The 50,024-nt window shown below is 62.0% G+C and carries 49 protein-coding genes (1 of these 49 only partly in view); 18 read left to right on the top strand and 31 right to left on the bottom strand.

The window, feature by feature from the left end; all coding sequences use genetic code 11:
- The 11 genes from BFP93_RS21930 to BFP93_RS21980 all read left to right on the top strand — a co-directional run.
- Nucleotides 1-542 carry the 3' end of a hypothetical protein gene (locus BFP93_RS21930; RefSeq protein ID WP_141688001.1) on the top strand. 922 nt of this gene lie to the left of the window's left edge, so only the last 542 of its 1,464 coding nucleotides appear in the window; its start codon lies off the left edge, out of view; the stop codon is at nucleotides 540-542.
- A gap of 197 nt (nucleotides 543-739) precedes the next feature.
- Entirely contained in the window at nucleotides 740-1,936 is a 1,197-nt protein-coding gene (locus tag BFP93_RS21935; RefSeq protein WP_065894913.1) for an SfnB family sulfur acquisition oxidoreductase, read from the top strand.
- 13 nt (nucleotides 1,937-1,949) lie between these two features.
- A complete protein-coding gene (locus BFP93_RS21940) occupies nucleotides 1,950-2,288 on the top strand; it encodes an acyl-CoA dehydrogenase (protein WP_065894914.1) in 339 nt (112 codons plus the stop codon).
- Complete coding sequence (locus tag BFP93_RS21945) at nucleotides 2,288-3,721, top strand: LLM class flavin-dependent oxidoreductase (protein ID WP_065894915.1); 1,434 nt, start codon at nucleotides 2,288-2,290, stop codon at nucleotides 3,719-3,721. The genes BFP93_RS21940 and BFP93_RS21945 overlap by 1 nt, the downstream gene beginning before the upstream one ends.
- A 111-nt stretch (nucleotides 3,722-3,832) precedes the next feature.
- Nucleotides 3,833-4,681 carry an acyl-CoA synthetase gene (locus BFP93_RS21950; RefSeq protein WP_065894916.1) on the top strand — a complete coding sequence of 283 codons (849 nt, stop codon included), beginning with the start codon at nucleotides 3,833-3,835 and terminating at the stop codon, nucleotides 4,679-4,681.
- A complete protein-coding gene (locus BFP93_RS21955; protein ID WP_065894917.1) occupies nucleotides 4,678-5,448 on the top strand; it encodes an ABC transporter ATP-binding protein in 771 nt (256 codons plus the stop codon). Before BFP93_RS21950 ends, BFP93_RS21955 begins: the two co-directional genes overlap by 4 nt.
- A complete protein-coding gene (locus BFP93_RS21960) occupies nucleotides 5,448-6,329 on the top strand; it encodes a branched-chain amino acid ABC transporter permease (protein WP_065894918.1) in 882 nt (293 codons plus the stop codon). The genes BFP93_RS21955 and BFP93_RS21960 overlap by 1 nt, the downstream gene beginning before the upstream one ends.
- Nucleotides 6,330-6,333: 4 nt before the next feature.
- Nucleotides 6,334-7,380 carry a branched-chain amino acid ABC transporter permease gene (locus tag BFP93_RS21965; protein ID WP_065894919.1) on the top strand — a complete coding sequence of 349 codons (1,047 nt, stop codon included), beginning with the start codon at nucleotides 6,334-6,336 and terminating at the stop codon, nucleotides 7,378-7,380.
- A gap of 21 nt (nucleotides 7,381-7,401) precedes the next feature.
- Nucleotides 7,402-8,742: an ABC transporter substrate-binding protein gene (locus tag BFP93_RS21970; RefSeq protein ID WP_065884927.1), complete on the top strand. Its 1,341-nt coding sequence runs from the start codon at nucleotides 7,402-7,404 to the stop codon at nucleotides 8,740-8,742.
- 3 nt (nucleotides 8,743-8,745) lie between these two features.
- Nucleotides 8,746-9,513, top strand: coding sequence for an ABC transporter ATP-binding protein (locus BFP93_RS21975; protein ID WP_065894920.1), 768 nt, complete (start codon nucleotides 8,746-8,748; stop codon nucleotides 9,511-9,513).
- 12 nt (nucleotides 9,514-9,525) lie between these two features.
- Nucleotides 9,526-10,920 carry an FAD/NAD(P)-binding protein gene (locus BFP93_RS21980; RefSeq protein ID WP_065894921.1) on the top strand — a complete coding sequence of 465 codons (1,395 nt, stop codon included), beginning with the start codon at nucleotides 9,526-9,528 and terminating at the stop codon, nucleotides 10,918-10,920.
- Between the two features lie 173 nt (nucleotides 10,921-11,093).
- Here BFP93_RS21980 and BFP93_RS21985 read toward each other — a convergent pair whose 3' ends face one another.
- Genes BFP93_RS21985 through BFP93_RS22000 form a run of 4 tightly spaced genes read right to left on the bottom strand, consistent with a single transcriptional unit; the run spans nucleotide 11,094 to nucleotide 15,705 of the window.
- A complete protein-coding gene (locus BFP93_RS21985) occupies nucleotides 11,094-12,341 on the bottom strand; it encodes an efflux RND transporter periplasmic adaptor subunit (protein WP_065894922.1) in 1,248 nt (415 codons plus the stop codon).
- Nucleotides 12,331-13,809, bottom strand: coding sequence for a TolC family protein (locus BFP93_RS21990; RefSeq protein WP_065884931.1), 1,479 nt, complete (start codon nucleotides 13,807-13,809; stop codon nucleotides 12,331-12,333). The genes BFP93_RS21985 and BFP93_RS21990 overlap by 11 nt, the downstream gene beginning before the upstream one ends.
- Nucleotides 13,802-15,001: an ABC transporter permease gene (locus BFP93_RS21995; RefSeq protein ID WP_065894923.1), complete on the bottom strand. Its 1,200-nt coding sequence runs from the start codon at nucleotides 14,999-15,001 to the stop codon at nucleotides 13,802-13,804. Before BFP93_RS21995 ends, BFP93_RS21990 begins: the two co-directional genes overlap by 8 nt.
- Entirely contained in the window at nucleotides 14,998-15,705 is a 708-nt protein-coding gene (locus BFP93_RS22000; RefSeq protein WP_065884933.1) for an ABC transporter ATP-binding protein, read from the bottom strand. Before BFP93_RS22000 ends, BFP93_RS21995 begins: the two co-directional genes overlap by 4 nt.
- Nucleotides 15,706-16,060: 355 nt before the next feature.
- Here BFP93_RS22000 and BFP93_RS22005 point away from each other — a divergent pair, with 355 nt between their 5' ends.
- Nucleotides 16,061-16,813, top strand: a complete 753-nt coding sequence (locus BFP93_RS22005) for a TetR/AcrR family transcriptional regulator (protein WP_065894924.1) — start codon at nucleotides 16,061-16,063, stop codon at nucleotides 16,811-16,813.
- A 167-nt stretch (nucleotides 16,814-16,980) separates the two neighbouring features.
- Here BFP93_RS22005 and BFP93_RS22010 read toward each other — a convergent pair whose 3' ends face one another.
- On the bottom strand, nucleotides 16,981-18,042 hold the full coding sequence (locus tag BFP93_RS22010) for an FUSC family protein (protein ID WP_065894925.1): 1,062 nt from the start codon (nucleotides 18,040-18,042) through the stop codon (nucleotides 16,981-16,983).
- Between the two features lie 176 nt (nucleotides 18,043-18,218).
- Nucleotides 18,219-19,835 (bottom strand): NADP-dependent glyceraldehyde-3-phosphate dehydrogenase, encoded by a 1,617-nt coding sequence (locus tag BFP93_RS22015; RefSeq protein ID WP_065894926.1) that lies wholly within the window; start codon nucleotides 19,833-19,835, stop codon nucleotides 18,219-18,221.
- A 138-nt stretch (nucleotides 19,836-19,973) separates the two neighbouring features.
- Between BFP93_RS22015 and BFP93_RS22020 the strand changes: the two genes are divergently transcribed.
- From BFP93_RS22020 to BFP93_RS22030, 3 genes are all read left to right on the top strand, one after another.
- Nucleotides 19,974-20,849: a Dyp-type peroxidase gene (locus BFP93_RS22020; RefSeq protein ID WP_065894927.1), complete on the top strand. Its 876-nt coding sequence runs from the start codon at nucleotides 19,974-19,976 to the stop codon at nucleotides 20,847-20,849.
- Nucleotides 20,850-20,929: 80 nt separating this feature from the next.
- Entirely contained in the window at nucleotides 20,930-21,316 is a 387-nt protein-coding gene (locus BFP93_RS22025; protein ID WP_130138241.1) for a hypothetical protein, read from the top strand.
- Between the two features lie 116 nt (nucleotides 21,317-21,432).
- Entirely contained in the window at nucleotides 21,433-22,797 is a 1,365-nt protein-coding gene (locus tag BFP93_RS22030; RefSeq protein WP_065894929.1) for an MFS transporter, read from the top strand.
- Between the two features lie 27 nt (nucleotides 22,798-22,824).
- Here the strand turns inward: BFP93_RS22030 and BFP93_RS22035 are convergent, their stop codons facing one another.
- Nucleotides 22,825-23,346: a DUF3087 family protein gene (locus BFP93_RS22035; protein ID WP_065894930.1), complete on the bottom strand. Its 522-nt coding sequence runs from the start codon at nucleotides 23,344-23,346 to the stop codon at nucleotides 22,825-22,827.
- 113 nt (nucleotides 23,347-23,459) lie between these two features.
- On the opposite strand from BFP93_RS22035, the gene BFP93_RS22040 reads away from it, so the two are divergent.
- Both BFP93_RS22040 and BFP93_RS22045 read left to right on the top strand, forming a co-directional pair.
- Nucleotides 23,460-23,639: a hypothetical protein gene (locus BFP93_RS22040; protein WP_065894931.1), complete on the top strand. Its 180-nt coding sequence runs from the start codon at nucleotides 23,460-23,462 to the stop codon at nucleotides 23,637-23,639.
- Nucleotides 23,640-23,653: 14 nt separating this feature from the next.
- Complete coding sequence (locus tag BFP93_RS22045) at nucleotides 23,654-23,848, top strand: DUF6021 family protein (RefSeq protein ID WP_065894932.1); 195 nt, start codon at nucleotides 23,654-23,656, stop codon at nucleotides 23,846-23,848.
- Nucleotides 23,849-23,877: 29 nt separating this feature from the next.
- Here the strand turns inward: BFP93_RS22045 and BFP93_RS22050 are convergent, their stop codons facing one another.
- Nucleotides 23,878-24,114, bottom strand: coding sequence for a DUF6555 family protein (locus BFP93_RS22050; RefSeq protein WP_065884944.1), 237 nt, complete (start codon nucleotides 24,112-24,114; stop codon nucleotides 23,878-23,880).
- A 250-nt stretch (nucleotides 24,115-24,364) separates the two neighbouring features.
- Here BFP93_RS22050 and BFP93_RS22055 point away from each other — a divergent pair, with 250 nt between their 5' ends.
- On the top strand, nucleotides 24,365-25,117 hold the full coding sequence (locus tag BFP93_RS22055; RefSeq protein ID WP_065894933.1) for an outer membrane beta-barrel protein: 753 nt from the start codon (nucleotides 24,365-24,367) through the stop codon (nucleotides 25,115-25,117).
- A 227-nt stretch (nucleotides 25,118-25,344) separates the two neighbouring features.
- Here the strand turns inward: BFP93_RS22055 and BFP93_RS22060 are convergent, their stop codons facing one another.
- The 23 genes from BFP93_RS22060 to BFP93_RS22170 form a co-directional block, all read right to left on the bottom strand.
- Nucleotides 25,345-25,659: a helix-turn-helix domain-containing protein gene (locus BFP93_RS22060; protein WP_065884946.1), complete on the bottom strand. Its 315-nt coding sequence runs from the start codon at nucleotides 25,657-25,659 to the stop codon at nucleotides 25,345-25,347.
- Nucleotides 25,649-25,999: a toxin gene (locus BFP93_RS22065; protein WP_065894987.1), complete on the bottom strand. Its 351-nt coding sequence runs from the start codon at nucleotides 25,997-25,999 to the stop codon at nucleotides 25,649-25,651. The genes BFP93_RS22060 and BFP93_RS22065 overlap by 11 nt, the downstream gene beginning before the upstream one ends.
- A 238-nt stretch (nucleotides 26,000-26,237) precedes the next feature.
- Entirely contained in the window at nucleotides 26,238-27,701 is a 1,464-nt protein-coding gene (nuoN, locus tag BFP93_RS22070; RefSeq protein ID WP_065894934.1) for an NADH-quinone oxidoreductase subunit NuoN, read from the bottom strand.
- Nucleotides 27,702-27,708: 7 nt separating this feature from the next.
- Nucleotides 27,709-29,241 carry an NADH-quinone oxidoreductase subunit M gene (gene nuoM, locus BFP93_RS22075; RefSeq protein WP_065884948.1) on the bottom strand — a complete coding sequence of 511 codons (1,533 nt, stop codon included), beginning with the start codon at nucleotides 29,239-29,241 and terminating at the stop codon, nucleotides 27,709-27,711.
- Nucleotides 29,242-29,290: 49 nt separating this feature from the next.
- On the bottom strand, nucleotides 29,291-31,144 hold the full coding sequence (gene nuoL, locus BFP93_RS22080; RefSeq protein ID WP_065894935.1) for an NADH-quinone oxidoreductase subunit L: 1,854 nt from the start codon (nucleotides 31,142-31,144) through the stop codon (nucleotides 29,291-29,293).
- Entirely contained in the window at nucleotides 31,141-31,449 is a 309-nt protein-coding gene (gene nuoK / locus BFP93_RS22085; protein ID WP_003174727.1) for an NADH-quinone oxidoreductase subunit NuoK, read from the bottom strand. The genes nuoL and nuoK overlap by 4 nt, the downstream gene beginning before the upstream one ends.
- A gap of 2 nt (nucleotides 31,450-31,451) precedes the next feature.
- Nucleotides 31,452-31,955, bottom strand: coding sequence for an NADH-quinone oxidoreductase subunit J (gene nuoJ / locus BFP93_RS22090; RefSeq protein ID WP_065894936.1), 504 nt, complete (start codon nucleotides 31,953-31,955; stop codon nucleotides 31,452-31,454).
- A gap of 9 nt (nucleotides 31,956-31,964) precedes the next feature.
- Nucleotides 31,965-32,513, bottom strand: a complete 549-nt coding sequence (nuoI, locus tag BFP93_RS22095) for an NADH-quinone oxidoreductase subunit NuoI (RefSeq protein ID WP_003174725.1) — start codon at nucleotides 32,511-32,513, stop codon at nucleotides 31,965-31,967.
- An 11-nt stretch (nucleotides 32,514-32,524) separates the two neighbouring features.
- The gene (gene nuoH, locus BFP93_RS22100; RefSeq protein ID WP_003192116.1) at nucleotides 32,525-33,532 is read right to left on the bottom strand and encodes an NADH-quinone oxidoreductase subunit NuoH; all 1,008 of its coding nucleotides are present in this window, start codon (nucleotides 33,530-33,532) and stop codon (nucleotides 32,525-32,527) included.
- Nucleotides 33,529-36,243 (bottom strand): NADH-quinone oxidoreductase subunit NuoG, encoded by a 2,715-nt coding sequence (gene nuoG / locus BFP93_RS22105; protein ID WP_065894937.1) that lies wholly within the window; start codon nucleotides 36,241-36,243, stop codon nucleotides 33,529-33,531. Before nuoG ends, nuoH begins: the two co-directional genes overlap by 4 nt.
- Before the next feature lie 136 nt (nucleotides 36,244-36,379).
- On the bottom strand, nucleotides 36,380-37,738 hold the full coding sequence (gene nuoF / locus BFP93_RS22110; RefSeq protein WP_057024316.1) for an NADH-quinone oxidoreductase subunit NuoF: 1,359 nt from the start codon (nucleotides 37,736-37,738) through the stop codon (nucleotides 36,380-36,382).
- The gene (gene nuoE, locus BFP93_RS22115) at nucleotides 37,735-38,232 is read right to left on the bottom strand and encodes an NADH-quinone oxidoreductase subunit NuoE (protein ID WP_003232080.1); all 498 of its coding nucleotides are present in this window, start codon (nucleotides 38,230-38,232) and stop codon (nucleotides 37,735-37,737) included. Before nuoE ends, nuoF begins: the two co-directional genes overlap by 4 nt.
- Before the next feature lie 2 nt (nucleotides 38,233-38,234).
- On the bottom strand, nucleotides 38,235-40,019 hold the full coding sequence (nuoC, locus tag BFP93_RS22120; protein ID WP_057721785.1) for an NADH-quinone oxidoreductase subunit C/D: 1,785 nt from the start codon (nucleotides 40,017-40,019) through the stop codon (nucleotides 38,235-38,237).
- Nucleotides 40,020-40,091: 72 nt separating this feature from the next.
- Nucleotides 40,092-40,766 (bottom strand): NuoB/complex I 20 kDa subunit family protein, encoded by a 675-nt coding sequence (locus tag BFP93_RS22125; protein ID WP_003174719.1) that lies wholly within the window; start codon nucleotides 40,764-40,766, stop codon nucleotides 40,092-40,094.
- 10 nt (nucleotides 40,767-40,776) lie between these two features.
- The gene (locus BFP93_RS22130; RefSeq protein ID WP_003192109.1) at nucleotides 40,777-41,190 is read right to left on the bottom strand and encodes an NADH-quinone oxidoreductase subunit A; all 414 of its coding nucleotides are present in this window, start codon (nucleotides 41,188-41,190) and stop codon (nucleotides 40,777-40,779) included.
- Between the two features lie 639 nt (nucleotides 41,191-41,829).
- Nucleotides 41,830-43,155, bottom strand: coding sequence for an isocitrate lyase (aceA, locus tag BFP93_RS22135; protein ID WP_025858968.1), 1,326 nt, complete (start codon nucleotides 43,153-43,155; stop codon nucleotides 41,830-41,832).
- A 177-nt stretch (nucleotides 43,156-43,332) separates the two neighbouring features.
- The gene (locus BFP93_RS22140) at nucleotides 43,333-44,070 is read right to left on the bottom strand and encodes a secretin N-terminal domain-containing protein (RefSeq protein WP_065894938.1); all 738 of its coding nucleotides are present in this window, start codon (nucleotides 44,068-44,070) and stop codon (nucleotides 43,333-43,335) included.
- A gap of 220 nt (nucleotides 44,071-44,290) precedes the next feature.
- Entirely contained in the window at nucleotides 44,291-44,713 is a 423-nt protein-coding gene (locus BFP93_RS22145) for a GNAT family N-acetyltransferase (protein WP_065884955.1), read from the bottom strand.
- Nucleotides 44,706-45,872, bottom strand: coding sequence for a ribosomal protein uL16 3-hydroxylase (locus tag BFP93_RS22150; RefSeq protein WP_065884956.1), 1,167 nt, complete (start codon nucleotides 45,870-45,872; stop codon nucleotides 44,706-44,708). Before BFP93_RS22150 ends, BFP93_RS22145 begins: the two co-directional genes overlap by 8 nt.
- An 84-nt stretch (nucleotides 45,873-45,956) precedes the next feature.
- Nucleotides 45,957-47,327: an adenylosuccinate lyase gene (purB, locus tag BFP93_RS22155; RefSeq protein WP_065894939.1), complete on the bottom strand. Its 1,371-nt coding sequence runs from the start codon at nucleotides 47,325-47,327 to the stop codon at nucleotides 45,957-45,959.
- Nucleotides 47,328-47,452: 125 nt separating this feature from the next.
- Nucleotides 47,453-48,076, bottom strand: a complete 624-nt coding sequence (hflD, locus tag BFP93_RS22160) for a high frequency lysogenization protein HflD (RefSeq protein ID WP_017137510.1) — start codon at nucleotides 48,074-48,076, stop codon at nucleotides 47,453-47,455.
- Nucleotides 48,073-49,197 (bottom strand): tRNA 2-thiouridine(34) synthase MnmA, encoded by a 1,125-nt coding sequence (mnmA, locus tag BFP93_RS22165; protein WP_065894940.1) that lies wholly within the window; start codon nucleotides 49,195-49,197, stop codon nucleotides 48,073-48,075. Before mnmA ends, hflD begins: the two co-directional genes overlap by 4 nt.
- Nucleotides 49,198-49,256: 59 nt before the next feature.
- On the bottom strand, nucleotides 49,257-49,703 hold the full coding sequence (locus BFP93_RS22170; RefSeq protein ID WP_065894941.1) for an NUDIX hydrolase: 447 nt from the start codon (nucleotides 49,701-49,703) through the stop codon (nucleotides 49,257-49,259).
- Nucleotides 49,704-50,024: the final 321 nt, after the last annotated feature.

Consider the following 50,024-nt stretch of genomic DNA (forward strand, 5'->3'; position numbering starts at 1 on the left):
AGGGCGCGCGCCCGGAAAATCCGTTGCAATCGACCAGCTTGTTCGAGCGCAAGGATTCCACATTCTCCAGCGATTTTCCGCCCTCGCTGACGGGCATCAGCACCATCCCGCGCAGCAGGCCGCTTCTTTCCACCATCAAGGATATGGTCAAGACCGAAAACGATATCTATGAGGCCAAAAATATCCAGAGCCACGAAAAGGCGCTCGGGCCTGCTCTTGAAGTCGCCTATAGATTATCGGTATTGCCCGAGCCCGCACTCCAGCAGTTTTTTACCGAAAACTGGGTGGCGGGCGGTCAGGACTTCCCGTACCGCGACAAGAGCCCGGAACACAATGTCGGCACGCAACAAATGACCACCATCATGGCCGACAGGAAGAACGCCTTTATCGATCAATTCGGGCGGCGAAATATTGAACGCTGGGAAGCCAATAACCCTGAGCGCGCAGCACAGGCGAGGGCTGAGGTGGAGCATGCGGTCAATAGCGTGGTCGAGGGCAAGTATGAGGTCAGGCCACTTGGCGCTGGTAGCCAGACCATCTGACGCGGCGTGTTGCAGGCTTTCCATAAAAACGCCGCCCGGTTCAGCTGTTGGTAGCGCAACAGCAATTGAACATTTTGCTGCCCGGAGATCGCGAAAAACAGCGCTTGTTTCTACAGCCTGTTGATTTTCAGGGTGATTTATAAACGGCACGACTCCTGCAAAGGCTCCGTTATTCATTCGGAGCCTGGAGTCGGCCCATGTCAGCCCACCCTCAACATTCAGCCCATATCATCCGCTCGGACGCGGAAGCCATCGAGGTCGCCACGCGGCTGGCGGCGCGGTTTGCCCTGGAGGCCAGCGAGCGCGACCGTGAGCGGCGCCTGCCGGTGGCGGAACTTGACGAGTTCTCTGCCAGCGGCCTGTGGGGCATCACCATTCCCAAAGCCTACGGCGGCGCCGAGGTTTCGTATGTGACCGTGGCCGAGGTGATCAAGCTGATCTCCGCCGCCGACCCTTCACTGGGGCAGATTCCGCAGAACCATCTCGGCGTGGTGGATATCCTCCTGCAAACCGGCACCGAGGAGCAGAAGCGCCACTACTTCGGCAAGGTGCTGGCGGGCTATCGCTTCGGCAATGCCTTTTCCGAAGCCAAGAGCAAAAACGCCGGCACGTTCGACACGCAGATTCGCGTCGACGGCGACTTCGCCCGCGTTGACGGCGAGAAGTTCTACTGCACCGGCGCGTTGTTTGCGCACATCGTGCCGACCGTCGGCAACAACGAGCACGGGCAGGCGCTGATTGCCTTTATCGAACGCGATGCGCCCGGCCTTACGGTGATTGACAGCTGGGACGGCTTCGGCCAACGCACCACCGCCAGTGGTGGCGTGACCCTCGACGGTGTGAGCGTGCCCTTGAGTGCGGTCATCCCCGCACACCTCGCGTTTGATCAACCCACCGCCGACGGCCCGATCTCACAGATTATCCAGGCCGCAGTCGATACCGGCATTGCGCTGGGCGCGCTGGAGCAGGCGAAGATTCACGCCCGCCAGGCACGGCCCTGGATCGACAGCCAGCAGGATCACGGCTGGCAAGACCCATTCACCATTGCCGCCATTGGCGACCTGGCGTGGCGTGTGCACGGCACCGAAGCGATTCTCGCCAAGGCGGGCAGGGCGGTCGACCTGGCCCTCGCCGAACCGACTGAAGACACCGTCGCCAACGCCTCGCTGATCGTCGCCCAGGCCAAGGTGCTGTCCGCCGAAACGGCCTTGCTCGCCAGCAGCAAACTCTTCGAGTTGGCCGGCACCCGCTCGGTCACCGGCAAGCACAACCTCGACCGCTTCTGGCGTAACGCGCGCACCCACACCTTGCACGACCCGGCGCGCTGGAAATACCACCTGATCGGCAACTTCGTGCTCAACGGCGTGAAGCCTGCACGCCATGCCTGGAACTGAGGAAGCTGACCCGATGACCGTACTGAGCCACACACTGAACCACGCACGCCAACTGCTGGAAACCACCCGCCGCTTTGTCGAGCGCAGCGACGACCCTTACGTGATCAGCCGCTTCGGCGATTTACAGATTCGTGTCGATGTGGCTGCGGCCCTGTTCGAGCGCGCCGAAACCGACCCGAGCCCGGTGGCTGTCACCGAGGCACAGATCGCCGCCGCCGAAGCCCTTATCGCCGCCAGCAATGCGCAGTTCGAATTGACCGGCCACCGCACCGCGCTGCCGTCGCCGCTCGATGACCCGCTGCGCGTGAAATACCGGATCGTCGGCAACTACCACCTCAACGGAGTGCTTTGATGTCTCGCGAAATTCGCCTGAATGCCTTCGACATGAACTGTGTCGGCCACCAGTCGCCCGGTTTGTGGGCGCACCCCCGGGACCGTTCCTGGCAGTACAAGGACCTGGAATACTGGACGGACCTGGCGAAGATCCTCGAGCGCGGCAAATTCGACGGGCTGTTCATCGCCGATGTGCTGGGCATCTACGACGTCTACAACGGCAATGGCGACGCGGCGATCCGCCAGGCGACACAAGTGCCGGTCAATGATCCGCTGTCGCTGATCGCACCGATGGCCCTGGTCACCGAGCACCTGGGGTTCGGCCTGACGGCGTCGCTGTCGTTCGAGCATCCGTACCCGTTCGCGCGCAGGCTCTCGACCCTCGACCACCTGACCAAGGGCCGGGTCGGTTGGAACATTGTCACCTCCTATCTGGAAAGCGGTGCCAGGAACCTTGGGCAAAAAGCCCAGACCGAACACGATGCACGCTATGACTATGCCGAGGAATACCTGCAGGTTTGCTACAAACTCTGGGAAGGCAGCTGGGAAGAGGGTGCGGTAGTGCGCGACCGCGAGCGCCGGGTGTTCAGCGACCCGCGCAAGATCCACGAGATTCGTCATGAGGGCAAACACTTCCAGGTGCCCGGCATCCACCTGTGCGAACCCTCGCCGCAGCGCACGCCGGTGCTGTACCAGGCCGGCGCCTCCAGCCGTGGCAAGCAATTCGCCGCCGAACAGGCCGAGTGCGTGTTCGTGGCGGCGCCGTCCAAGGTGCTGCTGAAAAAGACCGTCGCCGATATTCGCCGGCGTGCGGCCGAGGCGGGGCGCGATCCGCGCAAAATCCTGATTTTCAACCTGCAGACGGTGATCGTCGGCGAGACCGACGCGCAGGCCAAGGCCAAGTTCGATGACTATAAGTCCTATGTCAGCTACGAAGGCGCGATGGCGCTGATCTCCGGCTGGACCGGTATCGATTTCAGCCAGTTCAAACCCGACGAGCCGCTCAAGCATGTGCACACCAACGCCATCCAGTCGGCGGTGGAAGCCTTTTCCACGGCCGATCCCGACAAGGTCTGGACGCCGAATGAACTGGCCAACTGGGTTGGCATCGGCGGCTTCGGCCCGCTGTTTGTCGGCGGCCCGCAGACGGTGGCGGACCTGCTGCAGGAGTGGGTCGAAGAGACCGATGTGGACGGCTTCAACCTGGCGTATGCGCTGACCCACGAGACCTTTGTCGACGCCGTGGAGTGGCTGGTGCCGGAGCTGCAGAAGCGTGGCGTGTACAAGACCGAATACGCCCAGGGCACGTTGCGCGAGAAGCTGTTTGGCGAGGGCCCGAGGTTGGGCGCCAATCACCCTGGCGCCGGCTACCGCGACCTGTCCGGTTCACACAAAACCCCTGTGGGAGGGGGCTTGCTCCCGATAGCGGTGGGTCAGTCAACAGGGGTTTAACTGACATACCGCCATCGGGGGCAAGCCCCCTCCCACATTTGCCCTGTGTCGTTTTGAACATTTCAGCCAGCGGACCACCGCACGCTCAAACATCCAATAGGAGTCATCCCTATGAGCGTGCCCGAACCCAAAGCCGCCCTGGAACGCCTGCACCACTGGGCGCAGCTCACACCCTTGCAGGTCGCTCTGCGCCACAAACGCCAGGGCCAATGGCATGCCTGGCGCTGGATCGATGTGTTGCGTGACGTCGAACGCGCGACTGATGGCTTGCGCCAGCAAGGCTTCAGCGAACAGTCGCGGCTGGCGCTCAGCGGCGCATTTGAGCCGAACCTGCTGTTGCTGGCGCTGGCCGCCCAATCCGTGGGCGGGCAGGTGCTGACGCTGGCCGATAATCTGGAGCCGCCAGCCCTGGAGCAACAGCTCTGGCGCCTCCATCCCAGCCACGCCTGCGTCCAGGGTCGGCAACCCGATTGGGCATTCACCCAACGCGTGGACTTCGCTCAACTGCTCGGCCCGTCCGACCCGGCGCAACGCCTGCAACGCTGGTGGCAGCCCGGCGCTGAAACCGTGCTGTGGAGCGAGGAGGGCACCCAGTGGCAAGGCGGTCTCGCCGTGGTGCTGGAGCAATGGCTCAACAGCGGCCACGGCCTGGCGTTTCCGGAGACCCTGGCCTCGGCGCGACGCGATCGCAGCGAAGTCGCCCCCACCGGCCTGCTGCTGTCACCCGAGCGTTTGCAGCACCTGGCCGACGAGATCGAAAGCCGCCTCGCCGCCCACGGCACCTGGCGCCGACGCCTGTGTGAATGGGCCATCGCCCATCCACAGGGCGGTCTGCGCCGGTTGCTGAAAAACCGTGTGCGCAAACTGCTCGGGTTTCAGCGCCTGGGCTATATCTGGCAGCCGCTTAAAACCACCGCCGAGCCAACCTGGCTGGCCGAATTAAAACGGGACATTGCATGAGCCAGGCCATTTTGCAGGTGCGCGATATTTCGCTGTCGTTCAAGGGCGTCAAGGCGATCAATGCGCTGTCGTTCGAGGTGCGGCGCAGCGAGATCTGCGCGCTGATCGGCCCCAACGGCGCGGGCAAGAGCTCGTTGCTCAATGTGCTCAACGGTGTCTACCGTTTCGATGCCGGTGAGATTGTGTTCGAGGCCCAACACTTGCAGCGGATCGACCCGCTGGGCGCCGCCCGCAGAGGCATCGGCCGTACGTTCCAGAACAATGCGCTGTTCAAGAAAATGAGCGTGCTCGACAACGTCCTCACCGGCCTGTCGCGGCATATGCGCACCCACCTGATCGAACAGGCCCTCGGCCTGCCCCGCGCGCGGCGTGAAGCCGAGGCGTTTCGCCTGCGCGGGCAGGGCATCCTTGAGTTTCTTGAGCTGCAAGCCCATCGCGATGTGTTGGTGGGCAACCTGTCCTACGGCCTGCAAAAGCGCGTGGAGTTGGGCCGTGCGCTGATCGCCGGGCCCAGCCTGTTGCTGCTCGACGAACCCATGGCCGGCATGAACGCCGAAGAGAAACAGGACATGGCGCGCTTCGTCGCCGACGTGAATCGCGACCTGGGCACCACCGTGGTGTTGATCGAGCACGACATGGGCGTGGTCATGGGCTTGTCCGACCATGTGGTGGTGCTCGACTACGGGCGCAAAGTCGGCGACGGCACGCCGGCCCAGGTACAGGCCAACCCCGACGTGATCGCGGCCTATCTGGGAGCGGTGCATTGATGATCTCTTTCTTCGAAACCCTGCTTGGCGGTTTGCTCGCCGGCACCCTGTACTCGCTGGTCGCCATCGGCTTCGTGCTGATCTACAAGGCCAGCGGCGTGTTCAATTTTGCCCAGGGCGCGATGCTGCTGTTTGCCGCGCTGACCTTCGTCAGCCTGCACGACCAGGGCGTGCCGTTTGCCCTGGCGCTGCTGCTGACGGTGGTGGTGATGAGCGTCGGCGCCTTGCTCATCGAGCGGCTGGTCCTGCGCCCGCTGGTGAACCGCTCGCAGATCACCCTGTTCATGGCCACGCTGGGCCTGTCGTTCATCATCGAAGGCCTGGCCCAGGGCCTGATGGGCTCGCAGGTCCGTGCGCTGGACCTGGGCATCGACGACGTGCCGCTGTTTGTCGGCCCGCTGATGCTCAGCCAGTTCGACCTGATCGCTGCGGCGGCTGCGGTGGTGCTGGTGAGCATCCTCGCGCTGCTGTTCAACAAGACCCGCATCGGTGTGTCGCTGCGCGCGGTGGCGGATGACACCACGGCGGCGCTGTCCATCGGCATCAACCTCAATCGGATCTGGCAGATCGTCTGGGCGGCGGCCGGCATCGTCGGGCTGGTCGCCGGGCTGTTGTGGGGCGCGCGCCAGGGGGTGCAGTTCTCGTTATCGCTGGTGGTGCTCAAGGCCTTGCCGGTGTTGATTATCGGCGGCTTTACCTCGATAGGCGGGGCGATGGTCGGCGGGCTGATCGTCGGTGCCGCCGAGAACCTCGCCGAGGTGTACATCGGCCCGTTGATCGGCGGCGGTATCACGCCGTGGTTCGCCTATGTATTGGCGCTGGCCTTCCTGTATATCCGTCCCGCCGGCCTGTTCGGCGAGCGTGCCATTGAGCGAGTCTGAAACCATGTCGATTCCCATTGTTCAAACCGCGCCGCTCTTGCTGGTACAGCGCCGCGTTCCCTGGGGCCTGCTCGGTCTGCTGGCCCTGGCCTTTGTCGTGGTGCCGCTGTGGAGCAACGACTATTGGCTCAATGCGATCCTGATCCCCTTTCTGGTGCTGTCCCTGGCCGGGTTGGGCTTGAACCTGCTGACCGGCTACACCGGGCAAACGTCTGTGGGCGCGGCGGGCTTCATGGCGGTGGGCGCGTTCGCCACCTACGGGTTTTTGCTGCGCCTGCCCGAGCTGGGCTTGCCGGTGGCGCTGCTGGGCGGCGGGATTATCAGCGCCTTGGTGGGCCTGTTGTTCGGCCTGCCCAGTTCGCGGATCAAGGGCTTCTACCTGATGGTCACGACGTTGGCGGCGCAGTTCTTTCTCGAGTGGCTGTTCGTCAAGTTCCCCTGGTTCTATAACTATGGTTCGTCCGGGACCATCTCCGCACCGCAGCTGACGCTGTTGGGTCACGACCTCAATACGCCGTTGGGCCGCTACTGGCTGACCCTGGTCACGGTGCTGCTGTTGACCTGGACCGCCGTCAACCTGGTGCGCAGCCAGGTCGGGCGCAACTGGATGGCGATCCGCGACATGGACACCGCCGCCGCCGTGGTCGGCATCCCGGTGGCGCGCTACAAGCGCCTGGCGTTCGCGGTCAGCTCGTTCTACTTAGGCATTGCCGGTGCGTTGTGGGCGTTCGCCTACCTGGGCACGGCCAGCGCCAGCAGCTTCGATATCAACCGCTCATTCCAGATCCTGTTCATCATCATTATCGGGGGCATGGGCAGCATTGCCGGCAACTTCGTGGGTGCGGCCTTCATCAGCCTGCTGCCGATCCTGCTCAGCCACGCCGGGCAGGCGCTGTTCGGCGGATCGGTCGATGCGGGGCAGTTGCAGAACCTGCAGAAAATCATTTTTGGCGTGTTGATCATCGTGTTCCTGATCAAGGAACCCGAGGGCTTGATTCGCCTGTTGCACACCCTGCGTGACCGTCTGCGGCAGTGGCCGCTGCGTTTCTAACCTTTGCTCAAGAGAACTTCCATGCCTGCATCCTTGAAACGTTCCCTGCTCGGCACCGCGTTCGCGCTGGTGGCCCTGGCCGGTGTTGTGCCCCAGGTCGTGGCTTCGCCCGACCAGCAATTCATTCCCCTGGCGACCTACCGGGTCGGCGCCTATGCCTCAAGCGGCGTGCAGGTGTGGGCCGGGATGATCGACTACCTGCGCTATATCAATGAAGTCGAGGGCGGCATCAATGGCGTGAAGCTGGTCTGGCAGGAGTGCGAGACCGAGTGGACCGCGGAGAAGGGCATCGAATGCTACGAGCGCTTCAAAAATGGCCTGGATGGCGCGCCGGTCGCGGTCTACCAGCCCAACGGCGCGCCGGCCGCCTATGCACTGAGTGAACGGGCGGAAGTGGACAAGATTCCGCTGATCACCCTCGGTTACGGTCGCACCGAAGCCACCGACGGCACGGTGTTTCCCTACAACTTCCCGGTGATGCTGACTTTCTACAGCGAGGCCTCGACCCTGGTGAACTACATTGCCGAGCGCGAAGGCGGCTTCGACAAACTCAAGGGCAAGAAGATCGCCACGGTCTATCACGACTCGGCCTACGGTCGCGAAACCCTCGGCCCGTTGAAGCTGCTCGCCGACAAGTACGGCTTCGAGAATATCCAGATTCCGGTGGCCGACCCCGGCAACGAGCAGTCGGCGCAGTGGCGCCAGGTACGCCAGGCCAATCCGGACTGGGTATTCCTGCGCACCTGGGGCGTGTCCACCCCGGTGGCGGTGAAGACGGCGGCGCGCTTCGGCTTCCCGGTGGACCATATCATCGGCGATATCTGGGCCAGTTCCAGCGAAGACGTGCTGCCGGCCGGTGCTGCCGCCAAAGGCTACCTGGCGCTCACACCCTACCCGGCAGGCAGCGACTTCGAGATCCACAAGCGTCTCAAACAGTCGGTCCTCGACAAGGGCCACAGCGACCTCAAGGACCTGAAGAATTTCGGCAGCGTCTACTACAACTCGGGCCTGGTGAACGCCGCCGTGGCCGTGGAGGCGATTCGCACGGCCCAGGCCAAGTTTGGCAAGCGCCCGCTCAATGGCGAAGAGGGGCGCTGGGGTCTCGAACATCTGAACATTGATGATGCGCGCCTCAAGGACATGGGCTACCTGGGCCTGATGCAAAACCTCAAGCTGTCGTGCCGCGACCATGAAGGCGGCGGTTCGGCGCGAGTGCAGCAGTGGGACGGTGCCAACTGGACACTGATCAGCGACTGGATCGCCGCCGACCGGGCGTTGTTGCGGCCGCTGATCGATGAAAAATCCGCCGCGTTCGCCAAGGAAAAGCACCTGACGCCGCGCACCTGCAGCGGGGATGAATAAACCATGAGCCAGCCTGCCACTGAGCCCGGGCACCCGGCGCTGCTGACGGTCGATGACATCGAAGTGATCTATGACGGGGCGATCCTGGCGGTGGCCGGGGTGTCGCTGAGTGTGCCCAAGGGCGCAATCGTTGCGTTGCTCGGCGCCAATGGCGCGGGCAAAAGCACCACCCTCAAGGCCATTTCCGGGCTGGTGCGGGCCGAGCGCGCCGAAGTCAGCCGTGGCCGGATCGACTACGCAGGCCTGAACCTGGCGGGCGTTGAGCCCAGCCAACGGGTACGCCAGGGCATGGTGCATGTGCTGGAAGGCCGGCATGTGTTCGGCCAGCTCACGGTGGAAGACAACCTGCGCAGCGGCGGCTTTGTGCGGCGCCTGAGCCGCAGGGAGCTGGCTGAGGATCTGGAGCGCATCTACACCTGGTTCCCCAGGCTCAAGACCAAGCGCCACACCCGAGCCGGCCTGACCTCCGGTGGCGAGCAGCAAATGGTCGCCATTGGCCGGGCGTTGATGACCCGTCCGGCCCTGGTGCTGCTCGACGAGCCATCGATGGGCCTGGCGCCGATGATCGTGCAGGAGATTTTCGCGATCATCGCGCAGCTCAACCGCGAGCAACAGGTGAGCTTTTTGATCGCCGAACAGAATATCAATGTCGCGCTCACCTATGCGTCCCGGGGCTACGTGCTGGATACTGGGCGAGTGGTGTTGAGTGGCAGCGCCGCCGAGCTGCTGGGACGGGGTGACTTGCATGACATTTATCTGGGCAAACAGTAAGGGCGAAGGTGCATGAGTGAATCGATCCGCAACGCTGATGTATTGATCATCGGCGGCGGCCTGAGCGGCACGATGCTGGCGGTGCAACTGCTGCGCCTGCCGGGCAGGCGGCGCCTGCTGGTGATCGAGCCGCGTGCGCAACTGGGGCGCGGCGAGGCCTACAGTGCCGTCGAACTGGGTCACACCCTGAACGGCAATGCGGCGCGCATGAGTGTCGACCCGGACAATGCCGATGACCTGACCCAATGGCTCACCGACTACATTGGCGCTGGAGGGTGGCCGGAGTCGGCGCAACAGCCGGTGCCCATCAGCGAACTGTTCCCGCCACGGGGCATTTTTGGCCTGTACGTGCAGCAGCGCCTGGCGCAGGCCGAAGCGCTGTCCGCATCCACCGTCGAGCATATCCGTGCAGAGGCGGTCGACGTGCACATCGACGCGGCCGGCGTCCTGTTGACCCTGGATAACGGCGAACGCCTGCGGGGCGCCTTTGCCGTATTGGCCACCGGCATGTTCCCGGCGGCGCGTACGCCGCAGACCGAATCCAGCGGCGTGAACGCGGCGGCGCTGGACCCCTGGGATGTACAGGCCATGACCCGGCTCGACCCGCAATCGAGCGTGCTGATCATCGGCTCCGGGTTGACCATGGTGGATGCCGTGGTCTCCCTGGAACAAGCAGGGCATCGCGGGCCGATCGAGGTGTTCTCGCGCCATGGCCTGTTGCCCCATGTGCGCCGCCAGCCGCCGGGCTGGGACGATTTTCTCGGTGCCGATCACACGCTGCGCAGCCCTCGGCAACTGTTGCGTGAAGTGCGGCGCCAATGCCGCAGGGCGCTCGATCAGGGCGTGGATTGGCAGGCGCCCCTGGACACGGTTCGGGTGCATATCGCCCGGTTGTGGAGCCAGGCGAGCGAACGCGAGAAGCGTCAGTTCGTGCGGCATGTGCGGCCGTGGTGGGAGAGTCATCACCACCGTTCGCCGCCGTTGAGTGCGCAGTTGGTGGAGCGGTTGCACGCGCAGGGGCGGTTGCGGATTCACGCCGCGTCGTTCAAGGGGCTGGAACCTTCGGCCAGCGGCGTAACCATTGGCGTGCGTTATCGTGGCGAGCAGAGCCTCACCCCGGTATCCGGCGCGGCGCTGATCAACTCCAGCGGCATCGAATACGACTGGCGCCGCGTTGCCCGGCCGTTGCCGCAACAATTGCTCAAGCGCGGGTTGGTACAGCCTGGGCCGTTGGCGCTGGGGATTGCGGCGGACACTTCAGGCGCGGTGCTGGATGCCCAGGGCCAGGTGAGTGGGCGGCTGTTCGCCATGGGCCCGCCGCTGCGCGGGATGTGGTGGGAGAGTACGGCGGTGACGGATGTGGCGATCCAGGCCAAGGCGCTGGCCGCCAGGCTCACACACATTTAAATGTGGGAGGGGGGCGGGCTCTGATGCCAGTGTAGGAGCGAGCTTGCTCGCGAAAAACATCAACGATAACGCGTGCTTCCTGAATGAACGCGGTGCCTGTGAGTTTTTCGCGAGCAAGCTCGCTCCTACAGACTGGCATCAGAGCCTGCCCCCTCCCACATTTGGATCTGCATTTATTTTGAGATTTTCACCAGTCCGGGCTTGAGGCCAAACACTTCAACGCCCTGGGGCGTCGATTGCCCGGTTGTCACCTTCACCCGTTCCACCGGCTGGTCCATCGCCGCACGGTACTCGACGATGTTGTCCGCCTGGATCGCCTCGCTTGGCACCACAATCGCCTGCGCATTGTTGTACGTCACAATGGTCAACCGCGCGCTCATTCCCAGGCGCACTTGCTGCAATTGCTGCGCCGTGAGGCTGGGGATCGACAACGTTACCGGAAATTGCGCGCTGCCCTGGCTGTCATTGGCGATTGCCAGGCCGCTGACCACGCTCACCGAACCGGTCAGCCGCTCACCGTCAAAACCATCCCCCATCACCTCCACCGCCTGGCCCTGGTGCAGTTGATTGATGTCCAGTTCGGAGACCTTGGCGACGATTTTCAAGCGTTCGATATTGGCCAGGCCAAACAACACCTGGCCTTGGCTGACCTTGCTGCCGGCTTGTACCGGTGCGTTGTTGCTGGCGCCGCTTGGGGAGGCCGTGCTGTTGCCGGGTGCGGGCACGACGATGCCGGAGAAGGGCGCCTTGACCTCCTTGCCTTCGAGCAGCTTGTGCAGGGCGTCGTATTTGACCGTGGCGTTGGTCAGCTCCATATCGGCGATCTGTCGGTATTCGCCCTTGCCCTGTTCCAGCGCCTGTTGCAGTTCACTGCGCGCCGCTGCCAGGTCCAGTTGCTGCTGCTGGGTCTGTTGCTTGAGGTCGTCGAGTTCGTTGCGCGGAATGATGCCGCGCTTGAACAGGTTTTCGCTTTCGGTGAGCTTGCGCCGGGTGTTGCCGGCGTTCATTTCTGCAGTGCGCAGGCTGCGCCGGGCGCGGCTGACGGCGGCGCTGCTGTCCCAGTCCTGCATTTCCTGCACGGTGCGTCGCGCCTTGAGCTGAGCCGATAGGGCGTCGCGCAGTTGCACTTCGAGGGTGGCCGGGTCCATGCGCAACAGCACCTGGCCGGCCTCGACGCGCTGGCCTTGCTCCACCAGATTGACCAGTACATTGCCGTCGAACGGTGCGGTGAGGGTGACGGTGGTGTCGGGCTCGATCTTGCCCACCAGGCCGATCTGATGCACCAGCGGGTCGGGTTTCACCGCCAGCCACTGGTCACCGGTGGCGGCCGGACTTTCGGCCGAGGGGCGCAGGGCCAGCCCGAGGCCTGCCACCAGCAGGATCAATACCGCGCCCAGCAGGCGTTTGCGATTAGTAGTCATTGAGGGCGATTTCCCAACTCTCCAGGGTCATGCCCAGCGTCAAGTCCAGCTGGGTCTGAGCGTTCAAATAAGCGATCAGCGCGTTGAGCCGCGCGTTTTCGGCGTTGCGCAGGTCAGTTTCGAAACTCAGCACCTGGAAGTTGGTGGAGCGCCCGGCGCTGAGTTTTTCCCGTTCAATCTCGATCTTGCGCCGCGACAGGTCCACGGCGCGCTGGGCGATCTCGTACTGGCGCCAGCGGGTGCCAAGGTCGCGCACCACATCGTTGACGCTGCGCTCGAGTTCCTGGCGGGCGTCGGTGATACGGATTTCCTGGTCCTCGACATCCACCCGGGCTCTGACTTCGGCCTGGCGCGTGCTGATATCGCCGATGGGGATCTGCACCTGCACGCCGGCGTAGCTGTCCCAGTTGCGGTTATGGGTGCGGCCATTATCGCTGTCGTTGGCGTCGCGCACCTGGTTCGCGCCCGCCACCAGGTCCACTTGCCAGCGTCCCGAATCCTTGGCGATCACCAGATTGAGGTCGGCCCGCTGGCTGCCGAGCAGGGCCGCAAGGTATTCCGGTTGCTGGGTTTGCGCGAGGTTGAACGCCTGGCGCTTGTCGATTTCCATGGGCCGGGCTTCCAGCGCTTCGGTGGCGCGAATCGGTGTGGACAGGTCCAGGGCCAGCAGGCGCAGCAGGGCCAGGCGACTGGTATCGAGCTGGTTCTGCGCTTCCTCCACGCCCAATTGCTGGGTGGCGATGTCGGCTTCGGTCTGCACGATCTCGAATTCGGCCATGCGCCCGGCACTGATCAACGCCTTGTTCACCTCCAGCAAGGTGTTGGAGCGCTTGAGCGCGTCCTGCACGATCACCTGTTGCTCCTGTGCCCGCAGCAACTCGCGGTAGGTGGCGATGATCTGGCTGATGGTTTGTGCCACGGTGGCCTTGAGGTTGAGACGGTTGGCCTGTTCCGCCAGGCGCGACAGGCGCAGCGGCGCGGTGGTGGCGTCCCAGCCGGCGCCACGCATCAGCGGCTGGATGATGGCCAGGTCAAGGCCGTCGCTGCGGTATCGGCCGGCACGGTCGGCGTTGTTCAGTTGCTGGGTCCAGGCCATGCTCAGGCGGGTGCCGTATTCGCCGAGCAGGCTGGTGGACGGCGCCAGGTTGGCGTTGCGCGCGCTGTCCTGGGAACCGCGTGTGCCCCGGTAGTAACTGTTGAGGGTGAGCTTGGGGTTGAACACGTCTTCGGCGACCCGCAGGTCGAACTTCTGCGCGACCCGCTGCAGGTAGGCGCTGCGGATCGCCGGGTTGTTGCGCAGGCCCAGGTACACGGCGTCGCCCAGAGTCAGGGTGGTCACCTGGGCGTTCAGCGACACGCCGCGATCATAGCCGCTGCGGGTGGTGCTGGGCGCCGAGGGTTTGATCACCACCTCGGCGGCCCCGGCGGGCAGGCTGAGCAGCGCCAGCAGCAGTAACCATTTACTCATCGCGCAAGGCCTCCACCGGCTGCAGGCGTGAGGCCGAGACCGCCGGGTAGATGCCAAAGAACAACCCCACCAGCAATGTGCTGCCCACGCCCAGGGGCAGGGCGGCCACCGCCAGGGAAAATACCCAGCCCGACAGCCAGGCGTAGAACCAGGCGGCGCTCATGCCGAGCACCGCGCCGCACAGCGCGCCGACGGCGGTCAAGGTGACGGCTTCGAGCAGGAACAGGTTGCGGATATCCCGTTGCCGAGCGCCCAGGGCCATGCGAATGCCGATCTCGCGACGGCGCTCGGACACGTTCATCAGCATCACATTCATCACCCCCACACCGCCGCCCACCAGGGAAATCGCGCCGAGGGCCAGCAGCAGGTACGCGAAGGTGCGGCTTTGGCGGGTCATGCCATCGATCATTTGCTGGGGTACCGTGATGTCGACGTTGTGCTCGGTCAGTTGCGGTTGCAACGCGGCGGCGGCGTCCCGTGCCACACGTTCCATATCCTGGCCTGGCCGGGCACGGATGATCAGGTTGTTGATCTGCGGGTTGGCAAAGATACGCCGCATGCCCTCGGCGGGAATGAACAGCGATTCATTGGCTTGCACCGGCATCAGCATCGCGCGTGGCTGGTTTTGCAGAATGCCGATGATCAGGAACAGGTAGTCGTTGATGCGCACACGGTCGCCCGTTTTGAGCGGTTCTCCTGGTACGCCGAGGGCCTGGGCGACCTGGTCACCGATCACCGCATAGGTCTGGTTGGCATCGAAGGCCGACAGGAAACGCCCTTCACGCACCGCCAGGCGCATGGCGGCCTGCACATCCGGGGTGCTGCCGACGAAGTTGGCATTGGCGGTGCGCCCATGGAACACAATGGGCCCGCTGAACAGGCTGAGCGCGCCGATGTGCGCAATGCCCGGTACGGCCTGGCGCACCGCGCCCAGGTCGAGCCGGGTGTGCATCGGCACATTGGCGCTGCCTTTGGGCGGGAACTGGACGACCAGGGTGTCGGTGCCCATGTCCTTGAAAATCATGGCGGCATCCACCGCAGCGTTATGGCCGATATTGATCAAGGCGACCACCGACGAACTGCCGATCACGATACCCAGCAGCGCCAGCACCGAGCGTTTGCCCAGGGTACGCAGGCTGATAAACGCTTCATGCAGCAGTTGGCTCAGACTCTGTTCGACCCGCAGGCTCATAGGCGCTCGGCCTCGTGCACCACGCCGTTGCGCACCAGGATCTTGCGCTCCAGCCGCTCGGCGATGTGCGCATCGTGGGTGACGATGATCAGCGTCACCTGTTGCTCGCGATTGAGCGCCAGAAGCAGGTCCATGATGTCCTGGGCGGTGCTGCTGTCGAGGTTGCCGGTGGGTTCGTCGGCGAGGATTACCGAGGGCTTGCCGACCAGCGCCCGCGCGATGGCGACACGCTGGCGCTGGCCGCCGGACAGGTCGGCCGGGCGGTGGTGAGCGCGCTCGGCCAGGCCGACCTGATCAAGCATGCGCAAAGCCTGTTCCACCGATTCATGGCGGGATACGCCACGGTAACTGAGGGGCAGGGCGACGTTGTCCAGAGCGCTGAGGCGCGGCAGCAGGTTGAAGCTCTGGAACACGAAACCGATCTGCTGGTTGCGGATCGCCGCCAGTTCATCGGGACTGCTGTTGAAAATATCGTGACCGGCGAAGCGGTACTGGCCGCAGTTGGGCAGGTCCAGCAGCCCGAGGATATTGAGCAGGGTGCTTTTGCCGGAGCCGGACGCGCCGAGAATGCCGCAGCTGTCCCCGCTGGCGATGGACAGGCACACGTCATTCAGAATGGACAAGTGTTGCCCGGCAAGCTGATAGCTTTTGCCGATGCCCTGCAGGGAAATCAGGTGGGGGTGCGCGGAGGGCTCTGTGATCATGACTACGCCTGCCGTCTCAACGGTGCGGTGCTTTCCCGTAAATCTTTGTAACAACCTGGGAAGCTGCCAGTGCCCGTCGGGAACTGATTATTTTCTTGTTTTTAAAAGATTGTTTGAATAGTAACCGCGTTCATTGCGCTTCGCCAGCGGTGGATTTAGAGCGGTTTGCTGCGTTGAAACAAGCGCTTTAAACCCTTTGCGCGGTGTGCAAAAAGCTGCAGGAAACTCTCGACATTGCCGGATGCGGAGGCTTTCGAGCATATGGCACCGTGTCATTACTTGCTTTCGAACGAAGGCCCCGGTATAAAAAATCAAAATATTTTTTAAAACAATATTTCCCCCCCGTGGAACCCTTATGGCTGCGAAGAAACTCAGCGCTCCAAACATTACCAAGACTCGACTGCTGGATGCGACAGAGGCGCTCTTTATTAAGTACGGATATGACGCCGTTTTATTACGGCAGATTACCGAGCGTGCCCAAGTCAACCTGGCTGCGGTGAATTACCACTTCGGGGACAAGGATTCCCTGATGAAAACCCTGCTGATGCAGCGCCTCGAGCCGCTCAATGAGCAGCGCCTGGAGTTGCTGGCGCGTTGTGAAGCCCAAGCTGACGGCCCGCTCGACTGCGACACGCTGCTCGGTGTGCTGTTCGCCCCCGCCATGGGGATGGAGCGCAGCGATCCCGCCAGCGGGGAAGGGCGTTCATTCATTCGCTTCCTGGGCCGGGTCTATAGCGACACCTCGCCCTTTATCCAGGAATACCTCAAGGTCCATTACCAGCCGGTGTTCCAGCGTTTCTTCGAAGCGTTTGCCCTGGCGCTGCCGGACCTGCCGCGCAACGAATTGGGTGTGCGCCTGCAATTTGCCCTCAAGGCGATTTCCGGGGTGATGGCCGGCACCGAATTGCGCCTGCTGATGAACTCCATGAGCCTGGGCCGCCCGGCCACGGACGCCGAGGTGATGGCCAAGCTGATTACCCTGGTGTCGGCGGCGATTCGGGTGCCGCAGCAAAGCGCCGAGGCCGAGATAGCGTTGGCCAAAGTGCTGGAGACCCAGCGGGCGATTCGTGAGCAGGCGAATGCACCCGCCGCCAAGGTTGCGCGCTAAGCCAAATCCAGGGCAAAAAAAAGCCCGCTGGGGCGGCGGGCTTGATATGCAACGTTTGTAACGGATGAGGCTTCACACTACGTCCTGGCTTGTGAATAAAACGTGAAAAATATGTAAGAGAAAGTATGAATACGTTAACGCAGACAAACTGACGCCCATAACGAACGCTAAATTTTCCAGCGAGGGGCACTTTTCGCCAGTCGCTGCCGCATCTGATCCACATTGGCCGCCAGTTGCACGGTCAACAATCGATAACCGTCAAGCGCACTGTACACGGGAGCATCCAATGGTGTCTGGACAACATTGGTGTGTTGAGGGCGGTCCAGACGCTCCGTGACGCCTGATTTCAACGCCCGTGCCATGCCTACCAACTGAACGCGGATCTGCCGGTGCTCGGCCTTGAGCGTCATGCGCATGCGTGCGCTGGCGTGTTCATCGCGTGGGTCCGGTCGGGTATTGCCAAGAATTTCCAGGGTGCTGATGCACATGCGCAGGTGCCGCTGGAGTTTGTCCAGCTCGGTCATTGAGATCCGCACTTCCTTGGACACCGACGGCATCAGCGAGCGCAGTTGCAGCATCGCCGCGTTCAAGCGGTTGAGCAGCTTGAGGTGCTCATCGTCGGTGACGGATTGGCCATTGATGATGCGGCTGTAGATCGCCGCACAATCGCGCAGGGCGCTGGCCAGGTTGTAGCGCCACGAGTACACCGCGTACAGCGGCAGGGCGAAGGAAAACGCCAGGGCCAGTGCGATGCCGATCAGGATGTCGACGGTGCGCCACAGGCCATCCGAGATCGGGTTGTCGCCGTGCCCGGCCACGATAAACACCGTGATCGCCGACAGCAGCGCGATATAGCCGCCCTTGCCGATGGCATGGTAGGAAAAGAACCCACACACCGCCGACATCAGCAGGTACGTCAGGAAGGGCTGACCGAAGTAGGCTTTCTGCACCACCAGCAGCAACCCGACGCTGGCGCCGATCAGCGTACCGTACGCACGCTCCACGGCTTTCTTGCCGATATTGCCATGGTGCTGCAAACCGCCGATCACGATCAGCATGGTCACCGACGCCCATTCGCCATGGGGCAGGTTGAGGCCGGTGGTCAGCAGGATCGTCGCCAGTAAGCCAATGGACACGCGCACGGCGTGGATCAGCTTGGCGTGGCGATAGCGCCGGTAAGGGTCGAGCAGGGGGCGCAGCAGGCGCCGGGCAAAAATGGGCAGGTTCATCGGTATTAAGGGGGCCTCATTAGTCAGGGCAAACCGATCGAATGTGAGAGGGGATTGCCCTAATGTCAGTGAAGCGTACACAGCCGTCTGTAGGAGCGAGCAAGCTCGCTCCTACAAAAGTCCTAACTGACTGGCATCAGGGCAAGCCCCCTCCCACCTATTTGACCGAGGTGATCTTAGAAGATGTAGTCGGTGCTGATGAAGCTCGAGTCACGGTTGCGCAGGATATCGCCGAGCAGCGCCTTGTTGCTCTCCTGGAACTTGGTCGCCACCAGGGTGCGGATCGAGAACACGCGCAGCGCGTCATGTACCGACAACGTACCCTCGGCCGAGTTCTTGCGCCCGTTGAAGGGGAAGGTGTCCGGCCCGCGCTGGCACTGGGCGTTGATATTGATCCGGCCAACCTGGTTGGCGAAGGTATCCACCAGCCGTCCGATCTCCACGGCGTTGGTGCCGAACAGGCTCAATTGCTGGCCGAAGTCCGAGTCCAGTACGTAGTCGATCACCGTCTCCAGATCACGGTAGGGCACGATCGGCACCACGGGGCCGAATTGTTCTTCGTGGTACACGCGCATCTGCGGGTTCACCGGGTACAGCACGGCCGGGTAGAAGAATGACCCACGGCTCGCACCGCCGTCGGCGTTCACCACCCGGGCGCCGTGCTGCGCGGCATCGGCCACCAGGTCGTTGAGGTAATCCACCTTGCCCACTTCCGGCAGCGGGGTCAGCGCCACGCCGTCATCCCAGGGCATGCCGGGTTTGAGCGTCGCCAGCCTGGCGTTGAATTTTTCGATAAAACGGTCGACCACATCCTCATGCACAAACAGGATCTTCAAGGCCGTGCAACGCTGGCCGTTGAACGACAGCGAGCCGGTGAGCGCTTCGCTGACCGCATTGTCGAGATCGACCTCGGGCAGCACGATGCCCGGGTTTTTCGCATCCAGGCCCAATGCGGCGCGCAGACGGTGGGGTTTCGGGTGCAATTTTTTCAGGGCGCTGGCGGCCTTGTTGGTGCCGATGAACGCAAAGATATCGATCTTGCCGCTGGCCATCAGCGCGCTCACGGTTTCGCGGCCGCTGCCATAGATCACGTTGATCACCCCGGCCGGGAAGCTGTCGCGGAACGCCTCCAGCAACGGGCGGATCAACAGCACGCCGAGCTTGGCCGGCTTGAACACCACGGTGTTGCCCATGATCAGCGCCGGGATCAGCGTGGTGAACGTCTCGTTCAGCGGGTAGTTGTAAGGCCCCATGCACAGCGCCACGCCCAGGGGCACGCGGCGGATTTGCCCAAGGGTGTCCTGCTCCAGCTCGAAGCGACTGCTGCGGCGGTCGAGTTCCTTGAGCGCATTGATGGTGTCGGTGATGTAGTCGCAGGTGCGGTCGAACTCTTTCTGTGAGTCCTTGAGGTTCTTGCCGATCTCCCACATCAGCAGCTTGACCACCGCGTCGCGCTGTTCGCGCATGCGCCGCAGGAAGGCTTCCACATGCCGGATGCGGTCGGCCACGCGCAGGGTTGGCCACTCGCCCTGGCCCCGGTCATAGGCGCGCACGGCGGCGTCGAGGGCGGTGAGGGCGGTCTCGGCGTCCAGCAGCGGCGTGCTGCCGATGTGCACGCGTTCGTCACCCAGTTGCACAGGGCTTTGCACGCGGGCCAGCGGGCCGTTCCACACCCGCAACTGGCCATCGACCAGGTAATCACGTTGTTCAATCGGCGCCGCCAGGCGAAATTGTTCGGGAATCTCTGCGGTGGAGGCAGGAAACAGCTGCGTGAGCAGGTTGCTGGTGGTCATGTCGCTACCCCTGGAATAGTTGCAAATCTTGACTAGAGAGTCACCCATACGAGGGCTCTGTGGCAAGGCTTGCGCGCTTTCCCCTGCGCATGGCGGGTGCTTCGGGATAAACTGCGCGGCTTTCTTGAAGGAGTTCACATGAGTCACTACCAGCCGGGCATTCTTGCCACACCGGTGCCGTTGCAGGCACGCCATCTGTTTTTTGCCCTCGAGTCCCGGGATGCCTTGCCGGCTGCGCTGGACGCGCTGGTGCAGTTGACGGATTCAGCGGCGGTGGTCGGTTTCGGTAAACCCCTGGTAGACGCGCTGGGCGCAGGCATCGAAGGGTTGCGCAGCTTCCCGGCCATCAGCGGCCCGGGCGCGCACAACCCGTCCACCCAACAGGCTCTGTGGGTATGGTTGCATGGCGAGGACCGGGGGGAATTGCTGTTGCGCAGCCGCGCGTTCGAAAAAGCCCTGGCGCCGGCGTTGCGTCTGGTACAGATGACCGAAGGCTTTCGCTACAAGACCGGTTTCGACTTGACCGACTACGAAGACGGCACCGAGAACCCTCACGATGACGCGGCCGTCGAAGCGGCCTTCACCCACAGCGGCGCCAGCTTCGCCGCCCTCCAGCAGTGGCAGCACGACCTCGACGGTTTCGCCGCGCTACCGGCCCAGGAGCGCGACCACATCATCGGCCGTCGCCATGGCGACAATGAAGAACTCGACGACGCCCCCGATTCCGCCCACACCAAGCGCACCGCCCAGGAAAGCTTCACCCCGCAGGCGTTCGTGGTGCGTCGTTCGATGCCATGGGCCGAGAACGGCCAGGCGGGGCTGATGTTTCTCGCGTTCGGGCATTCCTTCGACGCATTCGAAGCGCAACTGCGCCGCATGAGTGGGCTGGAAGACGGGATTGTCGATGGTTTGTATCGCATCAGCACACCCTTGACCGGTGGCTACTATTGGTGCCCGCCCTTGCAGGAAGGGTGTCTGGACCTCAGTGCGATCACACCGGCAACGCCGTTCTGAAGGTGTGCGAACCCTGGAACTGACCTGAGGACGCTGGCCACTTAACAGCGACCTCGGCACACTTCCAGGAGCACTCAATCATGATGGTCTCACGCATTTCCGTGAACGTTTCACCGGCGCGTCCGAATCCGAAGGATTACTCATCGATGTCGGACTCGGACCTGGCCAAGGCATTTGGCGATAACTTCCAGGCGTTCAAGCACCCGACGACCCCGAACGCAACCACGGATAAAATCCGTGAAGTGGCGGGACGTTCGCTGACCGGCGACGCGCAGAAAGATAATGAAACCCAACTGGCCCGCGAGCTGCTCAAACGTGACAACGTCATGAAGGCGCTGGATTCAGTGGATGACAACGGCAAGCGCGACGGCGTGATCGGCCCCTGGAATCCGAAGATGGCGGCTGATCAGTTAGCCTGTCGTTGCCGCCCGAACCCGCCCATTACCACGCTGCAAATCACTTATTGAGCCGGGCCGGGCCAGCCCTTGGCAACATGAAAAGATTGACAGGCAAGCCAACGAACGCTGAAAAAAATCCGCACTGGCCGTACTCTAGGCACCCTTGCCACCTGTGCGGATTGTTCATGTCTCCTGTTGCCGATGGGCTGCCCCTCGATAAACGCTTACCGGCCGTGATTGCCCTTTCCCTGGGCATCGGCATGGCGACGCTGGACACTGCCATCGTCAATACCGCCTTGCCGACACTGGCCCAGGGCATCGGTACTGACTCGGCCTCGGTAATCTGGGTGGTCAACGCCTATCAGTTGGCGATTATTGCAACCGTGCTGCCGTTTGCTTCGCTGAGCGATGTGCTGGGGCATCGCCGCGTATACCTCGGCGGGTTGCTGCTGTTCATTGTCTCGTCGTTATTGTGCGGGCTTGCCGATTCGCTGCTGACCCTCACCGCCGCGCGGGTGGCTCAGGGCCTGGGGGCGGCCGCGCTGATGAGCGTCAACACCGCGTTGCTCAGGCATATCTACCCCGCGAAAATGCTCGGGCGTGGCCTGGGCTATAACTCGCTGGTGGTGGGGCTGGCGTTCACCCTCGGGCCCACCGCCGCGTCGGCGATTCTCTCAGTGGCCAGTTGGCATTGGCTGTACCTGATCAATGTGCCACTCGGGCTGCTGGCCCTGGGCCTGGGCCTGCGCTCGTTACCGACGCTGCCGATCACCGGGCACGCGTTTGATCGGTTGGCGGCGCTGTTATGTGCCGGCTTGTTCGCCTTGCTGGTCCTGGGTCTGGGCGCCGCCGTGCATGGCGCACAGGGCGCGCTGACCCTGGGCCTGATCGCGCTGGCGCTGGTGTTCGGCGCTTTACTGCTGCGCCGCGAGACCGGGCATCCGGCGCCGATGCTGGCAATCGACCTGTTCAAGCGCCCGCTGTTTGCGTTGTCATCGCTGACCGCGATCTGTGCCTTCAGTGCCCAGGGCCTGGCGTTTGTCGCCTTGCCGTTCCTGTTGCAGTCGGCGCTGGGCCACAGCCAGGTGCAGACCGGCTTTCTGATGACGCCGTGGCCTGCCGTGGTGGCGGTCATGGCCCTGGTTGCGGGACGCCTGGCTGACCGCGTGTCACTGGGTTTGCTGTGCGGTATTGGCTTGTTGATGCTCAGTGTCGGCATGGCCGCGCTGGCAACCTTGAGCAATGATGCCTCGGCCTTCGACATCGGCTGGCGCATGGCCTTGTGTGGCGCCGGCTTCGGCTTTTTCCAGTCGCCCAATCTCAAGGCGCTGATGACCAGCGCACCCCTGGCCCGCAGCGGCGGGGCCAGTGGCATCGTGGCGATCTCGCGGTTGCTGGGCCAGACACTGGGCGCCTCGTTGGTCGCCTTGTGTTTTCATCTGTTCGTGGACAGTGGCCCAGCCTGCGCACTGTGGCTGGGGTGCGGGTTTGCGCTGATCGGTGCTGTGGCCAGTGGGCTGCGTTTGCTGCCGTATAAACGAACGGCTTAGCGCTTGTGGCTGGCACACACGCAGTGCTCAGCGGTTTTTAAGGCTCTCCAGCCAAGCCGGGTCGAGGCGGGTTTGTTCGGTATCGATCCCCAACGCCTGCATCCTGGCTTTGTGCGCCTGGACCTCATCCACCAGTTGCGCCTGGGCGCTGGAGTTGGCATCCAGTGCATGCATCTGTGTCAGCGCCAAGTGGTAGAAGCGCAACACGTTGATAGCGTCCGGGTCATCGGCCTGCACCCGTTCGCTGACCTTGTGCATCACATTGGTCACGCTCATCAGGCTGCGCTTGAGCTGCCAGCCGTATACCGCCGGTGCCAGCCAGGCCTGGCGCCAGAAGGGGCCGCGCACCAGAGCGACGGTGATCAACACCCCGGCAAACACTCCACCGACGTTGAAGCGCACGTTATCACCCCCCGGTTCACCGAACAGCATCACCGCCAGGCCCGACAACAACATGGCCACGGCCAGGAATACCACGGCGACGATCAGCGTGCTGCGGCGGGTTTGTTGTCGATAGAGGGCAGGGTCACAGGGTTTGAGTTCGAACATTCGGGTCAGGTCTCCAGCACGGGAGGGCATCTTCTCATGCTTGACGCAATCAAGTTGAACGATGGCCAACGGTGTTTCCTCTAAATTCTGAAGTCACCATGAGGTAAGCCATCATGTCCGAATACAAGCAACCGCCGCCTGGCACGCCCAATCCTGAGCGCACCCCCGGTGAAGAGGAGCGCGATAACGATGCGCTGCGCCCCAACGACCCGGCCGAGCGCCAGGACAACGAAGACGTGGAGCAGGTCGAGCACGACCTGGAAAACCTCCACGACAAAGCCCGCCCGCTGTAAGCAAGGAGGTCTGTATGAGCAATCCCCCGAACGGCCCGCGCTCTGACGAACACGCCACCGGCAAGGATGAGCTGGGATTCGATCCCGACTCGCCGGATGTGGCTGACCCGCAGGTCGATCCCATTGGCCCGGCCATCGCGCCGCTGGATCAGCCAAAACAAGCGGAAAAAAAGCCGCCCTACGATCCGTTGGGCGACTTGAAGAAGTAAACCAGGCCCCGCAATGTGCGGGGCTTTGTTTATTTTGGAGGGTTCCAGCTCACATCGGTGATGCCGTATTTTTCCGCCCAGGGCCGAGTGGTTTTTTTCACCTGCTCATGCCCCACGCGGCCGATGCGGCTGACGTGCGCAATGTCGGCGTCGACGGCCGCCCAGTGCCAGGCTTCGGTGCTGTTCATCACCTCGGCGCGCACTACAAAAGACTTGGGTTTACCGTGCAGCTGGTAGTTGATGGTGTAGATTTTTGCGGTACTCATGTTGCCTCCCTGTCTTGTTATAGATGGATAGGCCGCCGCGCGTAAAGGTTCATTCAAAATGACAATTCGCACGGGCGCGCGGCGTAGTGACGCATCCAGTCCGCATCAATGGCCAAGAGTCTTGAGCTAGAGCCTTCGCTGAACCGTTTTTTCTCCATGTTGGTGCACATTCGTTCGAACTTTTTGCAAATGCGAAGGTTCGAACTGATTCCTGAATACTTTGCCCACTCAAAAAATGGAGATGTAAACGATGTCCAAACTATTCGGAAACTTCCTCAAGAACACCTCGTGGCTGGCCCTGGTGGCGGCACCAGGCGTGGTGTTCGCGGCACCGTCGACCGACCCGATTTCCACCTTCGGGATCCTCGGCAGCTATAACGACTTCAAGCTCGAAGGCGGTAGCGAAAGCGACAAGGACCACATGCCCGAGGCGGGCCTGTTCTACAACTTCGGCAATAAGCTCACTGCCGAATCCGGCTTCATCTACCAGGCCGGTATCGAAGCCAAGTACGGCGAAAAGAGCGACAACAAACTCAAGGAAGGCCAGGCCGACCTCGACCTCGGCTGGCGCGCCGCGCTGGATGCGCGCAATTTCGTCGACGTGATTGTCGGCGGTGGCTACACCTGGACGCGTTACGAGCCGGACACCAATGGCTACGACCTGAAGCTCACCAACAAGTCGCCGTTCGCCAAGGCTGCCCTGGGTTACAACCACCAGTTCGATGACATGACCCTGCGCGTTGAAGCCGGCGCCCGTCATACCATTGATGGCCGCGCCAAACTCAAGGTGGACGGCGTCGGCAGCGACAGCGTGGACCTCAAGGACCGCACCAACCCTTACGCCGAAGTCAGCCTGCTGATGAACCAGAAGGGTAACCTGCCGGTGATGGCGGGCCTTTACTACACCCGCACCGAATACAAGCTCGATGATGATTCCTATGTAGCCGACAATACCAAGCTCAAGCGTGATGAGTATGGTTTGAAGGTCGGTATCGCGTTCTGACGCTGTTGCACTGTAAAAAACGCCCCGAACATTCGGGGCGTTTTTTTTGCAGCTGTTTCAGGTCAGCCCAGTTGATCGTTCCCCCGCTCCGCGTGGGAAAGCATCCCGTGACGCTCCGCGCCCCCCTTGCGCAAGTGCCGGATCTTGCGCTTAAAGCAGGACGCGGAGCGTCCCGGGTGGCATTCCCACGCAGAGCGTGGGAACGATCATGTGAGCCTGTTTGCAGGTCAGCCCAGTGCCGCCAGTTGCGCCACGGTTTCGGGAAAACGCGCCACCAGTCGTATCAACGTGACAGCCTGTGCATTGGGCTTGGCCCGGCCTTGTTCCCAGTTCTCCAGGGTGCGGGTGTTGGTACGCAGGTACATGGCGAATACCGACCGCGAGAGGTTGAGTTGCTGGCGCACTGCAACCACTTCTTCGGCGGTGAGGGGGTCGAGCTTGTTGAGCTGCGCCTTATGAGTACGCAGGGTGATCTTGCCCTGGCGTTCTTCGGCCAGCGCATCGAAGCCTTCGACCAGTTCGGAAAAAATTTCACGTTTCATTGTGTGTTCTCGCTTTGATTTCCCTGTCCAGCATGTATTTAAGGGCTTTCTTGTGTTGTGGTGTCAGGTCGCTCTGTTCGTGCTTGCCGTACAAGGTGAATAACCAGAATTGCGTGCCGCCTGACCACCAGTAGTAAATGACCCGCAGGCCACCGCGTTTACCTTTGTTTCGTCGCTCATCGACGAAGCGAACCTTGCGTAACCCTCCCGTTCCCTCGATCACATCTCCTGCTTCCGGGTTTTTCATCAACTCCTGTTGAAAACCGTGGAAAAGCTCGTCACTCAGATAGTCCTTGCGATGCCGCTCGAAGGCCGGCAGTTCGATAAATAGAGCATCCATGTTCTGTACGTAGCCTGCGTATAGTTTGGTGGCCCACTCGCCTTGGGTCAAGTGCCCTTGCTGTGGGAACTTTCTTAAAACGCAAACACCATAGAACCCTTTCCAGCAGGGGAGATGCCAGAGGAAGAGGTATAGCAAGAAGGAAAAGTCAGCGAGCAGGGAAGGAGGAAAAACACGCCTTGGAAATGCAAAACGGCGCCTAAAGGCGCCGTTCTTTTTACTGCATCAACCTAAGCAATCAAACCCCCAGCACCGCATGCTGCACCAAGGTGAGCAACGGTTGCGGGTACACGCCCAGGAAGAACGCGAGCAGGGCGATGGCCAGCAGCATCACGCCACCTGCCTTCTGTTCCCAATGCAGCTCGGCGTCCACACGGCGCAGGTTCGGCTCGATCAGGTACAGGGTGACCATCACGCGCAGGTAATAGAACACGCCGATGGCGGAGCCCAGCACCAAGGACGCAACCAGCCACCACTCGTGGGCCTCGACGCCGGTGGCGACGATGTAGAACTTGCCGATAAAGCCGGCCGTCAGCGGGATACCCGCCAGCGACAGCATCATCACGGTCAGCACGGCGGTCAGGTACGGACGGCGCCAGAACAGGCCGCGGTATTCGTACAGGGCGTCGGCATCACGGCCTTTGTACGGCGAGGACATCAGCGTGATCACACCGAATGCGCCGAGGCTGGTGATCACGTAAGTGACCAGGTACACGCCGATGGCTTCCACGGCCAGGCCTTTGCTCGCCACCAGGGCGATCAGCAGGTAGCCGAAGTGGGCGATGGACGAATAACCCAGCAGACGCTTGAGGTTGTTCTGGGTCAGCGCCAGCAGGTTGCCGAACAGGATCGACGCAATGGCGATCACGGTCAGCACGTTGCTCAGCACGCCAGTGTTGGCCGCAGGCGAGATTTGGAACAGACGCACCATCACTGCAAACACGGCAACCTTGGACGCCGTGGCCAGGAACGCGGCCACCGGCGCCGGGGCGCCTTCGTACACGTCCGGGGTCCACAGGTGGAAGGGCACCAGCGACAGCTTGAACGCCAGGCCGATCAGCATCATCGCCAGGCCCAGTTGGGCAATCGGCGCCGGTCTGTTGGTGGCGGCCAGGGCGTGGCCGATACCGGTGAAGCTCAGGCTGCCGGCTTCGGCGTAGAGCAGGGCCATGCCGAACAACAGGAACGCGGAACCGGCGGCCGACAGCACCATGTATTTAATGCCGGCTTCCAGGGAGCGCTTGCTGAAGAAGGCATACGCCACCAGGCCGTAGGTCGGGATCGACAGCAGTTCCAGGCCGATGAACAGGCCGGCCAGGTGCTGTGCGCTGACCAGCACGATGCCACCGGCCGCGGCCAGCAGGATCAGCAGGTACAGCTCTTCCTTGTTGCCCGGGTAGCCGGCGGCGCCTTCGCCGAGGTAGGCATGGGCGAGCGTGACACAGGCCAGGGTCGCCACCAGGATCAGGGCGATGTACAGCAGGGCGAAGTCATCGACCATCATCAATGGCGTGACCGCCAGTGGCGCGACCTTGAGGGCCGGGATGATCGACAGCAGGGCCAGGTTCAAACCGGCACAGGACAGCAGGAACGTTTGCGAATGATTGCGGCGCCAGGCGATCGCCAGCATCACCACCACAATGGTGAGGCTGGTGATCAGCAGCGGCGCAAGCGCGATAAAGTGTTGGATCGTGAATTCCATAGCGCTCTTACCGGGCCGAAGCGAGTTGAGAGAAGGCGGTGCCGAACCACTGCTGCACGCCATGCATCGTGGCGGCGGACGTGTCCAGGAACGGCTGCGGGTATACGCCGATGTAGATCAGCAGCACCGCAAGGCCGAGCACCATGATCAGTTCGCGCGCATCCATCCCTTGCAGGACGGTGTCGGACTTGGCCGGGCCGAAGTAGGCGCGGTGGATCATGATCAGCGAGTAGACCGAACCGAACACCAGGCCGGAGGTAGCAATGGCACTGATCCACGGCGTCTGCACGAAGGCCCCCATCAGGATCAGGAACTCGCCGATGAAGTTACCGGTACCCGGCAGGCCCAGGGACGCAGCGGCGAAGAACAGGCTGATGGCCGGCAGGTAAGCGATGCGCGACCACACGCCACCCATCTCACGCATGTCACGGGTGTGCAGGCGCTCGTACAGCTGACCACTCAGGATAAAGAGTGCAGCGGCCGACACACCGTGGGCCAACATCTGGATCACCGCACCTTGCAACGCCAGCTGGCTGCCGGAGTAGATGCCGATCAGTACGAAACCCATGTGGGAAACGGACGAGAACGCAATCAGACGCTTGATGTCGGTTTGCGCGAAGGCCAGGAACGCGCCGTAGAAGATCCCGATCAGACCCAGGGTCATGGCAATCGGCGCAAATTCGGCCGAGGCATTCGGGAACAGCGGCAGGGCGAAGCGCAGCAGGCCGTAGGCAGCGGTCTTCAACAGGATACCGGCCAGGTCCACGGAACCGGCGGTCGGCGCCTGGGCGTGGGCGTCAGGCAACCAGGAGTGGAACGGCACCACCGGCAGCTTCACCGCGAACGCGATGAAGAAGCCCAGCATCAGCACGTACTCGGTGGTCAGCGACATCTTGGTCTTCAACAGGTCGGCGTAGTTGAACGTGATCACGCCGGTGCTGTTGAAGTTGACCAGGACCAGGCCCAGGATCGCCACCAACATGATCAGGCCGGAGGCCTGGGTGAAGATGAAGAACTTGGTCGCCGCGTAGATCCGGGTTTTCTTGCCGTCCGAAGAACTGTGACCCCAGAGCGCGATGAGGAAGTACATCGGCACCAGCATCATTTCCCAGAAGAAGAAGAACATGAACAGGTCCAGCGCCAGGAACACGCCGACAACGCCGCCCAGGATCCACATCAGGTTCAGGTGGAAGAAGCCCACGTGACGCTGGATCTCTTTCCACGAGCAGAGTACCGAGAGGATACCCAGCAGGCCGGTCAGCAGGATCATCAACAGCGACAGGCCGTCCAGCGCCAGGTGCACGTTGATGCCGAAGCGCTGGATCCACACGTGCTTGAATTCAAGCGCGAAGGTGGGATCGACACCCGGTGCCGGAGCGAATGAATAGTCGCCATGGGCCCACAGCCAGAGGCCGAGCGCGAGTTCCAGGGACATGGTCAGCAACGCGATCCAGCGGGGGAGGGTGGCGCCGAAGCGTTCACCCATCCAGCAGAGCAGGCCGCCGATAAAGGGGATCAGGATTAGCCAGGGCAGAATCATGACAGGCTCGTTTCCTTTCGCAAGTTTGCAAAGTTCGCAAAGTTCATAGTCATACCGCCACCACCACGATGGCGCCGATCACCAGCACGGCACCGGCCGCCATGGACGCTGCGTACCAACGCAATTGGCCGGTCTCGCTGCGGCTCAGGGCGGTGTGACCGGCCTTGGCGGCGCGCGGGATCAGACCGATGGTCTGGTCGAGCGGGTCTTTGCGCAGCACGTGGCTGATCGCAAGGTAAGGTTTGACGAACAGTTTGTCGTAGATCCAGTCGAAGCCCCAGGCGGCGAACCACCAGGCCGAGAGGAAACGGCCAATGCCACTGTTGGCCACGGCGGTTACCAGGCGACGCTTGCCGAGGAACAGCAGGGCCGCCAGCAGGATACCGGCAATTGCGATGGCGCCCGAGGCGATTTCCAGGCTGTGCTTGTCGGCGCCGCCGGCATGGCCGACGCTTTGCGGCAGTACACCGGCCAATGGCGGGGTGATCAGCGCGCCGATGAACGTCGACAGGATGATCAGCACCGACAGCGGCAACCAGTGCGAGATGCCGTGGCCTGCATGGGCTTCGGTCTTGGCTTCACCGTGGAAGGTGATGAAGATCAGGCGGAAGGTGTACAGCGAGGTCATGAACGCACCCACCAGGCCTGCGTACAGCAGGTTATGGTTACCGCTGGCAAACGCTTCCCAGAGGATTTCGTCCTTGGAGTAGAAGCCTGCGGTCACCAGCGGCAGGGCGGCCAGGGCGGCACCACCGACGATGAAGCTGGCGTAGGCCAGTGGCAGTTTCTTCCACAGGCCACCCATCTTGAAGATGTTCTGCTCGTGGTGGCAGGCAACGATCACCGCACCGGAAGCAAGGAACAGCAGGGCCTTGAAGAAGGCGTGGGTCATCAGGTGGAAGATCGCCGCGTCCCAGGCGCCGACGCCCAGGGCCAGGAACATATAGCCGATCTGGCTCATGGTCGAGTAGGCGAGGATACGCTTGATGTCGGTTTGGACCAGCGCGGCAAAGCCGGCCAGTACCAGGGTCACGCCGCCGACGATGCCGACCAGGTGCAGGATGTCCGGCGCCAGGGTGAACAGGCCGTGTGTACGGGCAATCAGGTAGACACCGGCGGTGACCATGGTCGCGGCGTGGATCAGTGCCGACACCGGGGTAGGACCGGCCATCGCATCCGCCAGCCAGGTCTGCAGTGGCAGTTGCGCGGATTTACCCACGGCGCCGCCCAGCAGCATCAGGGTCGCCAGGGTGATCCAGAAATCGCCGACCTGGAATTTCTGCGGTGCCAGCACCAGCAGTTCCTGGATGTTCAGCGTGCCCACCTGTTGGAACAGGATGAACAGGCCGATGGCCATGAACACGTCGCCGATCCGCGTGACGATAAACGCCTTGAGTGCGGCGTTACCGTTATTGCGGTTGCTGTAGTAGAAACCGATCAACAGGTACGAGCACAGGCCCACGCCTTCCCAGCCGAAGTACAGGAACAACAGGTTATCGCCCAGCACCAGGAACAGCATGCTGGCGATAAACAGGTTGGTGTACGAGAAGAAGCGCGAGTAGCCCGCTTCACCGCGCATGTACCAGGACGCGAACAGGTGGATCAGGAAACCCACGCCCACCACCACGCCGAGCATGGTGATCGACAGGCCGTCGACATAGAGGGCGAAGTTGGGCTTGAAGCCCTCCACCGACATCCACTGCCACAGCACCAGGGTGTAGTGACCGCCTTCCGGCGGCGCTACGTTGAATTGCCAGATGACGTAGGCGGCAACGATGGCCGACAAGCCAATCGAGCCTACGCCGATCAGGGCCGAGAGGTTCTCCGACCAGCGTCCGCGAGAGAACGACAGCAGCAGGAAACCGATCAGGGGAAATACGAAAGTCAGAAAGATCATGTTCATCCGCGCATCTCACTGGCAGCGTCGATATCAAGCGTGTGGAAGCGACGATACAGTTGCAGCAGGATCGCCAGGCCAATGCTGGCCTCGGCGGCTGCCAGGCTGATCACCAGGATGAACATGACTTGCCCATCCGGCTGGCCCCAACGTGCGCCTGCCACGATGAACGCCAGTGCCGCAGCGTTCATCATGATTTCCAGGCTCATCAACACGAACAGAATGTTACGGCGAACCATCAGGCCGACCAGGCCAAGGCAGAACAGGATGCCGGCGACCGCCAGACCATGCTCCAAAGGGATAGCAGGCATCGTCATTGCTCCTTGGCTTCGTTGCGGCCCAAGTGGAAGGCCGTGATGGCTGCGGCAAGCAGCAGCATCGAAGCCAGTTCGACCACCAGCAGGTACGGGCCGAACAGGCTGACGCCCACGGCTTTCGCGTCCACGGTGGTGTGGCCAATGGCCTGGCCGCTCTGGTGAGCGAACAGCACATACAGCAGTTCACCCAGCAGCAGGGCTGCCAGGATCACCGGGCCGAGCCAGATGCCGGGCTTGAGCCAGACGCGTTCCTGGGCGACCGAAGCCGGCCCCAGGTTGAGCATCATCACCACAAACACGAACAGCACCATGATGGCGCCGGCATAGGCGATCACTTCCAGTACACCAGCGAACGGTGCGCCGAGGGCAAAGAAGGTCATGGCCACGGCGATCAGCGAAATGATCAGGTAGAGCAGGGCGTGCACGGGGTTGGTGTTGGTGATCACGCGAAGCGTGGACACCACTGCAATACCCGATGCGAAATAGAAAGCGAATTCCATCTTTCTTCCTTAAGGCAGCAAGCTCTTCACGTTGATCGGCTCGGCTTCGTTTTGTGCGGCGCCTTTTGGCTTACCGGCAACGGCCATACCTGCAACACGATAGAAGTTGTAATCAGGGTTTTTACCGGGACCAGAGATCAGCAGATCTTCTTTCTCGTACACCAGGTCCTGACGTTTGAACTCGGCCATCTCGAAATCCGGTGTGAGCTGGATCGCGGTGGTCGGGCAAGCTTCCTCGCACAGGCCGCAGAAAATGCAGCGCGAGAAGTTGATGCGGAAGAAGTCCGGGTACCAGCGACCGTCTTCGGTTTCAGCTTTCTGCAGGGAGATGCAACCTACCGGGCACGCCACGGCGCACAGGTTGCAGGCTACGCAACGCTCTTCGCCATCGGGGTCGCGGGTCAGAACGATGCGGCCGCGATAGCGCGGCGGCAGGTACACCGCCTCTTCCGGGTATTGCAGGGTGTCGCGTTTGCGAAAGCCGTGACCGAACACCATCACCAGGCTTCGCAACTGGGTACCGGTACCCTTAACGATGTCGCCAATATATTTGAACATGGGTCAAATCCTCACTGAACCGCGGCAGCCGGCGTGTTCAACAACACGACGGCAGCCGTCACCAGCAAATTGATCAGGGTCAGCGGCAGGCAGAATCTCCAGCTGAAATCCATCACCTGGTCATAGCGCGGGCGCGGAATCGAGGCGCGCAGCAGGATGAACAGCATGATGAAGAACGCGGTCTTCAGGAAGAACCAGAAGAAGGCCAACTGCGGCAGGATGCCGAACGGGCCGTGCCAGCCGCCGAAGAACAGCGTGACCAGCAGGGCCGAGATCAAGATGATGCCGATGTACTCACCGACGAAGAACATGCCCCATTTCATGCCGGCATATTCAATGTGGTAACCGTCGGCCAGTTCCTGTTCCGCTTCCGGCTGGTCGAAGGGGTGACGGTGAGTCACGGCCACGCCCGCGATGAAGAAGGTACAGAAGCCAAAGAACTGCGGAATGATGAACCACAGGTTCTGCGCCTGGTACTCGACGATGTCGCGCATGTTGAACGAGCCAACCTGCACCACGATGCCCATCAGTGCCAACCCCATGAACACTTCATAGGAGACGGTTTGCGCCGAGGCACGCAGGCTGCCGAGCAGGGCGAACTTGTTGTTACTTGCCCAGCCGGCGAACAGCACCGCATACACCGACAAACCGGCCATGGCGAAGAAGAACAGCAGGCCAATGTTCAGGTCCGCCACGCCCCAGGTCGGGGTGATCGGGATGATCGCGAAAGCGATCAGCAAGGCGCTCATGGCCACGACCGGCGCCAGGGTGAAGATCACCTTGTCGGCGAACGGCGGGGTCCAGTCTTCCTTGAAGAACATTTTCAGCATGTCGGCGGCGATCTGGAACATGCCGAACGGGCCGACGCGGTTCGGACCGTAACGGTCCTGCCACCAGCCCAGCAGGCGACGTTCGACGAAGCTGAGCAGGGCGCCCGCGACGACCACGGCCAACAGGATCACGATGGCCTTGACCACCGAGATGATCACGTCGATCACTTCAGGAGTGAACCAAGTCATTGCGCTGCCTCCTGCAGACCGTCAACGGTGTGGCCAAAGATCGCTGGAGGAATCCCGGCGAGGCCTTTTGGCAGTGCAACCAGGCCGGCGCCCAGCTCGTCGTTGATGCGCAGCGGCAGACGCAGGGTCTGGCCGGCCACGCTCAGGCTGAGCAGGGCACCGTCGTTGACGCCCAGGCGGTCGGCTTCGGACTTGGCCAGCGACACGTAGGCTGCGGGGATACGTTCTTGAACCGGCGCGGCCTTGGAAGAGGTCTCTTCGCTGCCGAACAGGTGGAAGAACGGCACGACCTGCCAGGTGCCCGGCGCCGGGTTGAACGGACGCGGTACCGCCGCGAACCAGTTCAGCGCATCGCCGCTGCTTTCGATCAGGCGGGTGCCCGGGTCGCCCGCGCGGATGTGACCACCGACTTCGTCCTGGAACTTGTTCCAGGCCTGCGGCGAGTTCCAGCCCGGCGACCAGGCAAACGGCACCTGCTGACGCGGTTCGGCCGAACCCGAGTAACCTTCCATGGAGAAGGCGAACGCGGTGTCGATGTCTTGCGGTGTACGCGGCTCATGCACGCTGATGTCGGCGCGCATGGCGGTGCGCCCGGAGTAGCGCAGCGGTTCACGCGCCAGTTTCAGGCCCTTGATGCGGAACGAAGCGGACGGTGCGGCATCGACAATCCGCGCAAGTTGCGGTGTGCTTGCAGCGGTCGCGGCGGTGACGTGGTCGAGTTGGGTCCAGTCGATCGGCTGGTTCAGCAGGGTCGCGCGCAGGGCATGCAGCCAGCGCCAGCCTTCATGGACCAGGATGCTGGCGTCCATGTACTTCGGATCGAACACCTGGAAGAAACGCTGGGCGCGGCCTTCCTGGCTGACCAGGGTGCCGTCGCCTTCGGCGAAGGTCGCCGCCGGCAATACCAGGTGGGCACGCTCGCTGGTGGCGGTCTTCTGGTGGTCGGCGACGATCAGCACCTGGGCGGCGTTGAGCGCAGCGTCAACCTTGGCCGCAGCGGTGCGGGTGTACAGGTCGTTTTCCAGCACGACGATGGCGTCGGCATTGCCGTCGATCACCGCTTGCAGCGCGGCATCCACGGACTCGCCGCCGAGCATGGCCAGGCCGAGGCTGTTGGCTTCCGGCACGACCAAACTTATGGAGCCGTTCTTGTCGCGCAGTTTCAGGGCCTTGGCGATGTTGGCGGCGGCTTCGATCAGCGCCTTGGAACCCAACGAGGTACCGGCAATGATCAAGGGGCGCTTGGCTGCCAGCAGGGCGTCGGCAATACGCTGCGCCAACTCGACAGCTTCAGCGTCCAGGCCTTCAACGGCCGGCGCGCTGGCGTCGAGGGCATGGGCCACGGCGAAACCGAGGCGGGCCAGGTCGTCCGGTGCTGCGTGGACGCATTCTTCGGCGATATCGTCGAGCTTGGTTTCAGCCAGGGACGCGATAAACAGAGGATTGAGTGCGTGCTGGCCGATGTTTTTCACCGCAGCGTCAAGCCACGGCTGTACGCGCATGGCGTCGGCCATTTCCTCGGCCTTGCCTTTGACCGATTGGCGCAGCGACAACGCGATACGTGCGGCGGTCTGGGTCAGGTCTTCACCGAGCACGAAAATGGCGTCGTGGTCTTCGATGTCGCGCATGTTCGGTACCGGCAGCGGGCTGTCGTTCAGCACTTGCAGGACCAGGCGGATGCGCTCCAGTTCACCGGCTTCGATACCGCTGTAGAAGTGCTCGGCACCGACCAGCTCGCGCAACGCGAAGTTGCTTTCGAGGCTGGCGCGGGGCGAACCGATACCGACAATATTACGCCCGCGCAACAGGTCGGCGGCTTTATCCAGCGCCGCGTCCAGGCTTAGCTTGGCGCCATCGGCCAGCAGCGGCTGGCGTGGGCGATCTTCGCGGTTGACGTAGCCATAGCCGAAACGGCCACGGTCGCATAGAAAGTACTGGTTGACCGAACCGTTGAAGCGGTTTTCGATACGACGCAGTTCGCCGTAGCGCTCGCCCGGGGAGATGTTGCAACCGCTGGAGCAGCCATGGCAGATGCTCGGGGCGAACTGCATGTCCCACTTGCGGTTGTAGCGCTCGGAGTGAGTCTTGTCGGTGAACACACCGGTCGGGCAGACCTCGGTGAGGTTGCCGGAGAACTCGCTTTCAAGCACGCCGTCTTCAACGCGACCGAAGTACACGTTGTCGTGGGCGCCGAATACGCCGAGGTCAGTGCCGCCGGCGTAGTCTTTATAGAAGCGCACGCAGCGATAGCAGGCGATGCAGCGGTTCATTTCGTGGGAAATGAACGGGCCGAGGTCCTGGTTCTGGTGGGTGCGCTTGGTGAAGCGATAACGGCGCTCGTTGTGGCCGGTCATCACCGTCATGTCTTGCAGGTGGCAATGACCGCCTTCCTCACAGACCGGGCAGTCGTGGGGGTGGTTGGTCATCAGCCATTCGACCACGCTGGCGCGGAACGCCTTGGATTCTTCATCGTCGATGGAGATCCAGGTGTTGTCGGTGGCTGGGGTCATGCAGGACATGACGATACGACCACGGGTGTCGTTCTCGTCGGTGTATTGCTTGACCGCACACTGGCGACAGGCACCGACGCTACCAAGCGCGGGGTGCCAGCAGAAATACGGGATGTCGAGGCCGAGTGACAGACATGCCTGTAACAGGTTGTCCGCCCCATCGACTTCGAGCGCTTTGCCGTCTACGTGGATAGTGGCCATGGTTCAAAGTTCTTCGTTGGCCCGTTGTCAGCGGGCGTGGCTAATGGAATCTTGTTATTCATGTGCATCAACACAGCCATCAAGGCGTCCGCACATGAGAAAAGCGAAGGGCACGGACCCTTCGCTTCTTTAAGCTCTACGCACCGACCATGGTCGGTGATACCACCTGAGTGAGTTCACCCGCGCGGGTTGGCGCGATGCCGGCCTCGAATTCAGGGCGGAAGTATTTGATTGCGCTGCCCAATGGCTCCACTGCGCCCGGTGCGTGAGCACAGAAGGTCTTGCCTGGGCCGAGGAAACCGACCAGCCCGAGCAGGGTTTCGATATCACCCTCGCGGCCTTCGCCGTTTTCCAGGGCCATCAGCAGCTTGACGCTCCACGGCAGACCGTCGCGGCAAGGGGTGCAGAAGCCGCAGGATTCACGGGCAAAGAACTGCTCCATGTTGCGCAGCAGCGAGACCATGTTCACCGTGTTGTCCACCGCCATCGCCAGGCCGGTGCCCATCCGGGTGCCCACCTTGCCGATGCCGCCGGCATACATCTGTGCGTCGAGGTGCTCGGGCAGCAGGAAACCGGTGCCGGCGCCGCCTGGCTGCCAGGCTTTCAAGGTGTAGCCGTCGCGCATGCCGCCGGCGTAGTCCTCGAACAGCTCGCGCGCGGTCACGCCGAATGGCAGTTCCCACAGGCCCGGGTTCTTGACCTTGCCGGAGAAGCCCATGAGCTTGGTGCCCATGTCTTCACTGCCTTCACGGGCCAACGATTTGTACCAGTCCACGCCGTCGGCGATGATCGCCGGCACGTTGCACAGGGTCTCGACGTTGTTCACGCAGGTCGGCTTGCCCCACACGCCCACGGCGGCAGGGAAGGGCGGCTTGGAACGCGGGTTGGCGCGGCGGCCTTCGAGGGAGTTGATCAGTGCGGTTTCTTCACCGCAGATATAACGCCCGGCGCCGGTGTGCACGAACAGCTCAAAGTCGAAACCCGAGCCCAGGATGTTCTTGCCCAGCAGGCCCGCCGCCTTGGCTTCGGCCACGGCACGGTTGAGGTGCTTGGCGGCGGTGGTGTACTCGCCGCGCAGGAAGATATAACCCCGATAGGTTTTCAGCGCGCGGGCGCTGATCAGCATGCCTTCGATCAGCAGATGGGGCAGTTGCTCCATCAACATGCGGTCTTTCCAGGTGTTGGGCTCCATTTCATCCGCGTTGCACAACAGGTAGCGGATGTTGATGGATTCGTCCTTGGGCATCAGGCCCCACTTAACACCCGTGGGGAAGCCTGCACCGCCGCGGCCTTTAAGGCCGGCGTCTTTCACTGTCTGGACGATATCGTCCTGGGCCATGTCGGCGAAGGCCTTGCGCGCGGCGGCGTAGCCGTTCTTGGCCTGGTATTCGTCAAGCCATACCGGCTCACCGTCATCACGCAGGCGCCAGGTCAGCGGGTGGGTCTCGGCCGAACGCTTGATCAGGTTGGCCGGGCCGAAGGAAGTCAGGGTCATGGGTAGCCCTCGAGCAATTGGGTCACGCCAGCAGGCTGTACGTCACCGAATGTGTCGTCGTCGATCATCAACGCCGGCGCCTTGTCGCAGTTGCCCAGGCAGCACACCGGCAGCAGCGTGAAGCGGCCGTCGGCGGTGGTCTGGCCGAGGCCGATGCCCAGTTTGGCCTGGATCTCGCTGACCACGGACTCGTGGCCACCGATGTAGCAAACCATGCTGTCGCACACGCGAATGATGTGGCGGCCCACCGGCTGGCGGAAGATCTGGCTGTAGAACGTGGCCACGCCTTCAACGTCGCTGGCGGGAATGCCGAGGATCTCGCCGATGGCGTAGAGTGCGCCGTCCGGCACCCAGCCACGTTCCTTCTGGACGATCTTCAAGGCTTCGATCGACGCCGCGCGCGGGTCTTCGTAGTGATGCAGCTCGTGCTCGATGGCCGAGCGCTCGGTTTCACTCAGGGTGAAACGGTCTGTCTGGATAAGCGTGCTGTTCATGCTTAGCGGTCCACGTCGGCCATAACGAAATCGATACTACCCAGGTACGCAATCAAGTCCGCGACCATCTCGCCTTTGATCACCGAAGGGATCTGCTGCAAGTGCGGGAAGCTTGGGGTACGAATCCGGGTGCGGTAGCTCATGGTGCCGCCATCGCTCGTCAGGTAATAACTGTTGATACCCTTGGTCGCTTCAATCATCTGGAAGGACTCGTTGGCCGGCATCACCGGGCCCCACGAGACTTGCAGGAAGTGCGTGATCAGGGTTTCGATGTGCTGCAGCGTGCGCTCTTTGGGCGGCGGCGTGGTCAGCGGGTGATCCGCCTTGTACGGGCCTGCCGGCATGTTGCGCATGCATTGCTCGATGATCTTCAGGCTCTGGCGCATTTCTTCGACGCGCACGATGCAACGGTCGTAGGCGTCGCCATTGGCCGCCAGCGGTACTTCGAACTCGAAGTTCTGGTAGCCGGAGTACGGGCGCGCCTTGCGCAGGTCGAAGTCGCAACCGGTGGAACGCAGGCCGGCACCGGTGACGCCCCATTCCAGGGCCTCTTTGGTGTTGTATTGCGCGACGCCGATGGTACGGCCCTTGAGGATGCTGTTATCCAGGGCGGCCTTCTGGTACTCGTCCAGACGCTTGGGCATCCAGTCGATGAATTCCTTGACCAGGCGCTCCCAGCCGTTCGGCAGGTCGTGGGCCACACCGCCGATGCGGTACCAGGCCGGGTGCAGGCGGAAACCGGTGACGGCTTCGATGACCTTGTAGGCGCGCTGGCGGTCGGTGAAGGTAAAGAACACCGGGGTCATGGCGCCGACGTCCTGGATGTAGGTACCCAGGAACAGCAGGTGGCTGGTGATGCGGAAGAACTCGGCCATCATGATGCGGATGGTGTCGACGCGGTCCGGCACTTTGATACCGGCCAGCTTCTCGACCGAGAGCACGTACGGCAGGTTGTTCATCACGCCGCCGAGGTAGTCGATACGGTCGGTGTAGGGGATGAAGCTGTGCCAGGATTGACGCTCGGCCATCTTTTCGGCGCCACGGTGGTGGTAGCCGATGTCCGGGACGCAGTCGACGATTTCCTCGCCGTCCAGTTGCAGGATGATCCGGAAGGCGCCGTGGGCCGAAGGGTGGTTCGGGCCCAGGTTGAGGAACATGTAGTCCTCGTTGGTGCCGGAACGCTTCATGCCCCAGTCTTCCGGACGGAAGCGCGCGGCCTCTTCTTCAAGCTGCTGCTTGGCGAGGGTCAGGCTGAACGGGTCGAACTCGGTGGCGCGGGCAGGGTAGTCCTTGCGCAGAGGGTGACCTTCCCAGGTCGGCGGCATCATGATGCGCGTCAGGTGCGGGTGGCCCGGGAAATCGATACCGAACATGTCCCACACTTCACGCTCGTACCAGCTGGCGTTCGGCCAGATACCGGTCACGGTCGGGACGCTCAGGTCGCTCTCGCTCAGCGCGACCTTGATCATCACGTCACTGTTACGTTCCAGCGACATCAAGTGGTAGAACACGGTGAAATCGGCGCCGCTCGGCAAGCCCTGGCGCTTGGTGCGCAGACGCTCGTCCACGCCATGCAGGTCATAGAGCATGACGTACGGCTTGGGCAGGTTGCGCAGGAAGCTCAGGACTTCGACGAGCCTGGCACGCGCCACCCACAGCACCGGCATACCGGTGCGTGTGGCCTGGGCGGTGAAGGCGTCAGGGCCAAAACGGTTATTGAGTTCGACAACCACATCCTGGTCGTCTGCCTTGTAAGGCGGGATATACAGAGCACTGCCTGTAGTCATGGTTTTTTATCGCTTTCGGTCAACGTAAAGAATGAAGCCAGGTTTTCGTTCTATAAAAAGAAGCGGGCTGGATCAGACTTCGTCGGGGCTGCGCAGGTTGGTGACTGCGATTCGCTGTTCGCGGCGCTGTTCCTTTTGGGACGGCATCTCGGCGCGGTACACGCCTTGATCGCCGACGACCCAGGACAGCGGGCGACGCTCCTTGCCAATCGATTCCTGCAACAGCATCAAGCCTTGCAGGAATGCTTCGGGACGGGGCGGGCAGCCAGGCACGTAGACGTCCACGGGCAGGAACTTGTCCACCCCTTGAACGACGGAGTAGATGTCGTACATGCCACCGGAGTTGGCGCAAGAACCCATGGAGATCACCCATTTCGGTTCGAGCATTTGCTCATAGAGACGCTGGATGATCGGCGCCATCTTGATAAAGCAGGTACCGGCGATAACCATGAAATCCGCCTGGCGCGGCGATGCCCGGATAACCTCGGCGCCAAAGCGCGCGATGTCGTGGGGCGCCGTGAAGGCGGTGGTCATTTCCACGTAGCAGCACGAAAGGCCGAAGTTGTACGGCCACAGGGAGTTCTTACGCCCCCAGTTGACCGCGCCACTCAGCACGTCTTCCAGCTTGCCCATGTAGATGTTTTTGTGGACTTGGTCTTCTAACGGGTCGGAAACGGTTTCCCGTTCGCCGATGGGGTACTGCTCGTTAGGAGCATCCGGGTCGATCCTGGTGAGATTGTATTGCATCGCCAAAGCCTCATTGTTTCAGCTTCGCTTGCCGCTTGCGACGAGCTTCCGGAGCCCAGTCAAGGGCGCCCACTCGGAACAGGTAGACAAGACCTGCCAACAGAATTGCTATGAAAACGAGAGCTTCGACGAATCCGGTCCAGCCGCTTTCGCGGACGGACACAGACCAGGCAAAGAGAAAGAGGGCTTCGATATCGAAGATCACGAAGAGCATCGCGACCAGATAGAATTTGGCTGAGAGCCGCAAGCGGGCGCCACCTGTAGGTAGCATGCCGGACTCGAACGGTTCGTTTTTGCTGCGACCCCAGGCTTTTGACCCGAGGAGGCTGGAGACGCCGAGCATGAAGGCGCAAAGCCCCACAACACCGAGGAGGAAAATGGCAAAGCCCCAGTTGTGGGCCATGAGTCCTGTCGCGTCGGTCATGCTGGAAATCCTTAACAGAGAGCAAAGGTCTCTGAGCTCGAAAAAGTCACGATGCAGTGACGATATGTCGCACTGCAATCAATCGCGGTGATTTTATGGCTAAACACCGGGCAAGTAAAATTCCTGTGGCGAAATTATTCGGCGGAATAAGCACATAGTGCACCTTTATAGGGCTGTAGCCCTTGCAGGGCGGGCATTAGCGGGCTTTTTATCAAATGTGTTTTGTTTAAGTGGTAACGAAGTTTTCTCATTCCAAATGATAATGAATATTGTTTGCGTGGGGTTTAAGCGAATGTTTCTCGTGTAGCGGGGTAAGTTGCCGTTACTTGGTTGAGTGTCGCTTAGTTATGGGTGCGCATCTTTTAACTGATTTGATCCGGGCGGACACCGCTCTGGATCAATGTTTTGCGCAAAATCCATTGTGGGAGGGGGCTTGCCCCCGATTGCCGGGTGTCAGTCAGCACATCGGTTGCTGGCCCACCGCTATCGGGGGCAAGCCCCCTCCCACATTTTGATCTGCGTTGTTCCAGCGGCATTTTTTACGCGCAAAAAAACGCCCCGAACCAGTCGGGGCGTGATGGCTGTGCGGCACTGCGGTTAGGTCTTCCCTGGGGCCACAGTGGCCGTGTACTCAGTCACTCAGTGGAACTGCTCTTCCTCGGTCGAACCGGTCAGCGCGGTCACGGACGAGGTGCCGCCCTGGATCACGGTGGTCATGTCGTCGAAGTAGCCGGTGCCCACTTCCTGCTGGTGCGCCACGAAGGTGTAGCCTTTGGCGGCGTCAGCGAATTCCTGCTCCTGCAGCTTCACGTAGGCGGTCATGTCGTTGCGGGCGTAGTCGTGCGCCAGGTTGAACATGCTGTGCCACATGTTGTGAATGCCGGCCAGGGTGATGAACTGGTGCTTGTAGCCCATGGCGGACAGTTCACGCTGGAACTTGGCGATGGTCGCGTCGTCCAGGTTCTTCTTCCAGTTGAAGGAAGGCGAGCAGTTGTAGGACAGCAGTTGGTCCGGGTATTCCTTCTTGATCGCTTCGGCGAAGCGACGCGCTTCGTCCAGGTCCGGCTTGGCGGTTTCGCACCAGATCAGGTCGGCGTACGGCGCGTAGGCCAGGCCACGGGCGATTGCCTGGTCGAGACCGGCGCGCACTTTATAGAAACCTTCCTGGGTGCGTTCGCCGGTGACGAATGGCTGGTCGTACGGGTCGCAGTCCGAAGTCAGCAGGTCAGCGGCGTTGGCATCGGTGCGCGCCAGGATGATGGTTGGCGTACCGGCAACGTCAGCGGCCAAACGGGCGGCGGTCAATTTCTGTACGGCTTCCTGGGTCGGAACCAGCACTTTGCCGCCCATGTGGCCGCATTTTTTCACCGAGGCCAGCTGGTCTTCGAAGTGCACGCCGGCGGCGCCCGCCTCGATCATGCTCTTCATCAGCTCGTAGGCGTTGAGTACGCCGCCGAAACCGGCTTCGGCGTCGGCCACGATAGGCGCGAAGTAGTCGATGTAGCCTTCGTCGCCCGGACCTTTACCGGCTTTCCACTGGATCTGGTCGGCACGACGGAACGAGTTGTTGATGCGCTTGACCACGGTCGGCACGGAGTCCACCGGGTACAGCGATTGGTCGGGGTACATGGATTCAGCGGAGTTGTTGTCCGCGGCCACTTGCCAGCCGGACAGGTAGATCGCCTGGATACCGGCTTTTACCTGCTGCACTGCCTGGCCGCCAGTGAGGGCGCCCATGCAGTTGACGAAATCTTTGTCGGGACGGAAGGACGGCTTGGCCCCCTGGGTGACCAGGTTCCACAGCTTCTCGGCGCCGAGTTTTGCAAAGGTGTGCTCAGGTTGGACCGAGCCACGCAGGCGGACGACGTCAGCAGCGGAATAAGCGCGGGTCACGCCTTTCCAGCGTGGGTTTTCAGCCCAGTCTTTTTCAAGGGCTGCAATTTGCTGTTCGCGTGTCAGTGCCATGTAGTTAAACCTCGTCGTCGCGTCTTGTAGGGTTCGAAGGCCCTTCCCAGGGCCCTTGATTAGCGGGAGCGAGGCCATCATGCACAGCCTTTTTGGGGGCGTCAAATGTTTTGTAGTGCTTTTTTTCAGGCACTACATATTTAGTCTAATACGACTCGCCAGTCAGTTTTTGGTGCTTCAGTTCAGCGTGTCGACCTTGACCCGCACCGTCACGTCATCGCGGCCCTGAGTAGCGTAGCTGCGGGTTGTAGAGGATTTATCGGCCTGGGTCTCACGGTTGACGCCGGCCAGGGAAATCCATTCGCCCAGGCGGCCGCTGACAGTTGTGTCGGTACTTTGTACGTTCACTACATCGGGACGTTCCTGGCTCATGCGGTCACGGTTGGTACTGATGGCCAGGTGAACGGTCTCGCCGGTGACGCTGGCGGTCACGTAGAAACCCTGGGTGACGTTGCGATACTGGGTCTGGTTCTGCAGGCGCCCGTAGCTGTCCTGCTGGGTGGTGGTCAGCGGTACGCTTTGGCCGACCTGGATCAGCGCCGGCACGCCTTCGCTGGCCTGGACCTGCTGGATGCCGCCGTCGCGGCTGGTGGTGCCGTAGCTGATGATACGGGTCTGGCTGTCGCCGCTGGTCTGCTGGTTGTTTTCATTGGTGTCGACCGTGATCAGCAGGCGCTTGGCCGGGGTGTCGAGTTGAGCGAGCAGGGTGCGCAGGCCTTCGATCTTTGCCGGCGCCGCGTTGACGATGAGCTGATTGCCATAGGCACTCACGGTGCCGTCCTTGCCGATAAAGTTCTGCGCCACGGGCAGCAGGTCGGCGCTGGTGCGGTTGCTCAGGTTGACCACTTCGGTGTCGGCCATGGCCGATGCGCTGGCAGCCAGGAGGAGGGCGGTGAGCAGGGTGCGTAGGGACATGTCCGTTATCTCTGCAATTCATTTGGCTTGGATAGTGCCAGTTTGTCGGCCCGGCGGGTCGCAAGTTGAATCGTAGACGGCAAAATGCCCTGGCAAGGCAGGGCATTTTGTGGTGTTGCTGAAATAGCTATCGGGGGCAAGCCCCCTCCCACATTTTGACCGAGTACATCTTCAAGTGTGGGAGGGGGCTTGCCCCCGATAGCCGCGACGCGGTCCCGGATCAGTCCCCGCGCACCATATCCACATGCGGAATCCCGACTTCAAGAAACTCATCACTGACAATCTTGAAACCCAGCCGCTCGTAGAACGGCGCCGCATACACCTGCGCACTGAGGAATTGCCGGCTCTGGCCGCGCTTCTCGGCCACGCCGATCACCGCTTCCATCAACTTGTCGCCGACCTTCAGCCCGCGCCAGTCCTTGAGTACCGACACGCGGCCGATCTCGCCGCTGGGCAGCAGCCGAGCGGTGCCAATCGGGAAATCACCTTCGAACGCCAGAAAGTGCATCGCACCGGCGTCGTCCGCGTCCCATTCCAGCTCGGGTGGAACCGATTGTTCGGCGATGAATACCGCTTCACGAATGCGCCGAATCTCGTCGATATCCTTTCGCCAGTCCGCGACACTTACGTGAATCCTATTCATCCGCAAACCCCAGGCTGCCTTGCTTGACCAGTTCGCACAGCAGGTCGCGGCCGTCTTCGTCGGCCAGCCAGGCGCCGAGGTTCTCGCTGTGCAGGGCGTCTGCCGAGCACACCAGTTTCAACAGTTCGCGCAGTTTGCCCGGCAGGTAACGGCTCTGGCCGCTGGCGAACAGCAACACGTCGTCGTCCACTTCCGACCAGGCCAGGCGCGCACTCGGGTTGCGCACCAGGATCGCGCCGTCTTGCAGGCTGCTGATGAAGTCGTCCTCGCCCAGCTCTTCGCCTGCCACCAGCTCCGGGTAGCGCGGTTCGGTCATGAACTGGCCGAACCAGGTCAGCAGCATGCGCTCGTCGCTCATGTGCTCGGCCAGCAGGCTCTTGAGGCGATCCAGCGCATCGCTCTGAATCTGATGCGGGTCGCTGACCGGCTGGGCGTCGGCATCGGTGTAGCGCTCTTCGTCGGTCAGGTATTGGCTGAGGAAGTCGGTGAAGTGGGTCAGCACCTCGGCGGCGCTCGGCGCACGGAAGCCTACCGAGTAGGTCATGCAGTCGTCTTCGGCAATGCCGAAATGCGCCAGGCGCGGCGGCAGGTACAGCATGTCGCCCGGTTCGAGGACCCATTCGGCGCTTTCTTCGAATTCGGCGAGGATGCGCAGGTCGGCGTGCTGCAGCAGCGGGCTTTCAGAGTTGCACATCTGGCCGATTTTCCAGTTGCGCTTGCCCTGGGCTTGCAGCAGGAACACATCGTAGTTATCGAAGTGCGGGCCGACACTGCCACCCGGCGCGGCGAAGCTGATCATCACATCATCGATGCGCCAGCTTGGCAGGAAGCGAAAGTGCTCGAGCAGCTCGGCGACTTCCGGCACGAACTGATCCACCGCCTGTACCAGCAGGGTCCATTCACGCTCGGGCAGGGTGCTGAAGGCGTCTTCGGCGAACGGGCCGCGACGCAGCTCCCACGGACGTTCGCCGTGTTCGATCACCAGGCGCGACTCGACTTCTTCTTCCAGGGCCAGGCCGGCCAGTTCGTCGGCGTCGATCGGGCTTTCGAAGTCGGGGATGGCCTGGCGGATCAGCAGCGGTTTCTTCTGCCAGTAGTCGCGCAGGAATTCCCGTGCCGTGATGCCGCCCAGTAGTTGAAGAGGGATATCAGGATTCATGTGTAACCTATTGAAAAAAAGCACTTTTAAGACAGGAATAAAAACGCCCGGCGCGGCCGGGCGTCTCAAAGGGTCGGGCGATGATCAGATGCGCTTGGCTTGCTCTACAGCGTTACCGATGTAGTTGGCCGGGGTGAGCAGTTTCAGCTCGGCCTTGGCGGCAGCTGGCATGTCCAGGCCGTCGATGAAAGTTTGCAGCGCATCGGAGGTGATGCCCTTGCCGCGCGTCAACTCTTTGAGCTTCTCGTATGGGTTTTCGATGTTGTAGCGGCGCATCACGGTCTGGATCGGCTCCGCCAGGACTTCCCAGCAGGCATCCAGGTCAGCGGCGATTTTCTGCTCGTTGAGCTCCAGCTTGCTGATGCCCTTGAGGCTGGCTTCATACGCGATCACGCTGTGGGCAAAGCCCACGCCGAGGTTGCGCAGTACGGTGGAGTCGGTCAGGTCGCGCTGCCAGCGCGAGATCGGCAACTTGCTGGCCAGGTGCTGGAACAGGGCGTTGGCGATGCCGAGGTTGCCTTCGGAGTTTTCGAAGTCGATCGGGTTGACCTTGTGCGGCATGGTCGACGAACCGATTTCACCGGCAATGGTGCGCTGCTTGAAGTAGCCCAGGGAGATGTAGCCCCAGATATCGCGATCGAAGTCGATCAGGATAGTGTTGAAGCGTGCGATCGCGTCGAACAGCTCGGCGATGTAGTCGTGGGGTTCGATCTGCGTGGTGTAGGGGTTGAAGCCCAGGCCCAGCTCGTCTTCGATGAAGGCGCGGGCGTTGGCTTCCCAGTCGATCTCGGGGTAGGCCGACAGGTGTGCGTTGTAGTTGCCCACGGCGCCGTTGATCTTGCCCAGCAGCGGCACGGCGGCGACTTGTGCGATCTGGCGCTCCAGGCGGTACACCACGTTGGCCAGTTCCTTGCCCAGGGTGGTCGGCGATGCCGGCTGGCCGTGGGTGCGCGAGAGCATCGGCACGGCGGCGAAGCGAATCGCCAGTTCGCGGATCGCTTCGGCGGTCTGGCGCATCAGCGGCAGCATTACGTCATCACGGCCTTCGCGCAGCATCAGGGCGTGGGACAGGTTGTTGATGTCCTCGCTGGTGCAGGCAAAGTGGATGAACTCGCTGACCTGGGCCAGTTCCGGCAGCTTGGCCGCTTGCTCTTTGAGCAGGTACTCGATGGCCTTGACGTCGTGGTTGGTGGTGCGCTCGATCTCTTTCACACGCTCGGCGTGCTCCAGGGAGAAGTTTTCCGCCAGGGTATTCAAGGCAGCGTTGGCCTCGGCGGAAAACGCCGGCACTTCGCTGATGGCGGGGTGAGCGGCCAGGCGCTGGAGCCAGCGCACTTCAACCAGGACACGAGCACGGATCAAACCGTATTCGCTGAAAATAGGGCGCAGGGCCTGGGTTTTGCCGGCGTAGCGGCCGTCAACAGGGGAAACCGCAGTGAGCGAAGAAAGCTGCATGGGGTGTTCTCGGACAGTCGGGCAACGAAATGGGGCGCGTATCATACATGAAAAAATTCGCCGGTCCGTCGCCAACTGACCGGCGTATTACGCGTAACAGCGTGAAAAAGGTTTGCTGGTGCGACTTATTCGTTGCGCATCAACGGGTAAAGCTCTTTGAGCAATTTGCGTCGGCTGATCACCAACTGCCAACGATGACCGCCCAACTGGCGCCACAACCGCGCCGAACGAATCCCCGCCAGGAGCAGGGCGCGGATTTTCGAGGCGTTGTTTGGTTGCTGCAGGTTGCGCATGTCGCCGTGCACCTGGATGCGCTGGCGCAAGGTGCTCAAGGTGTCCTGATACAGCGCGCCACAGGCTGCGATCACGTTTTCGTGGGCCGGGCCAAAATGTTCAACCTGGGATTGGATCTGCGGCAGGCGTTTGCCGATGGTTTCGAGCAGGTCGTCGCGCTTGGCCAACTGGCGCTCGAGGCCGAGCATCGACAGGGCGTAGCGCAAGGGTTCGCGCTGCAGGGTGCTGGGGTCGCGTTCCAGGGCGCCGATCAAGGCCCGGTAACCTTCACGCAAGGCCAGGTCGTCGCCGCCGTAGACTTCCAGGGTGTCCTTGGGGTCGCGGATCAACAGGCTGCCGAGCATGCAGGTCAGGCCTGCCTCGGTGACCTGGCCGGTCTTGGCGATCTTGTCCACCAGTACCGCAGCGAGAAATACACCGCCAAGGGCCGTCAATTGCTCTTGGGTCGGGCTCATGCCGGGTTGCTCCAGGCTTGCGCGACTTCGATGACGCCGCCGCCCAGGCAGATTTCGCCGTCATAGAACACCACGGATTGGCCTGGAGTGACCGCGCGTTGCGGGTCATCGAAGGTGGCGCGGTAACCCGTGGCGGTTTTTTCCAGGGTGCACGGCTGGTCGCTCTGGCGATAGCGTACTTTGGCGGTCAGCCGGCGCGGGGCGCTCAGGTCAATCGGGTTGACCCAATAGATGTCCGAAGCAAGCAGGGCGCCTGAGAACAGCAGCGGGTGTTCGTTGCCCTGGCCGACGATCAGCACGTTGTTTTCCAGGTCCTTGACCAGCACGTACCACGGCTCTTCACCGGCGTCTTTCAAACCGCCAATGCCCAGGCCCTGGCGCTGGCCGATGGTGTGGTACATCAGGCCATGGTGACGGCCGATCACTTCACCCTCGGTGGTTTTGATTTCGCCCGGTTGTGCCGGCAGGTATTGCTTGAGGAAGTCGCTGAAGCGGCGCTCGCCGATAAAGCAGATGCCGGTGGAGTCTTTCTTCTTGGCGGTGGCCAGGCCGTGTTTCTCGGCGATCCTGCGCACTTCGGGCTTTTCCAGCTCACCGACCGGGAACAGGGTCTTGGCGATCTGTTCACCGCCGACGGCGTGCAGGAAGTAGCTCTGGTCCTTGTTCGGGTCCAGGCCCTTGAGCAGTTCGGTACGGCCATCGATGTCGCGGCGGCGTACGTAGTGGCCAGTGGCGATCAGGTCGGCGCCCAGCATCATGGCGTAGTCGAGGAATGCCTTGAACTTGATCTCGCGGTTGCACAGGATGTCCGGGTTCGGCGTACGGCCGGCCTTGTATTCGGCCAGGAAGTGCTCGAACACGTTGTCCCAGTACTCGGCGGCGAAGTTGGCGGTGTGCAGCTTGATACCGATCTTGTCGCACACGGCCTGGGCGTCCGCCAGGTCGTCCATGGCGGTGCAATATTCCGTTCCATCGTCTTCTTCCCAGTTCTTCATGAACAGGCCTTCCACCTCATAACCCTGCTCCATGAGCAGAACGGCGGAAACGGAAGAATCCACGCCGCCGGACATGCCGACGATGACGCGCTTCTTTTGTGTGTCAGAAGGGGCTGGATCACGCATAGGGTTTCAACGGGTGTCTTGAAAAAGGACGCGATTCTAGCAGGCCTGGGCCCGCAAGGCTAAAGAGAAGGACGGATCAATTCCAGGCTGTGACGCTGGCCGGCCAGATAATCATCGATACAGCGGATGATCAGCTCGCTGCGCCAGTCGTCGCGCAGGCCCATCAGCTCGTCCCGGGTCAGCCAGCGGGCGCGTAGGATGCCTTCGTCGAGTTGATAGTCCGGGTGGTGTTTCAGCGCCTTGGCGATGAAACAGACCCGTTGATAGGTCACGCCGTTGCTCGGGGCGGTGTAGAGGTAGATGCCGACGATGCCGGTGGCTTCGACGTCCCAGCCGGTTTCTTCGAGGGTTTCACGCACGGCGGCTTCGGTCAGGGTTTCGTTCGGGTCCAGGTGGCCGGCGGGCTGATTGAGTACGGCACGGCCGCCCTTGAGTTCTTCGACCATCAGGAAGCGGCCGTTGTCTTCGACGAGGGTGGCGACGGTGATGTGGGGGAGCCAGGTCATGGGGTGCCTCTAGATTCAGGGAGGGGCGGTGCGTTCTTGGGTCAGGATTGTGCAGGCAATGTGGGAGCTTGCTCCTGATGATGGCCTCTGGGTCGACCAGGATGTTGTGTCGATCCCGGTCCAAATGTGGGAGGGGCGGTGCGACGAATCGACTTGCCCCCGATGGCGGCCTCTGGGCTGGTCGGGATGTTGGATTGGACCGGGTACATATCCGTTTCTGCGCTAAAGGCTGCTAATGGTTCCGCTTTTACAGCGGCTCACTTTTGAAAAGCGCAAAAGTAAGCAAAACGCTCTTGCCCCACCACTCGGCACCTCGCTTAG

Source organism: Pseudomonas sp. 44 R 15 (assembly GCF_900004965.1).
GTDB classification, from domain to species: Bacteria; Pseudomonadota; Gammaproteobacteria; order Pseudomonadales; family Pseudomonadaceae; genus Aquipseudomonas; species Aquipseudomonas orientalis_A.

What these genes read in the sequence shown, in the direction of transcription:
- BFP93_RS22060 (WP_065884946.1), bottom strand. Translation starts at nt 25,659, where the DNA reads ATGAAACGTGAAATTTTTTCCGAACTGGTCGAAGGCTTCGATGCGCTG.
- BFP93_RS21950 (WP_065894916.1), top strand. Translation starts at nt 3,833, where the DNA reads ATGAGCGTGCCCGAACCCAAAGCCGCCCTGGAACGCCTGCACCACTGG.
- BFP93_RS22000 (WP_065884933.1), bottom strand. Translation starts at nt 15,705, where the DNA reads ATGATCACAGAGCCCTCCGCGCACCCCCACCTGATTTCCCTGCAGGGC.
- BFP93_RS22005 (WP_065894924.1), top strand. Translation starts at nt 16,061, where the DNA reads ATGGCTGCGAAGAAACTCAGCGCTCCAAACATTACCAAGACTCGACTG.
- BFP93_RS21940 (WP_065894914.1), top strand. Translation starts at nt 1,950, where the DNA reads ATGACCGTACTGAGCCACACACTGAACCACGCACGCCAACTGCTGGAA.
- nuoC (WP_057721785.1), bottom strand. Translation starts at nt 40,019, where the DNA reads ATGACTACAGGCAGTGCTCTGTATATCCCGCCTTACAAGGCAGACGAC.
- BFP93_RS22025 (WP_130138241.1), top strand. Translation starts at nt 20,930, where the DNA reads ATGATGGTCTCACGCATTTCCGTGAACGTTTCACCGGCGCGTCCGAAT.
- BFP93_RS22170 (WP_065894941.1), bottom strand. Translation starts at nt 49,703, where the DNA reads ATGACCTGGCTCCCCCACATCACCGTCGCCACCCTCGTCGAAGACAAC.
- BFP93_RS21985 (WP_065894922.1), bottom strand. Translation starts at nt 12,341, where the DNA reads ATGACTACTAATCGCAAACGCCTGCTGGGCGCGGTATTGATCCTGCTG.
- BFP93_RS22020 (WP_065894927.1), top strand. Translation starts at nt 19,974, where the DNA reads ATGAGTCACTACCAGCCGGGCATTCTTGCCACACCGGTGCCGTTGCAG.
- BFP93_RS22030 (WP_065894929.1), top strand. Translation starts at nt 21,433, where the DNA reads ATGTCTCCTGTTGCCGATGGGCTGCCCCTCGATAAACGCTTACCGGCC.
- purB (WP_065894939.1), bottom strand. Translation starts at nt 47,327, where the DNA reads ATGCAGCTTTCTTCGCTCACTGCGGTTTCCCCTGTTGACGGCCGCTAC.
- BFP93_RS22050 (WP_065884944.1), bottom strand. Translation starts at nt 24,114, where the DNA reads ATGAGTACCGCAAAAATCTACACCATCAACTACCAGCTGCACGGTAAA.
- BFP93_RS21980 (WP_065894921.1), top strand. Translation starts at nt 9,526, where the DNA reads ATGAGTGAATCGATCCGCAACGCTGATGTATTGATCATCGGCGGCGGC.
- BFP93_RS21975 (WP_065894920.1), top strand. Translation starts at nt 8,746, where the DNA reads ATGAGCCAGCCTGCCACTGAGCCCGGGCACCCGGCGCTGCTGACGGTC.
- nuoM (WP_065884948.1), bottom strand. Translation starts at nt 29,241, where the DNA reads ATGATTCTGCCCTGGCTAATCCTGATCCCCTTTATCGGCGGCCTGCTC.
- BFP93_RS22125 (WP_003174719.1), bottom strand. Translation starts at nt 40,766, where the DNA reads ATGCAATACAATCTCACCAGGATCGACCCGGATGCTCCTAACGAGCAG.
- nuoH (WP_003192116.1), bottom strand. Translation starts at nt 33,532, where the DNA reads ATGACTTGGTTCACTCCTGAAGTGATCGACGTGATCATCTCGGTGGTC.
- hflD (WP_017137510.1), bottom strand. Translation starts at nt 48,076, where the DNA reads ATGAGCCCGACCCAAGAGCAATTGACGGCCCTTGGCGGTGTATTTCTC.
- nuoE (WP_003232080.1), bottom strand. Translation starts at nt 38,232, where the DNA reads ATGAACAGCACGCTTATCCAGACAGACCGTTTCACCCTGAGTGAAACC.
- BFP93_RS21960 (WP_065894918.1), top strand. Translation starts at nt 5,448, where the DNA reads ATGATCTCTTTCTTCGAAACCCTGCTTGGCGGTTTGCTCGCCGGCACC.
- BFP93_RS22140 (WP_065894938.1), bottom strand. Translation starts at nt 44,070, where the DNA reads ATGTCCCTACGCACCCTGCTCACCGCCCTCCTCCTGGCTGCCAGCGCA.
- BFP93_RS21990 (WP_065884931.1), bottom strand. Translation starts at nt 13,809, where the DNA reads ATGAGTAAATGGTTACTGCTGCTGGCGCTGCTCAGCCTGCCCGCCGGG.
- nuoG (WP_065894937.1), bottom strand. Translation starts at nt 36,243, where the DNA reads ATGGCCACTATCCACGTAGACGGCAAAGCGCTCGAAGTCGATGGGGCG.
- BFP93_RS22015 (WP_065894926.1), bottom strand. Translation starts at nt 19,835, where the DNA reads ATGACCACCAGCAACCTGCTCACGCAGCTGTTTCCTGCCTCCACCGCA.
- BFP93_RS22035 (WP_065894930.1), bottom strand. Translation starts at nt 23,346, where the DNA reads ATGTTCGAACTCAAACCCTGTGACCCTGCCCTCTATCGACAACAAACC.
- BFP93_RS22145 (WP_065884955.1), bottom strand. Translation starts at nt 44,713, where the DNA reads ATGAATAGGATTCACGTAAGTGTCGCGGACTGGCGAAAGGATATCGAC.
- BFP93_RS22040 (WP_065894931.1), top strand. Translation starts at nt 23,460, where the DNA reads ATGTCCGAATACAAGCAACCGCCGCCTGGCACGCCCAATCCTGAGCGC.
- nuoN (WP_065894934.1), bottom strand. Translation starts at nt 27,701, where the DNA reads ATGGAATTCACGATCCAACACTTTATCGCGCTTGCGCCGCTGCTGATC.
- nuoJ (WP_065894936.1), bottom strand. Translation starts at nt 31,955, where the DNA reads ATGGAATTCGCTTTCTATTTCGCATCGGGTATTGCAGTGGTGTCCACG.
- nuoK (WP_003174727.1), bottom strand. Translation starts at nt 31,449, where the DNA reads ATGCCTGCTATCCCTTTGGAGCATGGTCTGGCGGTCGCCGGCATCCTG.
- BFP93_RS22150 (WP_065884956.1), bottom strand. Translation starts at nt 45,872, where the DNA reads ATGAATCCTGATATCCCTCTTCAACTACTGGGCGGCATCACGGCACGG.
- nuoI (WP_003174725.1), bottom strand. Translation starts at nt 32,513, where the DNA reads ATGTTCAAATATATTGGCGACATCGTTAAGGGTACCGGTACCCAGTTG.
- BFP93_RS22130 (WP_003192109.1), bottom strand. Translation starts at nt 41,190, where the DNA reads ATGACCGACGCGACAGGACTCATGGCCCACAACTGGGGCTTTGCCATT.
- BFP93_RS21935 (WP_065894913.1), top strand. Translation starts at nt 740, where the DNA reads ATGTCAGCCCACCCTCAACATTCAGCCCATATCATCCGCTCGGACGCG.
- BFP93_RS22055 (WP_065894933.1), top strand. Translation starts at nt 24,365, where the DNA reads ATGTCCAAACTATTCGGAAACTTCCTCAAGAACACCTCGTGGCTGGCC.
- aceA (WP_025858968.1), bottom strand. Translation starts at nt 43,155, where the DNA reads ATGGCACTGACACGCGAACAGCAAATTGCAGCCCTTGAAAAAGACTGG.
- mnmA (WP_065894940.1), bottom strand. Translation starts at nt 49,197, where the DNA reads ATGCGTGATCCAGCCCCTTCTGACACACAAAAGAAGCGCGTCATCGTC.
- BFP93_RS22065 (WP_065894987.1), bottom strand. Translation starts at nt 25,999, where the DNA reads ATGGATGCTCTATTTATCGAACTGCCGGCCTTCGAGCGGCATCGCAAG.
- BFP93_RS22010 (WP_065894925.1), bottom strand. Translation starts at nt 18,042, where the DNA reads ATGAACCTGCCCATTTTTGCCCGGCGCCTGCTGCGCCCCCTGCTCGAC.
- BFP93_RS21995 (WP_065894923.1), bottom strand. Translation starts at nt 15,001, where the DNA reads ATGAGCCTGCGGGTCGAACAGAGTCTGAGCCAACTGCTGCATGAAGCG.
- BFP93_RS21965 (WP_065894919.1), top strand. Translation starts at nt 6,334, where the DNA reads ATGTCGATTCCCATTGTTCAAACCGCGCCGCTCTTGCTGGTACAGCGC.
- nuoF (WP_057024316.1), bottom strand. Translation starts at nt 37,738, where the DNA reads ATGACCCTGACTTCCTTCGGCCCGGCCAACCTGATCAAGCGTTCGGCC.
- nuoL (WP_065894935.1), bottom strand. Translation starts at nt 31,144, where the DNA reads ATGAACATGATCTTTCTGACTTTCGTATTTCCCCTGATCGGTTTCCTG.
- BFP93_RS22045 (WP_065894932.1), top strand. Translation starts at nt 23,654, where the DNA reads ATGAGCAATCCCCCGAACGGCCCGCGCTCTGACGAACACGCCACCGGC.
- BFP93_RS21945 (WP_065894915.1), top strand. Translation starts at nt 2,288, where the DNA reads ATGTCTCGCGAAATTCGCCTGAATGCCTTCGACATGAACTGTGTCGGC.
- BFP93_RS21970 (WP_065884927.1), top strand. Translation starts at nt 7,402, where the DNA reads ATGCCTGCATCCTTGAAACGTTCCCTGCTCGGCACCGCGTTCGCGCTG.
- BFP93_RS21955 (WP_065894917.1), top strand. Translation starts at nt 4,678, where the DNA reads ATGAGCCAGGCCATTTTGCAGGTGCGCGATATTTCGCTGTCGTTCAAG.